General features: G+C 58.3%; 37 protein-coding genes and 1 pseudogene. 9 read left to right on the forward strand and 29 right to left on the reverse strand.

The window, feature by feature from the left end; translation table 11 throughout:
• Nucleotides 1–158, reverse strand: a 158-nt coding sequence (locus THISIDRAFT_RS01360; protein ID WP_221914028.1) for a helix-turn-helix domain-containing protein, incomplete at its 3' end; no start/stop codon positions are given.
• A gap of 354 nt (nt 159–512) precedes the next feature.
• Here THISIDRAFT_RS01360 and THISIDRAFT_RS01365 point away from each other — a divergent pair.
• Nucleotides 513–1331 (forward strand): BRO-N domain-containing protein, encoded by an 819-nt coding sequence (locus tag THISIDRAFT_RS01365; protein ID WP_221913935.1) that lies wholly within the window; start codon nt 513–515, stop codon nt 1329–1331.
• 241 nt (nt 1332–1572) lie between these two features.
• Here THISIDRAFT_RS01365 and THISIDRAFT_RS01370 read toward each other — a convergent pair whose 3' ends face one another.
• The 12 genes from THISIDRAFT_RS01370 to THISIDRAFT_RS01425 form a co-directional block, all read right to left on the reverse strand.
• Nucleotides 1573–5661, reverse strand: a complete 4089-nt coding sequence (locus THISIDRAFT_RS01370; RefSeq protein ID WP_006787334.1) for an ABC transporter substrate-binding protein — start codon at nt 5659–5661, stop codon at nt 1573–1575.
• A 3-nt stretch (nt 5662–5664) separates the two neighbouring features.
• Nucleotides 5665–7224, reverse strand: a complete 1560-nt coding sequence (locus THISIDRAFT_RS01375) for a response regulator (protein ID WP_006787335.1) — start codon at nt 7222–7224, stop codon at nt 5665–5667.
• A 133-nt stretch (nt 7225–7357) separates the two neighbouring features.
• Nucleotides 7358–8159 (reverse strand): IS5 family transposase gene (locus THISIDRAFT_RS01380; RefSeq protein WP_246585300.1). Its coding sequence is split into 2 segments (ribosomal slippage): nt 7358–8128 and nt 8130–8159, totalling 801 coding nucleotides; the frame shifts between segments, so codons are not numbered across the junction.
• Between the two features lie 765 nt (nt 8160–8924).
• Nucleotides 8925–10098 (reverse strand): IS3 family transposase gene (locus THISIDRAFT_RS01385; protein ID WP_221913936.1). Its coding sequence is split into 2 segments (ribosomal slippage): nt 8925–9804 and nt 9803–10098, totalling 1176 coding nucleotides; the frame shifts between segments, so codons are not numbered across the junction.
• A gap of 144 nt (nt 10099–10242) precedes the next feature.
• Nucleotides 10243–12240, reverse strand: coding sequence for a BCCT family transporter (locus tag THISIDRAFT_RS01390; RefSeq protein ID WP_006787341.1), 1998 nt, complete (start codon nt 12238–12240; stop codon nt 10243–10245).
• A gap of 255 nt (nt 12241–12495) precedes the next feature.
• Nucleotides 12496–13116, reverse strand: a complete 621-nt coding sequence (rsmD, locus tag THISIDRAFT_RS01395; protein WP_006787343.1) for a 16S rRNA (guanine(966)-N(2))-methyltransferase RsmD — start codon at nt 13114–13116, stop codon at nt 12496–12498.
• Entirely contained in the window at nt 13100–14425 is a 1326-nt protein-coding gene (locus THISIDRAFT_RS01400; protein WP_006787344.1) for a M16 family metallopeptidase, read from the reverse strand. Before THISIDRAFT_RS01400 ends, rsmD begins: the two co-directional genes overlap by 17 nt.
• A gap of 21 nt (nt 14426–14446) precedes the next feature.
• Nucleotides 14447–15322 (reverse strand): peptide chain release factor N(5)-glutamine methyltransferase, encoded by an 876-nt coding sequence (gene prmC / locus THISIDRAFT_RS01405; RefSeq protein WP_246585301.1) that lies wholly within the window; start codon nt 15320–15322, stop codon nt 14447–14449.
• Nucleotides 15303–15986, reverse strand: coding sequence for a cell division ATP-binding protein FtsE (gene ftsE, locus THISIDRAFT_RS01410; RefSeq protein WP_006787346.1), 684 nt, complete (start codon nt 15984–15986; stop codon nt 15303–15305). The genes prmC and ftsE overlap by 20 nt, the downstream gene beginning before the upstream one ends.
• Complete coding sequence (gene ftsY / locus THISIDRAFT_RS01415) at nt 15983–17023, reverse strand: signal recognition particle-docking protein FtsY (protein ID WP_006787347.1); 1041 nt, start codon at nt 17021–17023, stop codon at nt 15983–15985. Before ftsY ends, ftsE begins: the two co-directional genes overlap by 4 nt.
• A gap of 41 nt (nt 17024–17064) precedes the next feature.
• The gene (locus THISIDRAFT_RS01420; RefSeq protein WP_006787348.1) at nt 17065–17784 is read right to left on the reverse strand and encodes a glutamine amidotransferase; all 720 of its coding nucleotides are present in this window, start codon (nt 17782–17784) and stop codon (nt 17065–17067) included.
• Between the two features lie 162 nt (nt 17785–17946).
• Entirely contained in the window at nt 17947–18924 is a 978-nt protein-coding gene (locus THISIDRAFT_RS01425; protein ID WP_006787349.1) for a KpsF/GutQ family sugar-phosphate isomerase, read from the reverse strand.
• Between the two features lie 429 nt (nt 18925–19353).
• On the opposite strand from THISIDRAFT_RS01425, the gene argJ reads away from it, so the two are divergent.
• The 3 genes from argJ to nifA all read left to right on the forward strand — a co-directional run bounded on the left by argJ (nt 19354) and on the right by nifA (nt 23931).
• Nucleotides 19354–20568, forward strand: coding sequence for a bifunctional glutamate N-acetyltransferase/amino-acid acetyltransferase ArgJ (gene argJ, locus THISIDRAFT_RS01430; RefSeq protein WP_006787350.1), 1215 nt, complete (start codon nt 19354–19356; stop codon nt 20566–20568).
• A gap of 188 nt (nt 20569–20756) precedes the next feature.
• Nucleotides 20757–22355: a nitrogen fixation negative regulator NifL gene (gene nifL / locus THISIDRAFT_RS01435; protein ID WP_006787351.1), complete on the forward strand. Its 1599-nt coding sequence runs from the start codon at nt 20757–20759 to the stop codon at nt 22353–22355.
• A 1-nt stretch (nt 22356) separates the two neighbouring features.
• Entirely contained in the window at nt 22357–23931 is a 1575-nt protein-coding gene (gene nifA / locus THISIDRAFT_RS01440) for a nif-specific transcriptional activator NifA (RefSeq protein WP_006787352.1), read from the forward strand.
• 40 nt (nt 23932–23971) lie between these two features.
• On the opposite strand, the gene THISIDRAFT_RS01445 is transcribed toward nifA, so the two are convergent.
• Nucleotides 23972–24229 carry a BrnA antitoxin family protein gene (locus THISIDRAFT_RS01445; RefSeq protein ID WP_006787353.1) on the reverse strand — a complete coding sequence of 86 codons (258 nt, stop codon included), beginning with the start codon at nt 24227–24229 and terminating at the stop codon, nt 23972–23974.
• Nucleotides 24230–24329: 100 nt separating this feature from the next.
• Between THISIDRAFT_RS01445 and THISIDRAFT_RS01450 the strand changes: the two genes are divergently transcribed.
• The 4 genes from THISIDRAFT_RS01450 to THISIDRAFT_RS01465 all read left to right on the forward strand — a co-directional run bounded on the left by THISIDRAFT_RS01450 (nt 24330) and on the right by THISIDRAFT_RS01465 (nt 28974).
• A complete protein-coding gene (locus THISIDRAFT_RS01450) occupies nt 24330–24770 on the forward strand; it encodes a DUF1841 family protein (protein ID WP_006787354.1) in 441 nt (146 codons plus the stop codon).
• Nucleotides 24771–24835: 65 nt separating this feature from the next.
• Nucleotides 24836–25297: an NUDIX hydrolase gene (locus THISIDRAFT_RS01455; RefSeq protein ID WP_040852168.1), complete on the forward strand. Its 462-nt coding sequence runs from the start codon at nt 24836–24838 to the stop codon at nt 25295–25297.
• Complete coding sequence (mnmA, locus tag THISIDRAFT_RS01460; RefSeq protein WP_006787357.1) at nt 25287–26423, forward strand: tRNA 2-thiouridine(34) synthase MnmA; 1137 nt, start codon at nt 25287–25289, stop codon at nt 26421–26423. The genes THISIDRAFT_RS01455 and mnmA overlap by 11 nt, the downstream gene beginning before the upstream one ends.
• Nucleotides 26424–26478: 55 nt before the next feature.
• On the forward strand, nt 26479–28974 hold the full coding sequence (locus THISIDRAFT_RS01465; protein ID WP_006787358.1) for a glycogen/starch/alpha-glucan phosphorylase: 2496 nt from the start codon (nt 26479–26481) through the stop codon (nt 28972–28974).
• Between the two features lie 60 nt (nt 28975–29034).
• On the opposite strand, the gene crp is transcribed toward THISIDRAFT_RS01465, so the two are convergent.
• The 4 genes from crp to THISIDRAFT_RS01485 all read right to left on the reverse strand — a co-directional run bounded on the left by crp (nt 29035) and on the right by THISIDRAFT_RS01485 (nt 33475).
• The gene (gene crp / locus THISIDRAFT_RS01470) at nt 29035–29688 is read right to left on the reverse strand and encodes a cAMP-activated global transcriptional regulator CRP (RefSeq protein WP_040852173.1); all 654 of its coding nucleotides are present in this window, start codon (nt 29686–29688) and stop codon (nt 29035–29037) included.
• Between the two features lie 207 nt (nt 29689–29895).
• The gene (gene cysN / locus THISIDRAFT_RS01475) at nt 29896–31800 is read right to left on the reverse strand and encodes a sulfate adenylyltransferase subunit CysN (RefSeq protein WP_006787360.1); all 1905 of its coding nucleotides are present in this window, start codon (nt 31798–31800) and stop codon (nt 29896–29898) included.
• On the reverse strand, nt 31800–32702 hold the full coding sequence (cysD, locus tag THISIDRAFT_RS01480; protein ID WP_006787361.1) for a sulfate adenylyltransferase subunit CysD: 903 nt from the start codon (nt 32700–32702) through the stop codon (nt 31800–31802). Before cysD ends, cysN begins: the two co-directional genes overlap by 1 nt.
• The gene (locus THISIDRAFT_RS01485) at nt 32699–33475 is read right to left on the reverse strand and encodes a helix-turn-helix domain-containing protein (RefSeq protein ID WP_159098517.1); all 777 of its coding nucleotides are present in this window, start codon (nt 33473–33475) and stop codon (nt 32699–32701) included. The genes cysD and THISIDRAFT_RS01485 overlap by 4 nt, the downstream gene beginning before the upstream one ends.
• A 132-nt stretch (nt 33476–33607) precedes the next feature.
• On the opposite strand from THISIDRAFT_RS01485, the gene THISIDRAFT_RS01490 reads away from it, so the two are divergent.
• A complete protein-coding gene (locus THISIDRAFT_RS01490) occupies nt 33608–35335 on the forward strand; it encodes an SLC13 family permease (RefSeq protein ID WP_006787363.1) in 1728 nt (575 codons plus the stop codon).
• A 248-nt stretch (nt 35336–35583) separates the two neighbouring features.
• Here THISIDRAFT_RS01490 and THISIDRAFT_RS01495 read toward each other — a convergent pair whose 3' ends face one another.
• The 11 genes and pseudogenes from THISIDRAFT_RS01495 to THISIDRAFT_RS15130 form a co-directional block, all read right to left on the reverse strand.
• Nucleotides 35584–36216 carry an esterase/lipase family protein gene (locus tag THISIDRAFT_RS01495; protein WP_006787365.1) on the reverse strand — a complete coding sequence of 211 codons (633 nt, stop codon included), beginning with the start codon at nt 36214–36216 and terminating at the stop codon, nt 35584–35586.
• Between the two features lie 75 nt (nt 36217–36291).
• Nucleotides 36292–36978 (reverse strand): hypothetical protein, encoded by a 687-nt coding sequence (locus THISIDRAFT_RS01500; protein ID WP_006787366.1) that lies wholly within the window; start codon nt 36976–36978, stop codon nt 36292–36294.
• A gap of 26 nt (nt 36979–37004) precedes the next feature.
• Nucleotides 37005–37892, reverse strand: coding sequence for a dTDP-4-dehydrorhamnose reductase (gene rfbD, locus THISIDRAFT_RS01505; protein WP_006787367.1), 888 nt, complete (start codon nt 37890–37892; stop codon nt 37005–37007).
• Between the two features lie 93 nt (nt 37893–37985).
• Nucleotides 37986–39149, reverse strand: coding sequence for an RNA-guided endonuclease InsQ/TnpB family protein (locus tag THISIDRAFT_RS01510; protein ID WP_006787368.1), 1164 nt, complete (start codon nt 39147–39149; stop codon nt 37986–37988).
• A 91-nt stretch (nt 39150–39240) separates the two neighbouring features.
• Nucleotides 39241–40305 carry a protein-glutamate methylesterase/protein-glutamine glutaminase gene (locus THISIDRAFT_RS01515; protein ID WP_040852176.1) on the reverse strand — a complete coding sequence of 355 codons (1065 nt, stop codon included), beginning with the start codon at nt 40303–40305 and terminating at the stop codon, nt 39241–39243.
• 69 nt (nt 40306–40374) lie between these two features.
• On the reverse strand, nt 40375–40881 hold the full coding sequence (locus THISIDRAFT_RS01520; RefSeq protein WP_006787370.1) for a chemotaxis protein CheD: 507 nt from the start codon (nt 40879–40881) through the stop codon (nt 40375–40377).
• The gene (locus THISIDRAFT_RS01525; RefSeq protein WP_040852178.1) at nt 40881–41696 is read right to left on the reverse strand and encodes a CheR family methyltransferase; all 816 of its coding nucleotides are present in this window, start codon (nt 41694–41696) and stop codon (nt 40881–40883) included. The genes THISIDRAFT_RS01520 and THISIDRAFT_RS01525 overlap by 1 nt, the downstream gene beginning before the upstream one ends.
• A 9-nt stretch (nt 41697–41705) precedes the next feature.
• Nucleotides 41706–42512 (reverse strand): FlgO family outer membrane protein, encoded by an 807-nt coding sequence (locus THISIDRAFT_RS01530; RefSeq protein WP_006787372.1) that lies wholly within the window; start codon nt 42510–42512, stop codon nt 41706–41708.
• A 9-nt stretch (nt 42513–42521) separates the two neighbouring features.
• Nucleotides 42522–43271, reverse strand: a complete 750-nt coding sequence (locus THISIDRAFT_RS01535; RefSeq protein ID WP_006787373.1) for a hypothetical protein — start codon at nt 43269–43271, stop codon at nt 42522–42524.
• Between the two features lie 263 nt (nt 43272–43534).
• A complete protein-coding gene (locus THISIDRAFT_RS01540) occupies nt 43535–47002 on the reverse strand; it encodes a response regulator (protein ID WP_159098518.1) in 3468 nt (1155 codons plus the stop codon).
• Between the two features lie 462 nt (nt 47003–47464).
• Nucleotides 47465–48018 (reverse strand): annotated as a pseudogene (locus THISIDRAFT_RS15130) (hypothetical protein); the annotation flags it as partial.

The following is a 48018-nucleotide window of genomic DNA, read 5'->3' on the forward strand; positions in this document are numbered from 1 at the left end:
TGCTCACGATAGCGGCGAACCAGGCGCTTGACCTGGCGCACGCTCAACCCCAGGCGCTGGGCCGCCTCGGCCTGCCGCAGATGCTTGTTCGCCACCGCCTGAATCATCTCTAGTCGGTCAATTTCTTTGTGACTCATCGTAATGTGCTCCTTCGTCATGCGTGCCCCTCCCGCTTAAATATAAAGGGGACATTTTAGAATTGGACGAAGGGGACATTACTGCTTTGGGCTAACAGCAAACGCCACAGGGCTTGTTTTATGCCAGCGGCGGGCGTAAAGTTACCCGGCGGCTGTCACACAGCCGCACGGGATTAGCCTCCCTAGACCATTAGCAGATACTGCCGCGTCTGCGGCTTTTTTATGTCTGTCTCTCAGTGATTCGCTCCATGCGGGCGGCTGTGTGCGGGCGTCTTCGGACGCACCAGACTAATGGCTGGTAGGCTAACCCATACAGTCGCCTGCGCCCTTTCGGGCTCAGGTTCTTTTTAGAACTGTTATGGAGTTAGTCGATCCATGTTAAATTCTGCGCATCTTTCTCTGATTCCCTTCCGTTTTGAACAGTCCAACGTGCGTGTTGTACTTGCAGAAAGCATCCCGTGGTTTGTTGCCCGAGATGTCGCGCTGGTGCTGGGCTACACCGACACCAAAAAAGCGGTTGCCACTCACTGCAAAAAAGCTAAGCCTTTGATTGATATAGAGGGGGCGAATCACCCCCTCTATACAAATCAAGCACTTAACCTCGATCATAAAACCAAGCTCATCCCCGAATCGGATGTTTACCGCCTGATCCTTCGCTCCAAACTCCCCAGCGCTGAACGCTTTCAGGATTGGGTCACGGAAGAAGTCCTCCCCACCATCCGCCAGACCGGCGCTTATCACAGCCCGACCGCAGACCCCCTCCCCGCCGATTTGCTCCGCGCTTATATCCGCCTCACCGCCTTGAATCTGTACCTCACTCACCTGCCGTTGGATGCTCTCAGCAAACGCCAGTGGATTGAACACACCCTGGCCGAACTCGGAATAACCCCCCAAGACCTGCATCCGCCACCGCCGCCACCGCCCCAAGCTCAACCTAGCGAACGGGATCTATTCACCTTAAGCGCCTTACTGTCTTTGCACCAGCAACGCCACAGCGTACAAGTGGTCAACCGGGCCTTGGTGCGTTTAGGCTGGTTACAAGACATCCGCCGCGAAACCCCACGGGGTTTAAAACGGGTCAAGCAATTGGTCGGCGAAGGCTTGTGCTATGGCAGAAACCAGCGCAACCAACCGCTGTACTACGCCGTGCAGTTTCCGGAACTATTGCGACGCATTAGCGGGTATTTGCGTTAAAAAGACCGTGGCGGCATCATCTTGATGCCGCCGACACCTGGGAGCGTGTAGCTCCCGCTAGGCACCGAGGCCGCAGGCCTCGCGAGCTTTAACAGCTATGCGCAGCTGGTGCTGCGCGATTCCAGAGACGGGCCAAGCAATGAGGAATGGGTGTCAGGTGATGCCGATCATGCCTGGCATCAGTATCAGGATCTTTGTTTTCAGGTTAGCGCTGAGCTATTTGCATTCAGAGGCGCTGCGCTCAGGCTGGCGGCACGGTTTCCACGGTTTTTAGCAGGGCGCTCGCGTCGGGAAAACGATAGCCCTCGATATGGTGGGCGAGGGCGGCGCAGTCTGCGGGCGGGAGCACTTTCGCGATGTCGGCGCGATGGGCAAGAAAATAGTCCTCGGCTTCGGCATCAAGTGCCAGGGTGAGCGTGAGAAGTTGGTTGATGATCGGCTGAATCGCGGCGCGGGTGGCGGCATCCGGTGGGGTGAAGGGTGCGGCGGGGGTTGCGCTGGGTTCAGCGCTTGCCACTGCAATGGGGTCGGTTTCTGTCACAGGAAGCCAGCGCGCCAGCTCGGTAAATAGCGTGTGCGGATTCACCGGCTTGCCCAGGTGGGCATTCATGCCGACGGCTTGGGTCGCTGCTATATCCTCTGGGAAGGTGGAGGCACTTAACCCAATAATGGGAATCGCGGCTCCGTCGGGGCGTGCGCGAATGCGTTGCGTGGCTTCCAGGCCGTCGAGTTCCGGCATGTGGATGTCCATCAGAATCAGATCCCAAGCTTTAGTGCCTTGCTTGTCGATGAGTTCCAGCGCCATGAGACCCTGCTCGGCTTCCTCAACGTGAGCACCGGCGCGTTCAAGCAGGGTGCGCGCAATGATGCGATTGAGGCTGTCATCCTCCACCACCAGAATGCGCCGCCCCACGAGCTGATTTTGGGAGATGGGCGGCACGTTCGTAGGCAGCTGCCAGTTTGCAGGGGCCAATCGCAGCGCAAGACGGAGGGCGAAGGTGCTGCCCCGCCCTGGCTGGCTGGTGACAGTGATATCACCTTGCATCAGCTCCATCAGCCGCTTGCAGATCGATAGCCCCAGACCCGTGCCACCGTAACGCCGGGTAATGGAGGTATCCGCCTGGTGGAAGGGCTGGAACAAGCGGGAGATCTGATCCTCGCTCATGCCAATACCCGTATCGCGCACCCTGAAGGCTAGCCACACTTGTTCGCGCTCAAGGCGCACCAGACTTACGCTGATCGTGATGTTACCCTGTTCAGTGAACTTAATCGCGTTGTTGGCCAGATTGATCAAGACCTGCCCGAGTCGCAGCGGGTCGCCTTGGAGGGCGTCAGGGATGGCAGGATCGCGCTCAATGTGCAAAATCAGTCCCTTATCCTTGGCCTGACGGCTGACGACAGAGTGCAGATCGTTGAGCACACCAGAGAGTGCAAAGGGGATGGCTTCCAGGGTGATTTCGCCGGCCTCGACTTTGGAGAAATCAAGGATGTCATTAAGCAGCCCCAGCAACGCCCGGGCGGCACGCTGCGCCTGATCGAGATACTGGCGTTGGGGGGCGGTCAGCTCGGTTTCCAGACACAAGTGCATCATGCCCAGCACCGAGTTCATCGGGGTGCGGATTTCGTGGCTCATGTTGGCGAGAAAATCGCTCTTGGCGCGATTCGCCGCCTCAGCCTCTTGGCGGGCTTGGATCAGCGCGGCCTCAGCCTCTTTCTGCGCGGTGATGTCGGTGATGACGCCCTGCCAGATGCAAAAGGTGTCGCTCTGGGGTGCGGCCACGGATTCCAGCCGGTACCAGCGGATCCCACCATGTACATGGATGCGTCCTTCCCAGAAGAAATTCTCTTTGATGTTCAACTGGTTGGCCAGTACCAGCCGCTCGCGATCCTCTGGCTCGACCAGCGCAAACAGGCCTTCGATGCTGGGTGGCGGGCCGTTGCCGTCGTTAGACAGACCGAGCATCTGCAGACCGCGTGGGCTGAGATACGCCAGGGTTTCAGGCTCGCCGCGATACTGGCTTAAGGTATAGATGCCGACCGGAATCAGGCGGACGATTTCATCATAACGCGCCTGACTCTCGCGCAGCGATTGCTCGGCCCGCACCCGCTCGGTGACATCAGTGAAAGTCACCAGCACCGCGTCGGGGGCCGCGTCCGGCTCCAGCACCAAGGGCGCGGTGTTCAGTGCGATCCAGCGTGGGCCGCCATTGGCATCGGTCAGCGCCAGCAACACGTTGCGCTGCGCGACACGGGTGCGCAAGGTCACCAGGGCGGGCTGTTGCTCCATGGGCAGCGGGGTGCCATCCTCGCGCCGCAGTTGCCAGCCGGGTACCTGGCCGATCAGCGCCTCCTCGCGTTGGCCAAGCACGCGTGCGGCAGCGGCATTGCAGGTGCGAATCAGGCCGTCGCGGCCATGCACCAGCAGTCCTTCGGCCATGGTAGCGATCAGGGTGCGATAATAGGTCTCGCTGCGCGCCAGCGCCGCCTGGGTGCGTGACAGTCGCCAGTTCCAATACAGGATGATCGCGATGATGAAGACCGCACCGCTGAGCACCTGCCACAGCAGACGGTAGTCAATCTGTGCCACCCTGGGTGTCTGCATCCAGCGCTGTTCGATCGCCTCGCGCTCGGCGGGCGGAATGGCGGCCAGCGCTTGATTGAGCATCTTCGCCAGAGGGGCGAGTTCGCGCCGCACCGCCATGGCCAGACTGATGCGATAAGGCGTATTTCCGGCCATGCGCAGACGCGGCGGCCCATCGCGACCGATCACATGGCTGAAGGTCAGGAGCGTATCGACCAGAGCGACGGCCTCACCGCGCTCCAGAGCGTGCATGCCGGCCTCGGCGGTAGGGAGCGCGACCAGCTGTAATTCTGGATGATCGCGGCGCAGCCAATCCTCGGTGACCGTGCCTTTGATGACCGCCACCCGCTGATCGCGCAGGGCTTCCAGGCTGCCGTAAAAAGGTGCCTCAAGCGGCGCGAAAATGGCGACCGGCAGTTCCAGATAGGTGTCGGTAAAAGCCAGTGCGTCACTGCGTGCAGCCGAAGGCGCGGCACTGGGCAGCAGATCAATCTCGCCCGCCCGCACCCGCTCCAGGGTTTCAGTCCAGCTGGCACTGGGTATAAACTCAAGTGGCAAGCCCAGGTCACGGGCCACAATGGCGAGATAATCGGTGCTCATCCCGCTGGGTTGGCCAGCGGCATCGACATATTCGACCGGCGCGCGGTCATTCCAAAGGGTATAGCGAATCACTGATTGTTTCTGGAGCCAATCGCGCTGCGTGTCGGTTAGGGGTGTTGTCACCAAGGGCTCAACAGGTGACTTCATGGGCTTAGGTGCGCTGATCGTGGACGCAGCGAGTGACAGGGGATCGACAAAGCCCGCGAGTCGCGCCGCCTCACCTGGCATGCCAGTTTCCAGCATGGCGGCGGCGGCCAGCTCAATGCGCGCCGGGGCGACCGCGCCAATTGGCAGCAGCGGGGTCTGCATCAGCTCGTGGGTGCGGGTGGCTTCGTAGCGCAATGCGGTGTGGCTGCGCTGGGGAGCATAGTGCGCACGGATGAGGTCGATCAATGCATCGCTATGCTCCAGCGCATAGCGCCAGCCAGCGTTGCTCGCTTCGACAAAGGCGCGGGTGACCTCCGGTTGATCACGCGCCTGCGCCTCGGAGGTGAACAGATAGCCGTCGCCCAGACCCGGCAGGTAGCCACCGAGTTCGAGGATTTGAAAGCCCACCCCCTTGCTTTCCAGATCGAAAGGATCGTTGGTGACAAAGGCGGTCATGGCATCGATCTCGCCGCGAATCAAGGGGCTGGCATCGAAGCTATGGGGAACGATGGTGAGATTTTCGCCCGGTACCAGCCCGGCGTTACGCAAGGCCGCACGCAGCAGCGGCGAGAGCAGATCGTCCGGTGCAGCCATCAGCCGACCGCCGCGCAAGGCCGCCAGGCTGTGCAGGCCAGCGCGGGTGAGCAGCACAAAAGGCGGCTTGCGAAAATAATTCGCCAGCAGTACCACCGGTTCTCCCTGCAAGCGCCAGGCAATGACCTGACCATGGGTCAAGCCAAAGGTCACTTCGCCTGAGCGCACCGCGTCGAGCACATCCAGCCTTGGGTGGTATTCACGCAGCTCCACTTCCAGCCCGTGGTCGCGATAGAAACCCTGCTCAATGGCGGCATAGTAGCCGGCAAACTCGAATTGATGCTTCCACTGCAATTGCAATGAGACGCGCACCAAGGGCAGGTCAGCGACCTCCTCGGCCATGGCGACGGCAAGCGGCAGCAGTGCTAGTAGCACCAGAATGAAAGGCAATACGATGGGTGGCAGCACAGCTCAATCGCTGGCGGGCAAGGTGAGCCAAAGACAGGTGCGATCATCGGCGTCTGAGGTTTCCATGCGCAGATCAAGCGCCATGGTGTCGGCCAGCAGCTTGGCCGAATAGGTGCCCAATCCCGTGCCACCCTGTTTGCCGAAGGTGCGGTATTTTTCAAAAAAATGCGCCCGCAGCGCGGCAGGGACCGCACCGCGATTGCACAGCGTCAGTACAAAGGCCTGGTCCTTAGGTGCGATGGTGATGTGGATGCGCTCGCCCGGCGGTGAGGCTTCGATAGCATTGGCGAACAGATTCGCCAGCAGCGAAGACAATAACCGCGTATCGGCACACACCCAAGTGTCTGCCAAGGTGCCATCCTCGCCCTCCGCAGGCGCGAACACAAGGCTAAGCTGCTGATCACGCAGGCGCATCGCGTTCAACTGTGCCAATTCCCGCAAGATCAGCGCCAGATTCACCGGCTGTGGCGCATAGGCGTACTGGCCGGTTTCCATTTTGAACATATCCAGCGACAGATTGATCATGTCGTGCATCTTTCGCCCAGTATCACGAATCAGCTCGATGGATTCGATCTGCTCTGCGGTCAGGTTATCATCCATTAACAACAAATCGGGAAAGCCAATGATGGCATTCAGCGGCGATTTCAAATCATGACGCATGATGCGCTCAACATCCTCCTTTACCCGTTCGAGTTCCTTGCGGTCGCCGATGTCTTCTTTGATCCCCACATAATGGGTAATGATGCCCTCGGTGTTGCGCACGGGTGAGATGGCCACGGATTCCCAGAACAATTGGCCCTGTTTGCCCTTGTTCAGCAATTCGCCGCGCCAGATGTCACCGGCACTAAGGGTTGCCCACATGGCCTGATAAAGGTGTTCATCCATTTCACCCGATTTCAGTAGGCGCGGATTCTGGCCGATGACCTCCTCGGGCGCATAGCCGGTAAGGTACGAAAAATGAGGATTCACATAGGCGATGGTGCCTGTGGCATCGGTGATCACAATCGATACCGGCGCTTGTGTCACCGCCTCACTGACGATACGCAACTGCGCCTCGGTAAGGGCGCGCTTGGCGATCTGGTCTTCCAGGCTGCGGACTAAATTTTCGATTTCATCGCGCTCGCGGCTAACTTTCGCCACAATGCGATGACTGATATCCCGCTCAAGGTTTGCGCGGCGAATTTTTTCGGCCAGCGCGAGCTGGGCGGCGATACGCGCACGCAGCACCGGCGGATTGATCGGCTTGGTCACATAATCGACCGCACCGAGGGCCAAGCCCTGGGTTTCGCTCTCAGCATCCACGCGCGCGGTCAGAAAGATGATTGGAATGCTGGCAAGATCAAACTGCGTCTTGATGCGCCGACAGACCTCATAGCCATCCATGCCGGGCATCATGACATCCAGCAAAATCAGATCCGGTCGCTGTCCGGTCTGCAAAGACAACAGCGCCATCTCACCATCTGAGGCGACTAACACGCGGTAGTCAGGTTTGAGCAGATTAACCAGCAGCCGCTGGTTATCGACTTGATCATCGACGACTAATAGGGTAGCGGGTTGACGCATTTGCAATCATCTCTGGGTGTTGATGTTCACCGCTCCCTGAAAGGAGCGGATTCCTGTTGCGAGGTTGAAGATGAATGAACAACACCGGCTTCAATGGGTTCCTGTCCTGAGAAGCTGTTTGGAAACTACCGCCTCAAACCAAGCGGTTAGCCATCAGTCGACTCATTGCGAGATAAATCCAGGCTTCGCTGCTCGACATCAAGCGCTCGTAGTCCTTGCTCAGACGGCGTGAGTGGTTCAGCCAGCCAAAGGTCCGCTCAACAACCCAGCGTCGCGGCAACAAAACAAACCCTCGGCGCTCCTTGGGACGCAAGACCCCCGTCAAGACGAAACGAAAGCGCTGGGCAACCCAGTCAACCAGGCGTCCACTGTAGCCGCCGTCAACCCAGATCGTGCGCAGCTTTTTGCAATGACCGGGGAGATGGCGCAGGAGTTGGCGCGCCCCATCACGGTCTTGCACGCTGGCGGCGGTGACAACGACGGCCAGCACCAGCCCCAGGGTATCGACCAGAAGATGGCGTTTGCGGCCCTTGATCTTCTTGCCGGCGTCATAGCCGCGCTCACCAGGGATCGCCGTGGTCTTGACGCTTTGGCTGTCCAGACACCCGGCGCTTGGATGCTTGTGACGCCCGTGGCGTTGCCGTAGCCGAGCGCGTAGCCTGTCATGAAGACGCTGCCAGGTTCCATCGCGCCGCCAGCGATTGAAGTCATAGTACACTGCCGACCAGGCAGGAAAGTCGCGCGGCAGCTGACGCCACTGGCAGCCCGTCTGCAGGACATAGATGATCGCATTGATGACTTGGCGCATGCTGAGCTTACGAGGGCGCCCGACCGGGGCGCTCGGCAACAGCGGCTTGATCGCCTTCCAGGCGCCGTCGCTGAGGTGACTCGGGTAGCGTTTTTTTGCGAATCTTCTTGCTGCATTTCTGGGGCATGTGGGCCACTTCCTAGAAAAAATCGTAGGTTAAGCCATTACGCGATTAATTTCCAAACAGCCTCTAAATCTGCACATATCTATTTATCTCGACTTTTGCCATTTAGGGGTCACTGCGAGCGAGTCTAGCAGGCGCTCGAGGGAAATGAGGCGCTGATCGGGCGCTGAAGTGGAGTTGACGCCATGGTCCTGGGCCCAGAGGGTACGCCGTACCAAGGCCAAACAGTCGGAGAAAGTGGCTTGGGACTTGAGGTACCCGGCGGTGGAGCGCGGCAGGGTGGGCCAGAGCTCGCGCCACGGATAGACTATCAGGCACACCCGCGAGAACAGGGCCATGAGCACGGGGCGTGGTGCAGGCTGGGAGCAAGCATTCATAGGATTGAATTAGCAAAACATAGGGAAAACAAAGCCCCGAAGAGGCATTTTCGTATTCAGTGCAGGCCCATTTCGTTTTTTGTGTATTTGCTGGCGGCGGGTTTGGATAAATTGCCGTCATTTTAGCCATCTCTGTGCCTGATACCAACAGAAAAAAGGCCAGAGGAGCCTGGCAATGAAAACCATACCACCTCTCAAAAAGGCCAACTACAGCCAGCGCATGATGCTGCTTGCCACCCTGACGGTGGTGTTGATTTCTGTATTTTCACTGGCGGTAGTGAGGTAGACCCCATTGTCAAGACAAAAGGTGGCCGAGTTAAAGTTATCGCCTGCCCCTCACTCGCAGCTGCACAGCGCTGCCCTGATGCCGCAGATTCACCGTCGGTAGGCGTCACCGCCCCGGGCCGTATTTGTCTACGATCAATGCACCTCCTCCCTGCCGGGTCCTGTAGACCGTTGCTGGCGTCTCGTCGGCCTGTGCTTGGTGCGGGCGCTCTTCGTTGTAAAATGAGAAGTCTTCCAGTAGCCCAAGAGTCACCTCACGCAGGTCAGCGTCGCCTTTGAGGTCGGTGTCCTCATGCTTCACCGTTCGCCAGAGCCGCTCTACGAAGATGTTGTGAAAGGCTCGCCCTCGGCCATCGATGCTGATCGTCATGCCTTCACGCTTGAGCACGCTGGTGAATGGCTCCGCCGTTTTCTGAGCGCCTTGGTCGCTGTTGAAGACTTCAGGAGGGCGGTACAGCCGCAGGGCTTCCTCAAGACAGTCGAGGCAAAAGCTCGCATCGATGGTGTTGCTGAGCCGCTCACTCAAGACCTTTCGGCTGTACCCGTCGATGATCGCGACCCGGTCGCAAAAGCCTCGCGCTAGCCGCACGTACGTGATGTCAGTGCTGCAGGCCTGGTTGGGCCGAATGACCTGAATGCCACGCAACCGGTACGGATAGACTTTGTGCTGCGGGTGCGGGCGGCGGGTGTGAGGGCCCGGCGCGATCGCCGCCAGTCCCATCCGGCGCATCAGTCGCTGCACGCACTTGCGGTTGACTTCATGGCCCTGTGCCCGCCGCTCGGCTACTATCCGGCGGTTCCCGTAGAGCGGTCGCCGCGTATAGATTTCGTCGAGCAGACGGCACAGCAGCAGCGCCGTCGCGTTCTCCTGTGATGGATGGCGATGCGCGTATACGGTCGCTCGAGCTACCTCCGCCCGCTCACACTGCCGCACGATGGAGCGCGCACCCTCCGCCTCAATCCAGCCCTGGCGGCTCATGGCAGGGTGATCCCTGTTTTTTTTTGAGCCAGTCCCCGTCCAGCTCCATCTTCAGGCGGCCCATCTCGCTGTAGAGCCGATCCGGCGAGTCCTGCTCCGCTGCCGGTTTCGGACCACGCTTGCCCTCAAAGCGCGTACCTGCCTGCTCAACGATTGCCTTCTTCCACTTGCTGACCTGCACCGGGTGAACCCCGTAGGCTTGACCCATCTCGTTGACGGTCTTGACCCCATGGATCGCCTCACGCCCGACCTTGGCCTTGAACTCGGCGTTGTATGTGTTCCGCTTCTTCTTTTCGCTCATCTCTTCGCTACCCCATGCTGGAGGCTTTGTCATCACTTAAACTGTTGTCCAGATTTCGGGGTCCACTATACGTCTAGCTTTGATTTTATTTCACCTTGAAAGGCTTGGTCAGGCTACCCAAACAGGGTAGGGTTTTGCTGATGTTTAGCGCACGGCTTGCAAGAAGTGCATGTGTTTTTCGTAGTGGGTGAGCACGTCGCTGATGATGTGTTCTTTGCTCCAGCCCATCACATCGTAATTTTGCCCGCCTTCACGCAGATGCACCTCGGCGCGGTAGTATTTGAGCTTTTCGCCGCGATCGGGGCGGGTGTCGCGCAGGGCAAAACTGGGGGGGATATAGGCTCTGGGGCGCACGGAGTAAAAAAAGTCGGTTTCTTCACCGTGTGCAACCTCAATCCAGGCGCGGCCATCCTCACCTTGCACCACCTTCACTTCCATGCCGTACTTGGCAATCTCGGAAGACACCTCATTCAGCGCGGGCACGACCACCTCGTCGATATAGCGCACAATCTGCGAGTGCTTGGGATGGTATAACAAAGTGCGCAGACGCCGTTGCCAATGCACCGGGTTTTGCGTGCCCAAGGGCATCAGGGTTGCCTGACTGAGGCTGGCGCGCTTGACGACTTCGATGCGCAAGGCCCGCAACAACCCCCAACACATGAGCAGCATGATGATGGTAAAGGGCAGGGCGCTGGCAATGGTCGCGGTCTGCAAGGCTCCCAATCCCCCGGCCAGCAACAAGGCAGCGGCAACCAGACCTTCCACAATTGCCCAAAAAACCCGCTGCCACGTCGGCGAATCCTCCGCCCCGCCAGAGGTCAGCATATCCACCACCAGCGAGCCGGAGTCCGAGGAGGTGACAAAAAAGGTCACGACTAAAATGGTGGCCAGTAAGGAGGCAAGCGTTGAAAAGGGCAGCAGTTCAAAAAACTGAAACAAGGCCACCGAGGTATCTGCGGCCACAGCCTCAGCCAGTTGCACCATGCCATCGACCAAGACCAGATGAATCGCGGTGTTGCCGAAAAAGGTCATCCACATGAAGGTAAAGCCCACCGGCACCAGTAAAGCCCCGGCGATAAATTCGCGGATGGTACGCCCACGCGACACCCGGGCGATAAACATTCCGACAAAGGGTGCCCAGGCAATCCACCAGCCCCAATAAAACAGCGTCCAGCCGCCGATCCAGCCGGTCGGTTCATAGGCGTAGAGATTAAAGGTCTTGTAAACCACCTCGGTCAGATACGCGCCGATGTTTTGCACAAAAGCCTGCAATAAAAACGCCGTTGGCCCGGCAATCAGTACAAACAGCAACAGCGTCAAGGCCAGGATCATGTTCAGCTCCGAGATTCGCCGGATGCCGCTATCCAGTCCCAAGGCCACCGATACGGTCGCAATCCCGGTGATCACCGCAATAATGACCACATGCATCCACACGGTATTGGGCAGATCAAACAGATAATTCAGCCCAGAGCCGACCTGCATGGCTCCAAAACCCAGAGAGGTCGCCACCCCGAAAATGGTGCCCAACACCGCAAAGGTATCAATCGCATGACCCGTCGGGCCGTAAATCCGCTCGCCAATCAGCGGATAAAAGGCCGAACGGATGGTCAACGGCAGGTTGTGGCGAAAGGCAAAATAGGCCAGTGACAAGGCCACCACGGCATAAATGGCCCAGGCATGAACGCCCCAATGAAAGAAGGTAATCTTCATCGCCTCGCGGGCGGCCTCCACCGTAGAGCCCTCGCCCACCGGAGGACTGACATAGTGCATGATCGGCTCAGCCACCCCAAAAAACATCAGGCCAATGCCCATCCCCGCCGAAAACAACATGGCAAACCAGGTGGTATAGCTGTAATCGGGCTCGCTGTGATCCGGGCCCAGTTTGATCCGCCCATAATCCGACACCGCCAGCAGCACCACAAAAATCAAAAACAGCGCCACCGCAAGGATATAAAACCACCCGGCAGACTCGGCAATCCAGCCCTGAATGGTGTTAAAGAAATCCCCCATCGCCTCGGGGGCGATGATGGCAAATAAAACCAGCAACAAGGTCAACGCCGCCGCACTAATAAACACCGGCGGATTCACTTTGATCCGGGGCGCTCTGGATGGCGCCTCCTTCTTCGTGTCGTCAATATTCATGATACTCCCCTTTGTATTCAAAGAATTGCGCCGCGTTGGCACAAGCCACGCCGTCGATCAGCAGCCACGCATCGACACACATGACACGCACAGCCTATCCCAAGCAGGCTGCTGCATCAAACGCAGACTCTGGGCTGTGGCGGTGCAAACATGGCAAAAATAGCGACATCTGGAAGGTATCGCTGCACGCCCAAACGCTCCCCCTGCTAAGGAGGGGGGCCGCCGCAGGCGGCGAGGGGTTGGTTTTAAGGCTTTTTAAACCACCCCGGCGCTACGCGCCACCCCTCCTTGAAAAGGAGGGGAGTTTTTGGCGAGGCGGTAGGCGCATTGTCCGGCGATTTTTTCTTTGTCCCAGTAAAATTCTGGCGGCAGGGGCGGGGCCGGGGTCTGCTTTTCCTGCTCGACATAGATCACTGCCTTGGGGCTGAGCCAGCCGGGATGCGATAGCGCAAGCAAGGTTTGTGGCACGAGGTTTTGCTGAAAGGGCGGGTCGAGAAAGATCACGTCAAAGGGGGTGTCGGGGGATTGTTGCAGATAGTGCAGCGCGTCGGTTTGTATCACTTCAATATGGTGGGCGGCCAGACGCTGTGCCTGAGTGCGCAAATGCTGGGCAACCTGCGGGTTGCGCTCAATCATGACCACTTGCGCGGCCTCGCGTGAGGCCGCCTCAAAACCCAAGGCACCGCTTCCCGCAAACAGATCCAGACAGCGCGCCCTGGGGATTTCAAACTGCAGCCAGTTAAACAGGGTTTCGCGCATGCGGTCCGCCGTGGGGCGCAGACCAAGCGCAGCAGGCACCGGAATGCGGCGCGAACGCCACTGCCCGCCGATGATGCGTACCTCGCCGGGTGCGGCACCGTTACTCTGCTTGCCCACCGACGATCACGGTCAACAGGTGTTCAGGATGCACGCGCCGCTGCAGGGCGTCTTGCACCGCTGCCGGGGTGACACCTTGAATGTTTGGAATGATCTGCTGCAGATAATCCACTGGCAGACCATAAAAACCGATCTGCGCATATTGTCCGAGCAGATCGCTGTTGCTGGCGATGCTTAACGGAAAGCTGCCGATGATGTTGTCTTTGGACAGAGCCACTTCCTGGGCTTTGGGGCCGTGTGTGACCAGATCGCTGAGAATCTCATGCAGCAGCGCGACCGCTTCCTCGGCCTGGCGGTGGTGCGTTTGCATGGCAATGATCAAAGGGCCGGCGGCAGCGGTTTCCACATAATAGCTGTGAACACTGTAGGCCAGGCCGCGCTGATTGCGCACCTGTTCAAACAGGCGTGAGATAAAGCTGCCTCCGCCCAGAATGTGATTGGCGACATACAGCGGAAAATGATCCGGATCGCCGCGTGCAATCAGTGGCTGTCCTACCCGTACATGCACCTGCTCGGAAGGAAAGTGGATGCGCACGGTCTGTGCCTGGGCCAGCGGTTTGACAGCGGGCAGGGGCGGGGCTTTGACACCTTCCGGCAAGGCTTTGGCGATACGCTCGGCAATCGCTTTAGCCTGTTGTAGCTCTATGCCCCCGACCAGCACCAGCACCCCGTTACGGGCGACATAATGTTGCTGATGAAAGGCGATGAGGTCAGCCCGGCGGATGCGCGCTAGAGATTCTTCGGTACCGAGCGGATGACTGGCATAGGGATGATCGCCATAGAGGGTGGCATAAAATACCTTGGAGGCGATATCGCCGGGGTTTTGCGCCTCGCGTTGCAGGGCGCTCAAGGTTTCGCGGCGCATCCGCTCGACATCACGCGCCTTAAAGCTGGGCTGGCTGACTACGCGGATGTAGGTATCCAGCGCCTGCTCCAGCCAGTCTGGCTCGGTGAGGGTGCGCACATACACCACTGCCATATCACGCATTGCGGTGGCGCTAAATTGTGCGCCCACCTGCTCAAAACGCTGGGCAATGGCATCGCTGTCTAATCCCCCGGCACCGCTGGCCAGCAGGCGGTTGGTCAGACGTGCGACCCCTGGGTGGGTGGTATCCCGCGCACTGCCGGCATGAAAGGTCAGACGCATATCCAGCATTGGCAGATGCGGTGCCGGGACAAAATACACCGGCAAGCCGTTGTCGGTTTCCCAGGTGTGGGGTGTTTGGATGGCGGCGGCGACCCCTTGGGACAGCAGCACAAGCAATACCCCCAAGGCGTACGCCTTAAGCCCTATTATGTGTTTTTGCATCGTATGTTCCTGATTGAGAATTTAGCACCAACGACCGCCGCTGACGCGCTCATGTCCGGCAAGATCGCGCTGGGTCTGGCATTGCGCAAAACCCGCCTCGCTAAGCAGCGCCCGCACCGCAGCCGCCTGGGTATGCCCATGCTCTACCCACAGATACGCCGCAGGACATAAATACTCCGGCGCATGGGCAATGATATGGCGCAGCGCATCCAGCCCATCGTTGCCAGACACCAAGGCCATCATCGGCTCAAAGCGCACATCGCCTTGCTTGAGATGCACATCATCACGGGCAATATACGGCGGATTGGCGACAATCACATCAAACTGTTCACCGGCCACCGGCGCAAACCAGTCACCGATTTGCAGACGCACCCGCGCCGTGAGCTGATGACGGGCGATATTGCGCGCCGCCACGGCGGCGGTGGCCGGGTTTTTTTCCACCGCCACCGCTGTAAGTCCAGGGTGCTCATGCGCCAAGGCAATCGCCACCGCACCCGTGCCGGTGCCCAGATCCAAGGCCCTGACACAGGGCCGGGCACGCATACACCCCAGCGCCGCTTCTACTAAATGCTCGGTTTCCGGGCGCGGGATCAGGGTATCGAGACTCACCTCCAGGGGCAATGACCAAAACTCACGCTCCCCCAGCAGATAGGCGATTGGTTCACCGTAGAGGCGACGCTGCAACAGGCGCGTGGCGCGTTGGACCTGATGGCGTTGCAGCGGCGCCTCATCATGACTTAACAGCCAGGTGGGCGTGCATTGCAACACGGTTTGCAGCAGCAACCGCGCCTCTTGCGAGGGGTATTGGCGCACCCTTAGGGCATGGCTGGCCTGCTGCAACCAGGTGTGAATCGACAAGGGTGCTGCTTGCATTGGTTCAAGGGCTGGGTAGATCATCAGATAACACCATGCGGCGCAACTGGCCGTGTTCCAGATCAATGATGGGTTTGTTTAACCGCGAGATCAACGGGACATCGTGACTGACCACCAGTACCGTGACCCCGACGCGGTTAAACTGTAAAAACAGATCCATAATTTCGGCGGATAGCTGCGGATCGAGATTCCCGGTTGGCTCATCCGCCAAAAGAATCGGCGGTTTATGCACCACCGCCCGGGCAATGCCAACGCGCTGCTGCTCACCGGAGGACAGGGTTGGCGGGTATTGGCGCTCCTTGCGCAATAAACCCACCTTATCCAGCGCCGCCCGCACCCGCCGGGCAACCTCGGCGCGCCGATACCCCAGAATTGTCAGCGGCAACGCCACATTATCAAATACCGTGCGATCGGCCAACAGATGCGGGTCCTGAAAAATAATCCCCATACTGCGGCGTAAGGCGGGAATATGTTCTCGCCCCACATCGCTTAGACGCATGCCGTTGACCAGAATCTGGCCACGGGTTGGACGCTCGATCAGGGCAATCAATTTGAGCAAGGTACTTTTGCCCGCCCCGGAACGTCCGGTTAAAAAGGCCATGCTCCCGGCATCCAGGGTTAGATTGATATTGCTGAGCGCCTCATGCCCGCAGGGATAGCGCTTGGCCACACCGTGCAAGCAGATCACGCCGGTGGATCAAGCTCTAACAAGGCGCTGACAAATTCCTCGGCATCAAAGGGGCGCAGATCGTCAATGCCTTCGCCGACCCCGATAAAGCGCACCGGAATCCCCAACTGCTCGGCGATGGCAAATAAAATTCCGCCTTTGGCGGTACCATCGAGCTTGGTGACCACCAGCCCGGTCAGATCCAGAGCCCGGTTAAACTCGCGGGCCTGATTCAGGGCATTTTGCCCGGTCCCCGCATCCACCACCAGCAGTGTCTGATGTGGCGCGGTTTCATCCAGGCGAGTGATCACCCGGCTGACCTTCTTCATTTCCTCCATCAGATTGCTCTGGGTGTGCAAACGTCCGGCGGTATCGGCGATCAACACATCCACCTTGCGTGCCGTGGCCGCTTGCAGGGCATCATAAATCACCGAGGCGGAATCTGCGCCCTGGCCCTGCGCAATCACCGGAATCTGATTGCGCTCACCCCAGGTCTTGAGCTGTTCAACCGCAGCGGCACGAAAGGTATCCCCCGCCGCCAGCATCACCGAATGCCCCAAAAGCTGCAAATGCTTGGCCAGCTTGCCGATGGTGGTGGTCTTGCCCGCGCCGTTAATCCCCACCACCAAAATCACAAAGGGGCCGCCCGTCGGGGTGATCTCCAAGGGCTGCTGAATCGGCGCCAAAACCTCAACCATCGCCTGACGCAGTGCCTGCAACAAGGCATCCGCATCTTTGAGATCCTGCGCGGCGGCATTGCGCATCAGGGCATCGAGAATACGCTGTGTGGCTTCCACCCCGACATCCGCCATCAGCAAGCGTGACTCCAGCTCCTCCAAAAGCTCATCATCAATTTTACGCTTACCCTGCACCAGCGTCGCAATCCCTTCCGTCATCGCCCGGCTGGTTTTGGACAAGCCCTGTGTCAGCCGCGAGAAAAACCCCTTGGGCGAGCGGTTGTCCGGCGTATCACCCGCCTCGGAGGGTGCCGCCGAAGCAGCCGTGTCAGTAGACACATCCTCTGGATTTGTCCTGGATTTTTTGAAAAGACCGATCATTTAACTGTCAATGCTCCGAATAATGTCATGATTTATTTTATTTAATGATCCATCACCCATTGCACAAAGCCCTGCAGCACCTGCTGGGCGTGTGGGGTTGCGCACACGGCGGCGGTGAGTTTAAGCATATCGTGGCCTTGAGCCGCTAAGGCGGGGGCCTGGGCCTTGAGGTAATCGTGCATGATGGCCGGGGTGTATTCCGGGTGAAACTGTACGCCCCAGGCACAGCGGCCAAGGCGGAAGGCATGATGCGGTTCATGGGCATTCTGCGCCAGCAAAACCGCCGTCGGCGGCAGCTGCAAGACGGTCTGGGAATGCGAGACATGCGCCTTAAAGACCATCGGCAATTCGGCAAACAGTGGATCACGGGCCGCCTCGGGCGTTAATTGCACCTCCACCGTGCCAGCCTCCTCGCCCTGCGGGTGATAATCCACCGTACCGCCCATTGCCCGGGCCAGTAATTGATGCCCATAACAGATTCCCAATACGGGAACCTCCAGCGCAAGCGCCTCGGGTAGCCACTGCTCCAGGGCCACACTCCAGGGCAGATTGTCGGTGACCATCGCATGTGAACCGGTGAGGATGACCCCGGCACACTCATGCGGTAGTGGCAGCACCTCGCCCTTGAGCAGATCGACTACCATCAGTGGCGGATTCAAGGGCTGCATGGCCGCACAGGTCCACTCTTCAAAATCCCCCAGACGGGCGGCGGTGTCTGCAAAGGTGGTGCCCAGTTTGAAAATATAAAGCGGTTTTGACATGGATAGAGGATTCCGTAATAAAAAAGACTCCCCTCCTTTTCAAGGAGGGGTGCCCCGTCAGGGGCGGGGTGGTTGTGTGTTAAAAAACAACCCCCTCCCCGCCTGCGGCGGGACTCCCCCTTGTCAGGGGGAGAGTTTGGGTTAGGTCTGCAGCTTTTTTGCTTACACCACCCCGGCACGCAGCAGATCATGCATATTCAGTGCGCCGACTAAGCGCCCCTGGGCATCCACCACCGGCAGCGCATTGATTTTCTGATCTTCCATAATCTTTAGCGCCTCAGCGGCCAGCATTTCAGGGCGGGCAGTTTGACACGCGCGGGTCATGACCGATGCAACCGCTGTCTGGTGAATGTCGATGCTGCGATCCAGGGTGCGGCGCAGATCCCCATCGGTATACACCCCCAAGACCTGCTCAGTCGCATCCGTGACCACGGCAATGCCCAGACCCTGCCGGGTGATTTCCACCAACACCTCGCGCAAAAAAGCATCCGCCGCCACTTTGGGGATACGGGCACCGGTGTGCATGATGTCACTGACATGCAGCAATAAGCGCCGCCCGAGTCGCCCGCCCGGATGCGAACGGGCAAAATCCTCGGCGGTAAAGCCCCGCGCCTCCAGCAGGGCAATCGCCAAGGCATCGCCCATCGCCAGTGAGGCGGTGGTGCTCGACGTGGGTGCCAGCCCTAATGGACAGGCCTCACGCGCCACGCTGACATCCAGATTAACGCTGGCCTCACGCGCCAAGGTGGACTGTGGATTGCCGGTCAGACAGATCAAGGGAACCCCAAGGCGGCGCATCAGCGGCAAAATCGCTAACAGTTCATCGGTCTCGCCGGAGTTAGACAGCGCCAAGACCACATCCCCGGCGGTGATCATGCCCAAATCGCCGTGACTGGCCTCGCCAGGATGGACAAAAAAGGCCGGCGTTCCGGTACTGGCCAGGGTGGCGGCAATCTTGTTGGCAATATGCCCGGATTTGCCCATGCCCGTGACCACGATGCGGCCGCGACAGGCCAGCATAAAACGACAGGCATCAATAAAGCGGTCATCAATGCGGCTGCATAAATCACGCACCGCCTGGGATTCGATTTCCAGCACCGCCAGTGCCAGGGATTTTACTTTATCGGGATGCAATTCCATAAAAATGGCTTATCTTTCGTGATGTTCAATACTGCCAGCGCGTCGCTGCAGATAGGCGAGCGCGATGGCGGAAGCGGATAAATACACCCAGACCACGCCGCCCGTCAGCTGCTCAAAATGATCAACTGCGGCAATGACACCCGTGCCCCCAAGATTATAAAGATGGAATCACGGTCATTAATGGCTGCCTATTTTATGGGATTACCCGAGTGCGGTGTAAAGCTCCCGGCTTTAGCCGTGGGGATATAAGCCGCTCAATGATTGCGTATCAAAAAACATGATATATTAAATGCAGTATACGCTTGCACACGTTTAAGTCTCCTGCCCTTGATTGCGTCAATCAAGGGCAGGATTGATAGGCTAAGCGTGGAGCAAAAAACAGTATCTTTATAGCGCTTCCTCCAACTATTTTCCTGATAATGCTCAATCATGGCTGTGTTTCTTTCCTCCCCTCAATCCCTGCTGCCGGTGGCGGGGCTGCGTCTTTCGGCCGTGGCCGCCAATATTCGCTATCAAAACCGCAATGATGTGGTGCTGATGGAGATGGCCGAGTCTAGCCGTGTGGCGCTGGTGCTAACGCAAAATGCCTTTTGTGCTGCCCCCGTGGTGGTGGCCCGCGAGCATCATGCCAAGGCCGCCCCGCGCTATTTGCTCATCAATTCCGGCAATGCCAATGCCGGGCTGGGTGATTTAGGCCTGGATTGTGCCTATGCCTGCTGTCAGGCGCTGGCAGAGGATGCCCAGTGTCTGCCCGAGCAGGTTTTGCCGTTTTCTACCGGGGTGATTGGTGAGCCTTTGCCGGTGCAGCGCATTGAGGATGCCTTGCCCAAGGCGCTGGCGGATTTGCAGGAAGACAGCTGGATGGCGGCGATGCAGGCGATCATGACCACGGATACGGTGCCCAAGGGCATCAGCCGTACGCTGCATCTGCACGGGCAAGACATCACGATCACCGGCATTGCCAAGGGTTCCGGGATGATTGCGCCGAATATGGCGACCATGCTGGCCTTTATCGCTACCGATGCACGCATTGAGCAAGCGCTGTTACAACCGCTTCTCGCTGAGTGTACCCAGCGCAGTTTTAATTGCATCACCGTCGATGGTGATACCTCGACCAATGATGCCTGTGTGCTGATGGCTACCGGTGCCAGCGGGGTCGATATCCGTGAAGGCAGTGCAGAGGCTGCCGCCTTTGGGGATGCGCTGCTGGAGATCTGTCAGTTTCTCGCGCAGGCCATTGTGCGTGATGGTGAGGGTGCGACCAAGTTCATCACGGTGGCGGTAAAGGGCGCTCGCGATGTCGCCGAGGCACGTCAGGTGGGCCTGACGGTGGCCAATTCCCCGCTGGTAAAGACCGCGCTGTTTGCCTCTGATCCTAACTGGGGGCGTATTCTGGCGGCGGTGGGGCGGGCTGGTGTTGCTGATCTGGAGGTAAACCAGGTGACGCTGGATGTGGGCGACGTGCGCGTGGTCACGCACGGGGGGCGCGATCCGCGCTATACCGAGGCCGATGGGCAGCGGGTGATGCGCGAGGCAGAAATCACCTTGCAGATTGATCTGGGAAGGGGCACGGCACAGGCTGAGGTATATACCTGTGATTTTTCGCATGAATATGTGCGCATCAATGCCGAATATCGCTCGTGATGATCGCCAGCGGCGGATCGCCAACTTGCAGCCGGCTGCTCGGAAGAAGGATTAAAAATTAGCCGGGTACAACTCGGCGATCCAGATCCAGATAATGCCGCCACATGACAAACGCCTCTTGCGCTCGCTTTTTTATCTAGCGACACCAGACGACGGTGTCGCCACGACTTTGACTTTCTGGAGCCCACATGCCACGCCAGCACACGCCGCCGACCGCACCGCCGAATCACCTTGCCATTGAGGGTCTGGAGCAGGCGCTGTCGGTCTGTTCCAGCCCACTGCCTGCGCTGTTGTTTTTCAAGGCGGTGGAACAGGCCCCGGTGGCCATCTCGATTACTGATCTTGAGGCCCGGATTTTATACGTGAATCCCGCCTTTACTCAGGTGACCGGGTACGAGGCGGCGGATGTGGTCGGGCAGCGCCAGGCGATTCTTTCCGATGCCTCGACCCCGCGTGAGCTATACACCGCGTTGTGGCAAACCCTGAGCGAGGGCAAAACCTGGTGTGGCACGCTGATCAATCGGCGCTTTGATGGTTCGCGCTATCTCGCGGATCTCAACATTGCCCCGGTGGTGGGCGCTGCTGGGCAGATCACGCATTATTTGGGGATTCAGCGTGATGTGACCCAGATGCATCAGCTGGCCCAGCAGGTCGCCAACCAAAAAGCCCTGATTGAGTCGGTGGTGGATGCCGAACCCGTGGTCATTGCGCTGCTGGATGAGCAGGGGCAGGTGGTGCTGAACAATCAGGCTTATCGCAAATTGGCCGAAGAACTGGCTGGGGAGGAACCGGCGCGGATTTTTCTGGATAACCTGAGTCAGGTGGGGGTTGATCTGCATCACGCCCGCGCCAGTGGCGCCGGTTTTGTCGATTATGAGCTGAGTTATCAGGGATCTCGCTGGTTTTCCTGCTCGGGCACCTGGTTTAAGGAGCGCGATAGCAGCGCCGATCATTTTTTTGCGCCGCGCCGGGTGGAATATCTGTTACTGGTGGCCAAGGAGATCACCACCCTGCGCCGCCAGCAAGAAGAGATGCGCATGAATGCCTTGCGCGCCCTGACCGCCGAGGAAGAGTTGGTGCAAAGCCTGCGTGAAACCCTGGCTGCCGCGATTTATCAGCTACAGGGGCCGCTCAATATCATTCAGGCGGCGGTGAACATGCTCAAACGGCGCAGTGGCAACCATGCCAGTACCGACCCCTTGCTGCCCGTGCTCAAGGAAGCGCTGGATTCCGGCCATCAGGCGCTGGAAACCTTGCGCGCCTCCATGCCCGAGGAACCTGAGGAAGCGGTAACGCCGGTGAATCTCAATGCCTTGTTGCGCGATGTGTTGGGATTATCGACGCATCGCTTGCTGGCCAACGGCATTGTGGTTGATTGGCAACCGGCAGCGGTGTTACCGCCAGTATTGGGGCGGGAAAAAAGCCTGCGCGGGATGCTCAAACAATTGATTGATAACGCCCTGGATGCGATGCAGGGCAGTGGCATTAAAACCCGCGAGCTGCATATCCTCACTCGTGCAGAAGAAGACACCGTGCATATTCGCGTGCGCGATACCGGCCCTGGCATTCCCGAACATCTACGGCTACGGGTGTTTGAGCCGTTTTTCTCCACCAAGGGCCACAGTGGCCGGGCGGGCATGGGTTTGCCGCTGGTGCAAGAGATTGTTAGCCAACATGCGGGCATGGTGGAGATTGACCCCACCTGTACCCCCGGCTGCTGCGTCCATCTGCGTTTCCCCATCGCCGCGAAATCCGCCTTGCGTAGCGTGGATGATGAGGTCGCCTGAGATGGAGTTGAGCAAACCACCGGTGGATCGCTCGGCGCTGATTGAAATCGAGCTGGATGCCCTGTATCAGGTCAGTCAGGTATTGAGTCGCTCGCTGAATCTGCACGACACCCTGACCGAGCTGTTACAGGTTTTGCATGAGATAGCCGGGATGCAGCGTGGCATGGTGTCGCTGCTGGAGCCGGACACGGGGGCCTTGCTGGTCAGTGCCGCCTATCACGAAGCGCCACAGCCCGCCGCCAAACCCATCCGCTATGAACCTGGTGAGGGCGTGGTGGGGGCGATTATCGAACGTGGCGCCAGCATGGTGATTGCACGCATTGCCGATGAGCCGCGTTTTCTCGGACGGCTGCGCGTGTACGATCCGCACCTGCCGTTGATCGGCGTACCGATTCGTCTGGGCGGTGAAGGCAAACCCATTGGCGTGCTGGTGGCCCAGCCGCTGCATACCCCCGAATCACTCTTGCCCGAACGGGCGCGCTTTCTGGAGATGGTCGCCAATCTGATTGCGCAGAGTGTGCGCCTGTCATGGGAGGTGGAACGCGAGCGGCGCGATCTCACCGACGAACGTGACCATTTGCGCCGCACCGTGCGCGCCAATTATGCGCTGGATAATGTGGTCGGGCATACCGATCTGATGCGGCGGGTGTTTGAGCAGGTGCGTCAGGTGGCCAAATGGCATACCACCGTCTTGATTCGCGGCGAAACCGGCACCGGCAAGGAACTCATTGCCAGTGCGATTCATTACAATTCCCCCCGCGCCAGCGGCCCCTTTATCAAGCTCAACTGTGCCGCCTTGCCCGATACCCTGCTGGAAAGCGAGTTATTCGGTCATGAAAAAGGTGCCTTTACCGGGGCGGTGGCGCTGCGCAAAGGGCGCTTTGAACAGGCCGATGGCGGCACCCTGTTTCTGGATGAAATCGGCGAGGTTTCGCCCACCTTTCAGGCCAAGTTATTGCGCGTCTTGCAGGAAGGCGAACTGGAACGCCTGGGCGGCAGCCAGACCCTCAAGGTCAATGTGCGCATCATTGCCGCCACCAACCGCCCGCTGGAAGACGATGTTGAGCAAGGCCATTTTCGCGAAGACCTGTATTATCGGCTCAATGTGATGCCGATTTTCGTCCCCGCCCTGCGTGAACGCATCGAAGATGTCCCCGATCTGGCGCGCTTTCTGGTTGAAAAAATCGCCAAGGGGCAGGGGCGTGAACTCAGTATTACCGACGGCGCCATTCGCACCCTAATGCGCCACAACTGGCCGGGCAATGTACGCGAGCTGGAAAACTGCCTGGAACGGGCGGCGATTATGAGCGAAACCGGGGTGATTGATCTGGATAGCATCCAGTTAAGCGGTGCACAGTATCCGCCCGGTAGCACGGTCAAAAAGCCTGCGCCCGCCCCCATTGCGCCGACGGATGTGGATTTGCAGGACCCGAACATGGACGAACGCGAGCGGGTTATCGCCGCACTGGAACAGGCTGGCTGGGTACAGGCCAAGGCTGCGCGCATTCTGGGCATGACCCCGCGCCAGATTGCCTACCGCATCCAGACCCTTAAAATTCGGGTGAAACAATTCTGATAGTGTATGCAATACCGCTCATCAAAGCGGCATAGCACGCTTAGGCTGTTTTAAGGTGACTCAGCTCGGTTCTCAGGATTTCGCGCAGTTTGCGTTCGGTGACAGGGGCGTTATTTTGGTCAATAGCGGCCCTGAGTGCCTGGTTAATCGCGGTTTGATAACCTATTCCTTGCGCGCTTGCCTGCTGGCGGAAAGCGTCCACAATGTCATTGTCCAGCATGATGGTAATGCGGGTTTTGCTGGGGGAACTTAGGACGGGGCCACGTTGACCGCCGCTAAAGTCGTAGTATTTGCGCATGATTGTTTAGCCTCATGGGGGATGCGTGTGCAAACCAAATGCTAATTTGTGACCTCAAACCTTTGACATATCTCATTCGCTATTTCAAGAGGAGTCTTTTATGTTTGAAGGGCAACGACGCGAGCAGTTGCGTTTTATGTATTACGAATCCTGGCGTAAGCATCAAGCAGGGCTGGCGCTATTACCGCTGGAGGCTCAGATTGCCGCGCTGATTGTCCGCCATCCCGAATATCAGGCCTTATTGTCCGACCGTGAACAGACGCTAAACGCCGAGTTTGGCCCTGATGATGCGCAGCAAAACCCGTTTTTGCATCTGGGCCTGCATCTGGCGGTGCAAGAGCAACTCGCCACCGACAGACCGCCGGGAGTACGGGCGCTGTATCAGCAATTGCTGGCCCGCTGGGGAGAGCATCAGGCCGAGCATATTGCCATGGAGTGTCTGGGCACCTGCTTGTGGGAGGCGCAACGCCGCCAGCAATTGCCGGACCATGCGGCTTACCTTGCCTGTCTGCGCACCCAGCTGGCCCGTGTAACCCATTAACGCGGTGGTATCATCCTTGATGCCGCTTTAAAAATCAGCGAGCGCAAGCTGCGCCCGCCACGAGGATGTTATTTGTGATCTGGAAACCCAATGTGACCGTGGCCAGCGTGATTGAGCAAGATGGCCGCTTTTTGATGGTCAAGGAACGTGCGGCGGATATGCTGGTGTATAATCAGCCGGCCGGCCATCTGGATGAAGGTGAAAGCCTGCTAAACGCCGCTATCCGTGAAACCCGCGAAGAAACCGCCTGGGAGTTTGTGCCCGAGGCGGTGATTGGGATTTATCGTTGGGTGCATGATGACAGCGGGCTCACCTTTTTGCGCATCGCTTTTTGTGGCCATGCGCTACACCATCACGCCGAGCAGCCCCTGGATGAGGGCATTGTCGAGGCGCTGTGGCTATCGCATGAGGCATTACTGGAACATGCGCAACACGGACGCTTGCGCAGTCCGTTGGTATTGCGCTGTGTGGACGATTATCGGGCGGGCATCCGTTATCCCTTGAGTATCTTGCAGGATGTGTTCTAAACCTGCGCCAGACCTCCGTCCGTTACGCGTGATTGTCGGCCTGTCGGGCGGTGTGGATTCCTCGGTGGCGGCCTGGCTGTTGCAGCAGCAGGGCTTTGTGGTGGAAGGCCTGTTCATGAAGAACTGGGAAGATGATGACCGCGATGGCGTCTGTGCCGCCGCCGAGGATCTGGCCGATGCCCGTGCGGTGTGTGAGCAGCTGGAGATCCCGCTGCATAAGGTCAATTTTGCCCAAGACTACTGGGCGCGGGTATTTAGCCATTTTCTCGAAGAATACCGCGCCGGACGAACCCCAAACCCTGACATCTTATGCAACCGCGAGATTAAATTTCGCGCCTTTCTCGAGTATGCCCTGCATCTGGGGGCGGATTACATCGCCACCGGGCATTACGCCAGAATCCAGTCTCATGATGGCCACTATGCACTCCATACCGGTCTGGATGCGGGCAAGGATCAATCCTATTTTCTCTATACACTCGGCCAGCCAGCCTTAAGCAAAAGCCTGTTTCCCCTGGGCGAACTGGATAAAAGCACAGTACGCGAACTGGCGATGCAGGCCGGTTTTGGCAATGCGCGCAAAAAAGACAGTACCGGGATTTGTTTTATCGGGGAGCGTCACTTTCGTGAATTTTTGCAGCGTTATCTGCCCGCCCAGCCGGGCGAGATCGTGACCCCGGAAGGACGGGTGATCGGTAGCCATCAGGGCCTGATGTATTACACCATCGGCCAGCGCCAGGGCTTGGGCATCGGCGGCCAGAAAGATGCCAGCGAAACCCCGTGGTATGTGGTGGACAAGATATTGGCGGACAATCAGCTGGTCGTCGCCCAAGGCCATGATCACCCACGGCTGTTGCATACCCGGCTAAAGGCCCACGATGTACACTGGATCAGCGGTCATTCGCTGGATGCGCCCTTGCACTGCCAGGCCAAGATTCGCTACCGTCAGCAGGCCCAGCCCTGCACCGTAATACCGCACGCAGACGGCGTGACCGTCCAGTTTGCCCAGGCGCAGCGGGCCATCACGCCGGGCCAATCCGTGGTCTTTTATCAGCAGGATCAGTGTCTGGGCGGAGGCATTATCCAAAGTCGCAGCCAGCCCCCGGATGTCTCTGCCCATACCGGCTAAGCGGCGATCCGATTGATTTTTAACGTCTTAAAACGTCTTTATGTGAGGTCACACGATGCCCCAGCGCCCGTTTCAATCCAGTCAACCCAGTCCTGAATTTACCGAGGTCACCCCGCTAGGCCATGATGCCCAAAGCCTGGCCGATGATCTGCGGCGGCATTTTAACTGGACCTTGGGACGCGATCGCCATTGCCGGTCCGTGTATTACACCTACACCGCACTGGCGTACACGGTACGCGACCGGTTGATGGCGCGCTGGCGCGATACCCGTCAGGCCTATGAAGAGGCCGATTGTCGCCGGGCGTATTATCTGTCGCTGGAATTTTTGATGGGGCGCACCCTGAACAATGCCCTGCTGAACCTGGGTCTGGATCAACCCATGCAGACCGCCTTGCAGCAGCTTGGGCTGCAACTCGAAGAGCTGCTGGATGCCGAACACGATGCCGGGCTGGGCAATGGCGGTCTGGGACGGTTGGCAGCGTGCTTTTTGGATTCCTGTGCCACCCTGCAATTGCCGGTGATGGGCTATGGTATTCGCTATGAATACGGCATGTTCCGCCAACGGCTGCGCAAAGGCTATCAGGTGGAAGAGCCGGATCACTGGCTGCGTGATGGCAACCCCTGGGAACTGGAGCGTCCCGAGCACACCATACGGGTGCAGTTTGGCGGGCGCTGCGAACATACGCATGATGATCATGGCCGCCACCGGGTACGCTGGATCGACACCCATGATGTACTGGCTGTGCCCTATGACACCCCCATTCCGGGGTATCGCAATGGCACTGTGAACACCTTGCGCCTGTGGAAAGCGGCGGCCACGGATGAATTTAAGCTTGATGAGTTTCACGCCGGGGCTTACCCGGAATCGGTAGCCGCGAAAAACGCCGCCGAAAACATCACCATGGTGCTCTATCCCAACGATGCCAGCGAAAACGGCAAGGAATTGCGCCTGCGCCAACAGTATTTCCTCGCCTCGGCCACCTTGCAGGATATTCTGCGCCGCTGGCTGGCGCGTCCGCATAGGAAGCTGTCCAATTTTGCTGAAAAAAACTGCTTTCAGCTCAATGATACCCATCCGACCATTGCCGTTGCCGAGCTGATGCGCCTGCTCATGGATGAACACGATATGCAATGGGATGAGGCCTGGGCCATCGTCACCCAAAGCATGGCCTATACCAACCACACCCTGCTGCCAGAGGCGCTGGAGCGCTGGCCGGTGCGCTTGTTTGCAAACCTGTTGCCGCGCCATCTGGAGATCATCTATGAAATCAATGGGCGCTTTTTGGCCGACATTGCCCAGCGCTGGCCCGATGATGCAGCGCGTTTACAGCGCATGTCGCTGATTGAAGACGGCCCCGATCCACAAATCCGCATGGCCTACCTGGCTCTGGTGGCCTGTCACAAGGTCAACGGCGTGGCCGCTTTGCATTCGCGCCTGATTCAGCAACACCTGTTTGCCGATTTCTATGCGCTGTGGCCGGAGAAATTCACCAATAAAACCAATGGCGTCACCCAGCGCCGCTGGCTGGCCGCCTGTAACCCCAAGCTAACTACCTTGATTGGCCAGCATATCGGTGAGGATTTTATTACCCAGCTGGACCGTCTGCGGGATCTGCGCGGCCTGGCTGATGACCCTGCGTTTCAGCGCCAATGGCATGAGATCAAATTCGCCAACAAGCAGGCCTTGGCCGCACGGGTGGCCAGCGAATGCGGGGTGCAGTTTGATCCCCAGGCGCTGTTTGATATCCAGGTCAAGCGCATCCATGAATACAAACGCCAGCTGCTCAACGTTTTGCACATCATCCACCGCTATGATCGCCTGCTGCGTGGGGATGATCAGGGCCTGGTCAACCGCTGCATCCTGATTGGTGGCAAGGCCGCACCGGGCTATGTACGCGCCAAAGAAATCATCAAACTGATTAACAATGTAGCTGCCCACATCAATGGCGATACGCGCATTGGAGAACGACTGCGGGTGGTGTTTTTCCCCGATTTTCGGGTGACTGCCATGGAGCTCATCTGTCCGGCGGCGGATTTGTCCGAGCAGATCTCAACCGCCGGCAAAGAGGCCTCGGGCACCGGCAATATGAAATTCATGCTCAACGGGGCGCTGACCATCGGCACCCTGGACGGTGCCAATATTGAGATGCGTGAACAGGTGGGGGAGGAGAACTTCTTTACCTTTGGCCTGACCGCCGAGGAAGTCCTGAAACGGCGCAAACACTATGACCCAAACACCATCATTGCCGAGGATGACGATCTCAAACGGGTCATGGGAATGCTCGAAAGCGGTGATTTCAATGCCCAGGAACCCGGCATCTTTGACCCGATCATCCACGCCATCCGTGACCCTCACGATCCATGGATGACAGCGGCGGATTTTCGCAGCTATATCGACACACAGATGCGCGTCGATCAATGCTATCAAGATCAAGCCCAATGGACGCGCATGTCGATTCTCAACACCGCCGCCAGCGGGCGCTTCTCCAGCGACCGCACCATTAGCGATTACAATCAGGAAATCTGGAAACTGGAGCCGATCAAAGCATAAAGCGCCCCACCACTCACAACGGCCCACAACGGCGACCACCCGTGCCGTTGTGGCAAACCGCTATGCATTTGAGGGATGACGGGCACCCAACACCACAATGGTTTTGCCGCGAGCGGTAATCAACCGGCGTTCTTCCAGATCTTTAAGCACCCGCCCGGCCATCTCACGCGAACAACCCACAATCCGCGCCAGTTCCTGACGGGTAATGCGGATCTGCATACCGTCAGGATGGGTGAGTGCATCCGGCAGATGTGCCAGCTCCATCAGCGTGCGGGCAATGCGCCCGGTCACATCCAAAAAGGCCAGGTCAATCACTTTACGGTGAGTCTGGGTGAGACGGTCAGCGAGCTGGGCGGCGAGTAAAAACAAAATACGCGCATCCTTCATCGCCAGCTCCAAAAACCGGGGGTAGTGAATTTCCGCTGTGGCCAGCTGGGTTCGTGAGGTAATCCCGGCGGTGCTGGCCTGCGAGGCAAAGATACCCATTTCCCCGAAGAACTGCCCAGGATTGAGATACGCCAGCACTAACTCTCGTCCCTCGTCATCTTCCATGGTCACACTGACAGAACCTTGCAAAATATAATAAAGCGTACCCGTTTTAGCCCCCGGGTGAATGATCGTGGTGCGCGGCGGATAATCATGCCGGTGGCAATGCGCCAGCAGGATTTCCAGGGCTGGATTGATCTCGTTTGGACATTTTCTTAGGATATTCATCAGTATTTGCAGGAAACCGCCTCTGGTCCGTATGTCTAATACGCCGGTCACGTCGAGACACCATACTACGGCCTCGGTGCAAACAAGAGCAAGGATATCCAAAAACCCGGCGCATGCGCTTGATTATATCCAGAATCGTGGGGATGTCTATTTTTGCCCTCAGCGTTGAGCAATTCCAGATTTGCCTTTTGCCTTATCAACACAGCTTCAGGCAATCAGCTGTCGCGCTCTGAGCAGCGCAATCACCGCGTCGGCGGCTTCTTCGGTGCTCATCTCCGCTGCCTTGAGGCACAGCTCCGGGCTTTCCGGGGTCTCGTAGGCAGAGTCGATGCCGGTGAAATTCTTCAATTCACCCCGGCGAGCCTTCTTGTAGAGCCCCTTCGGATCACGCGCTTCCGCCACATCCAGGGGCGTATCCACGAAAATTTCGATGAATTCCCCCGCTTGCATCAGATCCCGTCCCATCTGGCGCTCGCTGCGGAAGGGCGAGATGAACGCCGTCAGCACAATCAAACCGGCGTCCACCATCAGCCTGGCCACTTCCGCCACCCGCCGGATATTCTCGACACGATCGGCGTCCGTGAATCCCAGATCACGATTGAGACCATGACGCACGTTGTCGCCATCCAGCAGATAGGTGTGCTGACCAGCGGCATGGAGCTTCTTCTCCACCAGATTGGCAATGGTCGATTTGCCGGCCCCGGAAAGACCAGTGAACCAAAGCACCGCAGGCTTCTGACCCTTGGCCAGCGCCCGGGCCTGCTTGTCGATATCCACGTGTTGCATATGGATGTTCTGGCTGCGGCGCAAGGCAAAATGCAACATGCCTGCCCCCACGGTGTTATGAGTCATACGGTCGATCAGTATATAGCCCCCCGTATCGGCGTTTGTCTGGTAAGGATCGAAGGCCACCGGCCTGCTTAGGCTTAGGTTACACACCCCAATGCCATTCAGATCAAGCTGCTTGGCGGCGATCTGTTCCAGGGTGTTGACGTTCACCTGATATTTGATGCGGCTGACGCTTGCCGAAACGGTCTGAGTACCCAGTTTCATCAGGTAAGGACGCCCCGGCAACAATGGCTGATCGTGCATCCACACCAGCGTGGTCTCGAACTGGTCGGCGGTTTTGGCAGGTTGCTCAACCCCGGAAATCACATCACCACGGGAAATATCGATCTCATCTTCCAGCAATACAGTCACCGACTGCCCGGCAATGGCCTGTTCCAGATCACCATCGTGGGTATAAATCCGCCGAACTCGGCTGGTTTTTCCAGAGGGCTGGACACGAATGGCATCCCCCGGCCTCACGGTACCGGCGGCAATCATCCCGGCAAACCCACGAAAGTCCAGATTGGGACGGTTGACCCACTGCACCGGCATGCGAAACGGTGAACGCTGCAGACGGGCCTCGTCCACTTCCACCGACTCCAGATAGCCCATCAGGGTCGGGCCGTGATACCAGGGCATATGCCCGCCATGCTCGATCACGTTGTCGCCCTTGAGCGCCGACATGGGAATGAAGGTCATGTCCTCCAGGCCCAGTTGCCCGGCAAACTCACGATAGTGCTCGGCAATCTCCTCGAAACGGGCCTTCGAATACGCCACCAGATCCATCTTGTTGATGGCCACCACGATATGGCGGATGCCGATCAGCGACATCAAAAAGCTGTGGCGACGGGTCTGGGTCAGGATACCGTGGCGCGCATCCACCATCAGGATGGCGGCATCCGCGGTGGACGCGCCGGTCACCATATTACGGGTGTACTGCTCATGCCCTGGGGTGTCGGCGACGATGAACTTACGCTTGTCGGTAGAGAAAAAACGATAAGCCACATCAATGGTGATACCCTGCTCCCGCTCGGCGGCCAGACCGTCAACCAGCAATGCAAAATCCACCGCATCGCCCTGGGTACCATATTTTTTAGAATCCGCCTCAATGGCGGCCAGTTGATCCTCGAACAACAGTTTGGACTCAAACAGCAAACGCCCGATCAGGGTGCTCTTGCCGTCGTCAACACTGCCGCAGGTAATAAAGCGCAATAAACCCTTGCGCTCGTGAGCCTTCAAGTAGGCTTCGATATCGTCGGCGATCATGTCGGATGCGTGAGCCATCAGAAATACCCCTCCTGCTTTTTCTTTTCCATGGATGCGGCACTGTCATGGTCGATGACCCGGCCCTGGCGTTCGGAAGTCCGGGTCAGGAGCATTTCCTGGATGATGGCCGGCAAGGTATCGGCCTCGGACTCAATGGCACCGGTGAGCGGGTAGCAGCCCAGGGTGCGGAACCGGACCTTGCGCATCATGGGCACCTCCCCCGGATTCAGCGGCATGCGGTCGTCATCCACCATGATCAGGGTGCCGGCGCGCTCCACCACCGGGCGCTCGGCGGCATAGTAGAGGGGCACAATGGGGATATTCTGCAAATAGATGTACTGCCAGATATCCAGTTCGGTCCAGTTGGACAGCGGAAAGACACGGATGGACTCTCCCTTGTGCTTGCGGGCATTGTAAAGACGCCACACCTCCGGGCGCTGGTTCTTGGGGTCCCAACGATGCTGGGCGGTGCGGAAGGAAAAGACCCGCTCCTTGGCACGGGACTTCTCCTCATCCCGCCGCGCCCCACCAAAAGCGGCATCAAAGCCGTACTGGTCCAACGCCTGCTTGAGGCCTTCGGTTTTCATCACATCGGTGTGGATGGCGGAGCCGTGGGTAAAAGGATTGATGTCCTTCTCCACCCCGTCCGGGTTGATATGCACCAACAGATCCATGCCCATCTCCCGAGCCATCTTGTCGCGAAATTCATACATGGCGCGGAATTTCCAACGGGTGTCCACATGCAGCAACGGAAACGGCGGTGGGGCCGGAGAAAACGCCTTGCGCGCCAGGTGCAGCATCACCGCGCTGTCCTTGCCCACCGAATAGAGCATCACCGGATGCTCGGTCTCGGCGACCACCTCGCGCATGATCTGGATACTCTCGGCTTCCAGTTTCTGTAAATGGGTGAGTGACGTCATGGCATCGGCCTGTTCAGCAAATGAAAATCAGGGTGTGCATCCAGCCAGCGGCGAACCTCGGGACTGAACTGGAAACAAGCACCATGGAATACCAGGGCGACCGGTTTGCCCGACGCCTGATCAAGCAGGCGCTGGAACAGTCCCAGGTAGTCACTGGCCAAGGGGGGAAAACCCAGAGAGCGGGTGTACAGCACGCCCCGCTTGCCGTGTAGATAGAGCTGATAGCGCGGCAGCCCGGGGAATGACTCGGCAGGCCTGGCAACCCGCGCACCTCCCAGCCAGACAGGTCCGTCTGTCTGGTGTACCACTTCAATCACCGGCTTCGCCTGCCGACGATACCAGCGGCCCGCTGGGCCGCGATAACGCGCCAAGGCCTCGGTTGTCAGCCCCCCGGGCTTGAGATCCCGTGCCTGCAACCAATGCTCCACCGCCCGGGCCGACACCGGATGGCCTGCCTCCGCCAATGCCTTGGCCAGATGGCGACTGCTCCACGCCGGCGCCTCGCCTGCGGGCCATTCCCTCAGCCGGGCCACCATCACCGCTTGCGCCCCATCATCCAGGGAGTTGCACTGCCCGGACTTGCGACCACGGGGCCTGACCGGAACCGATTCCCACCCGCCCTCGCGAAACGCCTTCCAGGCAGCGGAAACCGTGGGTGCCGACAAACCGGTACGCACAGCCGTCTCGGCCACGGTATGACCGTCCAGGCGTAGCCGCACCGCCTCAAGGCGACGCTCATTCAGCGTTTCGGGCGAAAAATATTTAGTGATCAAGTTAATCTCAAGATTTTGTTTTAATTTGATTTTTAATAAAAAAACAGGAAATTTAGCCACCGCATTAGACAGCATCATAAAAGCCTGCCTAAAATCCCACAAGCCCAACGACACGCAAGGACACCCATCACCATGACCGCCTGGGTGGTGTTATTTTCGATTGCCGGCCTATTGGCAGCACTGCTTTCGGGACGTGTACGCCCGGCGGTTGCCTTCGTCACCCTCGCGGGCGTCTACCTGCTGCTCGGGGTGGTGGATACCACCACCCTGCTGCACCAATACACCAACCCGGCGCTGGCCACGCTGCTGCTGCTGTTGCTGGTGTCACTGGCCCTGGAACGCAGCCCACTGCTGGACTGGCTCTCACAACGACTGCTGCACGGACGTGAATCCACCGCCACTGCCAGACTGATGGGGACCAGTGCGCTGCTTTCGGCATTCCTCAACAATACCGCCGTCGTGGCAGCCTTTCTGGGCGCCATTTCCCGTCAACAACGCATCGCCCCCTCCAGGTTGCTGATCCCACTGTCCTACGCCTCAATCCTGGGCGGCGTCACCACACTGGTGGGTACCTCCACCAACCTGGTGGTCAACTCCTTTGCCCTGGGCACCGGCGGTTTTGAACTGGGTATGTTCCAGTTCGCCCTGGTGGGTGTACCGGTGGCACTCATCACCTTCGGCGTGCTGCTATGGTGCGCACGCGCGCTGCCCCACCATCGCCCGGAAGACACTGAAGACAAACTCTCCTACTTTCTCGCCGCCGATCTGCAACCTGGATCAGAGATGGCGGGCAAGAGCATCGAGGAGAACCAGCTACGCAACCTGGACGGCCTTTACTTGCTGGAGATCGAGCGGGATCATCGACTGATCAGCCCGGTGGGGCCAGACGAGGTACTGCAGGAGGGCGACACCCTGGTATTCACCGGCGAAGTGAGCAAGGTCCAGGCACTGCAACGCTTTCCGGGACTCAAGCTGTTCGGTGACCAGGCCGACGACCTGCTGGCCACCAACCTGGTGGAGGTGGTGATCTCCCACGAGTCGGAACTGGCGGGATGCACACTTCAAGAGGTGGACTTTCGCAGCATATTCAACGCGGGCGTGGTGGGCATTCGCCGGGGCGGCAAACGGTTGGAGGGCCAGCTTGGCCAGATTCCGCTCCGAGTGGGTGACTGCCTGCTACTGGCGGTGGGCAACGACTTTCGCCAGCAACGCAACATCGACCGCAACTTCCACCTGCTCAGCGGCAGCTTCAAGCGACCACAACTCAACCGCACCCAAAGCCTGCTGACACTGGTCGGCTTTGCCACGGTGATCGGTCTGGCCGCCCTGGAACTACTCCCCCTCTTCCACGGCCTGCTGTTGCTGCTGGGTGGACTGCTGCTGGGGCGGGTACTCAGCCCGGTCGAACTCCGCCGGCGCTTCCCCTTCGAGCTATGGATGATCATTGGCTCGGCCCTGGCCATCGCCCAGGGGCTGGAACACTCGGGGGCCGCCGCTCTGATCGCCCAGGGCATACAAACCCTGTTCACCGGCCACGGTGTCTATGCGGCCTTTGTGGGCTGCTACTTTTTGACCTTGCTGCTGACCGAAACCGTCACCAACAACGCCGCCGCCGCATTGGCCTTTCCCGTGGCCTGGAGCACTGCCCAGGCCTTCGGCGTCGATCCCATGCCCTTCATCATGGCTGTGGCCTACGGAGCCAGCGCCTGCTTCCTGATTCCCTACGGCTACCAGACCCACCTGATGGTCTATACACCGGGCCGTTACCGGATCAGCGACTTCCTCAAAACCGGTCTACCGGTCAGCCTGACCTATTCCGCGGGGGTGTTATTGTTGACGCCGTGGGTGTTTCCATTTTGACCACTCGCAGGCTACTTCCGAAAGCCCCACATAAAACAGACGGTTGTCTTTGGCGGTCACACCACCGTCGGTCACTTTGCCGGGGAGGAGAGGCTCAAGTCTCTCCCACGGGGCATCTCGCAGCATCAAGCGGGGCATAAAGCATCCAAATACGGTTATCTTTCATCTACCTTGGCAAAACTGGCAATTGTTAACGCACCCTAGGTTTGCGTAGGTATTGCGGAACGGCATTCACATGCCGTCGGCGCTCAGGGGTAAGCGGCAAACTGGCCGTGTTTCAGGAAATGCGCGGTGGCGTGGGCGACGGCGGGGGCGTTGAGCATGCCCAGGTGGCTATAAGGGACGATGAGGTGGGCGTTGAGTTCGCTGGCTTGGGTTTCGCTGACGGCGACGGTGCCGTCATGGGGGCGGGGAAGTTGGCGATGGATCAGGGTGCCGATGCCGATGGGTCTGGCACCGGCTATCATGCCCAGTTCGCGGTGGCCTTGCCAGCGCGGCACGTTGCCTAATAGCCCCTGTTCAACCGAGCGTCCCAAGGTCCAGCGCAAGGCGGTGTATTGCATGACCTGCAGGGCGACGCTGCTACCGCTGATGGGGGTGCCGAGCATGACCACCCGTCCCGGCGGCTGCTGCGGATGGCGCTCAAACAGGTGCAAGGTGACAATGCCGCCCAGGCTGTGTGCCACCAGATGCACCACCTCTGCAGGCAGGCGCTGGATAAAATCATGCAGGCGGCTGGCATTCTGCGCCGGGGTGTCTGTCAGGCTGGGGTAGCGAAAACGGTAGACCGCAAAGCCGTGCGCGTGCAGACGGCGTTGTAGCAGCCACATGTCCAGCCCCGACATCCATACCCCGTGAATACACACCACAGCCTCGCGCATGTTCACCTCGCTGTTGTCCATGGGCGGCATGGTTATGCTGCCGCCCCGTTTGCAGATCGTTTGTGTCGCTTTGCTTTAGTTATTTCCCGCCGGCACAATCGCCCAGTGTTCGGCGCTGCGGACATCGCGCAGACGGTATTCGTAGGCGACGGTGCCGCCATAGGCGACTTGCTGCAGGTAGAGGCTGTTGCTGCTGATGGCAATGAGGTTGCCTTCACGGCGGGCCCCGTCGTGCAGGGTGAGGCGGATGCGTTGACCGATCAGGGCGTTTAGCTGACTCAGCGCGACGTTCTGATAGGCACGGCGCACCTGGGTTTGCTCAATCATTTGAAAGCTGTCCAGCGGCGGCAGCGGTTCGACGCGGGTGTTGGGGTTATAGGTGATGATTTCCAGCGGCCCGCCGATTTCTTGTTCGATCTGGCGAATCAGGGCCTCATTGGATACCGGCACATCCCAGGGACGGCGTACCGGCACATCCAGCTCTACGCCAGCAAAGCCCAGTTGCTCAAGATGGCGCTCCAATACCCGATCACCGCCGCCATAAATGGCCCCGGCCAGAACCAGAAGACCCAGCAGGGAGATGGCAAAGCCCATGCGTGCCTCGCGCCAGTAAAACAGGACAAAGAGCAGTGAAAGGCCGGGGATCAGGGTGATCAGGCCCCATAAAAATTCCCGTCTAAACCCTGCCTTTACCACCAGCAGATAGCCCACCAGAATTAAGCCAAAAGCTACGATCAGGGCAATTTCAGTCACATTCATCATGGTCAAGCGTCTCAGGCAATGAAAAGTTAAACAGGCGCTTTGGGGGGCGCAGTGATGGCTTGTAACACGGCGTGCAGGCTGTCACGCCAATGGGGCGCAATCAGGCCGGTGGCCTCCCACAGACTGCTTTTATCCAGCAGCGCACAGGCCGGACGCCGTGCCGGGGTGGGATATTGCGCGGTGCTGATCGGCACAATCGACACCGCTCGCTGCACCAGACCCTGCGCCTGGGCCAGGCTATAAATTGCCTGGGCAAAATCATACCAGCTGGCGACTCCGGCATCCGTGCAATGATGCAGCCCGCCGAGCCCCTGCTCCACTGCTCGCCAGATAAAGCGGCTCAAGGTGGGGGTGGCAGTAGGTGTGCCAATCTGATCGGCAACCACCGAGATGCGGTCGCGTTCGCGCATCAGGCGCAGCAGGGTGTGTAAAAAATTCTGTCCCGTCGTCCCATAAACCCAGGCGGTGCGCACAATCAGCGCCTCGCTGCCAAGCACTGCCTGTACCTTGCGCTCGCCAGCCAGTTTGCTGTGTCCATACTGATTGATAGGCGCGGTGGCATCGTCCGGGCGATAGGGCCTGGGGCTTTGCCCATCAAAAACATAGTCGGTAGACAGGTGCAACATCCGTGCACCGATACGCGCCGCTGCCTGGGCCAGATGGCCGGGGGCCTCGGCGTTGACGGCAAAGGCCGCTGCGGTTTCGCTTTCAGCGCGATCCACGGCGGTATAGGCCGCTGCGTTAATCACCCAGGCAGGGCGGTGATGTTGCAGGCACTGTTGCACCTGGACAGCATCCGTAATATCGAGCTGCGCGCGGTTGAACGCGATCAAACGGACGTGGGCGGGCTGATCGGTGATGAGTTGTTGCGCGAATTGACCGTGCGCCCCGGTGACAATGACAGTGGTTGACATGGTTACAGCATTCCGGATTAGGCAGCAGTTTTCTTTTTGCCGCTCATAAATACCTCAGATAATCACGAAAATCTGTGACAATCTTTGGCATGTTCACGCCGTCAGCACCCGCGCGGGCGAACCCGTCTTACCTGACTCTTGCGTGCGTTTAACGTCCGGCCTGAGCGCGTCCAGACGATCCAGACCATAACGGTCTAAATTTTTTGCGGCATTGAGATCACGATCCATCACATGCCCACAGTCACACGCCATTGTGCGCTGATTCAGTGGCATGTCATGGATTTTCCCGCAGGCGTGACAGGTCTTTGAAGACGGATAGAACCGATTCGCAAAGATCACGGTCACGCCGCGCCACGCCGCTTTGTACTCGATGTGTCGTCGCAATTCGCCAAAGCCAGCATCGGCAATAGCGCGGGCAAGACAATGGTTTTTGATCATCCCGGAGACATTCAGGTCTTCCAGGGTAATGACCTGATAGGTGCGGGTCAGCTTATCGGAAAGCTCATGTAAAACGGCCTTACGTTGATGGCTGATCCGCTGGTGCAGTCGTGCAACGGAGCGCTTGGCTTTCGCGCTCCGACGACTGCCTTTCACTTTGCGCGACAGCTTCCGTTGCCGCCGCTTCAGATATTTGAGATGTTTCTTGAGGCGCTGATTGGCGGGGATGACTTCGCCGGTGCTTAATGTCGCTAAATCCTTGATGCCCAGATCAACACCGACTGAAGCTTGTTCGGGTGCGTGTGGGTTGTATTCGTCAGTGTCTACCAGGATGGAAGCATAGAACCGCCCTGCCCGCTTGCTGATCGTGACCTGTTTGGTCTGCCCGGTAAAGCGTAAACCTTGGCGCATCTTGATGCGGGTCTTGAGCTTTTCAATGCGCAGTGTGCGCCCGTCTACGTCGCACTTGGTTGACTCGCGCAGGGCAAAGGAGTCATGGAGGTCTTTTTTCTTGAAGCGGGGATAGCCTGGCTTGTTGGCCTTGGCTTTCACGCGCCGAAAGAAATGCTTGAATGCGTTGTCAAGATCATCAATCGCGTTGCGCGTTACCCGGCTGGACACTTTCGCATACCACGAAAATTGAACGCGCAATACCTGGATATAATACGGATACGCTGCGGCTTTTGACCATTTTACGCCGTCCTGACTGAAATAATGCAGCAGTTGGTTGTCGCAGTGCCGACGCGATCCACAGGCCCGATTGAGATAATCGGCTTGCTCAGGGGTTGGGCGCAGTTCAATCTTGTTTGCGATGAGCATTATTGAGTCCGAGGTCTTCTGCGATTATCTTAACTAATCGCTTTTCCATTATCGTAGATTATCAGAGGTAATCAAAGATTGTAAGCGTCAGTTAAAAACCCAGGGCGGTGATTTCCTGCCCCAGACGGTGCAGGGCAACCGTGCGGGTGACGGCATTGAGTTTGATGGCCTCACGCGGCATACCGTAGACCACACAGCTGGCCTCATCCTGCGCCAGGGTGAGCGCGCCGGCATCGTGCATGGCCTTCAGGCCGCGTGCGCCATCATCGCCCATGCCGGTCATGATGATGCCTAGCGCATTGCTACCGGCACAGCGCGCTACCGAGCGAAACAGCACATCCACCGAGGGCTTGTGGCGGTTAACCTGCGGACCATCTTCCACGCTCACGCGATACTGGGCCCCGCTGCGTTTGAGCAAGAGATGCCGTCCGCCGGGGGCAATCAGCGCCAGCCCCGGCAAGACGCGATCACCCTCACGCGCTTCCCGCACCTCAATGATACACCGGCTATTCAGGCGCATGGCGAAAGCGCGGGTGAATTTTTCCGGCATGTGCTGCACGATCACCATCCCCGGAACATCCTGCGCCAGACTACTGAGCAGGATTTCCAGGGCCTGGGTGCCGCCGGTGGAGGTGCCGATGGCGACGACCTTGTCGGTGGTTTCCAGGCTCATCGGGGCGCTGGCCTGCAGCGCTGCCTCCGTGCCCTGTGGAGCAATCTGTTCTTCCTGTGGCAATAATAAGAGGCGCGGCCGGGCACAGGCGGCGGCCCGCACAGCGCCAATGAGCTGCTCGCCGCGATCCAGTAAAAACTGCTTCAGCCCTAATTGGGGCTTGGTGATGATCTCCACTGCCCCCAGGGCCAGCGCCTGCATCCCGCTGTCGGCGCTTTTTTCGGTTAACGAGGAGCAGATGACCACCGGGGTGGGGTGTTCTGCCATCAGTTTTTTTAAGAAGCTGATGCCATCCATACGCGGCATTTCCACATCCAGCACAATCACATCGGGCCAGTTGCGCTGCATTTTTTCCAGCGCAAACAGCGGATCTGCGGCGGTGCCGATGACTTCGATATCCGGGGCCTGCGTCAAAATTCTCGACAGCACCTGACGCACTGTGGCGGAATCATCCACGACCATCACGCGAATTTTGGGTTTCATGCCGTGGGCCCGCATATCGGGCATGACAAAGCGGCAAACGGCGCGGCGTGATCGCGAGACACTACCTTGCTACAAGGGGGTATGTTTAATCCAGACATGGCCTGTATCGATCTCAAAAATCACTTGCCGATGTCCAAAGCCACCGACATGCTCGGCCCGGATGGGCAGCTGATAGTGTGCCAGCAAGGCGCGTGCAACCTCGATATTGCGCAGCTGCAAAGGATGCAGCGGCTTTCCCGGCGGGATGTGGGCAGGCGAGAGCATACAACCGCCGCCAAACAGTTTGGCCTCGGTCACTGCCGGATCAAAGGCCCCCTGGTGTCTCAATGCATCCACCAGCAAGTGCATGGCGTCCTCGGCATAGCGCGCATCCAGCGGTTCGTTGATGCGACGCCCAAGGTCTTGGGGGTGGCGCGCCAGCAGATAGTGACACATGCCGCCAATACGTTGCCCAGGATGCCACAGGGTAATGGCGATACACGAACCCAGCAGGGTGCGAATCCGCGTATTCCCTTGTGCCGTTTGAATGGCGCCAGGGGACAGATAAAGCGCGAGGTGTTCGGAATCAACGGGCATCAGGTGGCGATTTTGCGATAGACCGAGGGCGTGTGCATCACCAGGCTATGCTGCAGGCCATTGAGGGTCTCTGCCTGACCGATAAACAACCATCCGTTGTCTTTAAGTTTTTGGCTCAGGCGTGCCACTACCGCCTGCTTCGTGCTTTTATCAAAATAAATCATCACATTGCGCAAAAAGATCAGATCAAACATCCCCACTGCGGGCAGCTCGGCATTAAGATTCACCTGTGCAAAGCTGACCCGTGCCTGCAAGCGTGCGTCGATTAAAAACTGTCCGCGATACGCCCCGGTACCCTTCAGACACCAGGCGTGCAGATAGGCTTGCGGAATTTCTGCCGCGCAGTTCATATCATAAAGGCCGGTGCGGGCTTTTTGCAAAACACGCAGACTGATATCCGAGGCGAAAATCTCCCACGGCTGCTCTCCCAGACAGGCCGCACAGACGATGGCAAGGCTGTAGGCCTCCTCCCCCGAAGAAGAGGCTGCACTCCAGATGCGCAGGGGGGCGCGTCGTGCCGGGTTGTTTTTGTAGGCGGGTAAAATCTGCTCTTGCAGCAGGCGAAAATGCAAGGGTTCCCGAAAAAAGCGGGTTTCGTTGGTGGTTAATAAATCAATCGCCCGTTGAAACTCCTGGCGATCATGGGCGAGGATGCGGTAATAATCGCGGTAACTGCTGATCTGATAATGGCTGAGGCGCTTGGCCAGACGACCCGCGACCAGGGGTTTTTTGGCCACAGACAAACTGATGCCCGCTTGCTTGAGCATCAGTGTCTGGAACAGATGAAACTCTGCGTCACTGAGTAAAATAGCCAACCTCTAACGTTAATCAAATAAGGCCCGCTGGGTGCTTTGATCCCAGGCTCCCGTACCCAGACGCCGGGACTCCCTGAATTGGCGCAGGGCCTCACGCGAACGCGGCCCCCAGATACCATCAATACGGGCGCGATAAAAACCCAGTTCCGCCAGACGTGCCTGTACGGCCTTGGCATCCTCGGGGTTGCGCAGATTCAGCAAAGGTGCCGGGTCCGGGACGCTGGCCAAGGCCAGACCCTGTGACGAGGTGGCACTGTAGCGGCTTTCCTGCCAGGCCAGATTGAGCAGATTGGGGGTCAGATACATGCTGAATTCATGCGCCGCCAGCATGGCATTATCCTCGCGACTGAGCAGACGCATCGAGACAATCGCCTGATTATTGACCACGCTATACATGCCCACCAGCACCGCCTGCGCTTCGGGATAGGTGCGCACATCGCGCAATTCGCGAGACAGCGCCAATTCTCCCACCCCCTCCTGAATCACCAAAGGCCCGCTGCGCAGCTTGGGATCTACCAAACGGTAGCCATGCTGGGCCATGCGCGAGGCCACCTGTTCGCCAATCAGGCGCCCCAGGGTGCTGGAAACACTGAGCCGGTCAATATCTACAAAACTGGTAAACAGAATTGGGCGCACCCGATCCACCGGATGAATCAGATTGCGCTCCAGCCGGTCTGTGGCGGTATAAACCACGCTCTCCAGCGAGTGATAGCGCATATCATAGCTGCCATGATAGGGCTTGTTGAAGGCCTGCGCCTGCAGGGCAAAGCCCATGAAAAGCAGCACGGTCATCAGCTGAGCAATGCGGTATGTCATGACATCCTCCTAGCGATCCGTCAGTTGATAGATAACCGAGCGCGGCGGCTCCGGCGTCAAGGCATGTTGATAATGCCAGGCGTCGGTCTCATTGACATAATAAATGGCGGCATCGCGCATGATGTAGTCCTCGCCATACATCAAGGTAGAGGTCACCATGATCTCGGTACTGGGCAGACGGAAACTATACCAGCTAGGCTGGTGCATCTCATGCCAGGGACCATGCACGCCATCATACCAATAATGATGATACACCCCATCTGGCCCATACAGACGCCGACGCCCATCGGCCCAGGCCCACGGCCGCCCATCCTGATAAAGCGGAAAACCGGTGCGATAAACATACACATCCGGGGCCAGACGCATATACACCCGATCCCGCACATGCATGATTCGCTCGCTGTGGCGCACCGCCTCCAGATCAAAGCTTAACACCACCGCCTCCGTGGGCCGGTTGGTCACAATCATATTGCGCTTGACCAGATGCGTCACCAGCAGCGACTGAAAAGCCCGCTCAAACGGCGTCGTCCCGGAAGGTGCGACATAAATCGGCCACTGTTGCGCCACCAGACGCCCGGCCAAGGTGGTTTCAACCTTAGCCGCGACATCCTCAGCCAGCACCTCCCAATGATGCATGGCCTGCATTCGCTGCTGCGTGGTCAAAGGATAAGCATCGGGAACGGGGGCCTGTGCGATTTGCGCACAGCCGCTGATAAGCAACATCGCCACCAGCGAAAGCCCAAGGATAATCCTGGACATGAGGTTAATCTCCACAGATAAAAAGAAAAGCCGATGACACACGGCCCGGCATAACATGGCCACGTCTCGTTACCTGTGCTAAATGCAAAAGCAATGCCTAAACGCAAAGCGCCTAAATCGCCTTCAAAACCAGTGGATTAAAAAATTCCTCACGCCGCTTTATAAAAACAGAGGCATTTTTTGCCGCCCTTGCGTTGGAATGGCTGTTTTCACCACAGACGGCCTGTTGCGTTGAGCGCTAACAGCGGCTGGGATGATTATCATTAAACGCCTCGGCAGGTTTCATTCTGCAAATGTGTCTGGAGGCTTTTGCACAGCGCCATGACATCCACCGGTTTGGTCAGGTAATCGTCCATACCGGCCTGTAGACACAGGGCTTTGTCATCCTGCATGGCGTGGGCAGTCATGGCAATCACCGGCAGGGGTCTGGTTTCGGCGCGGTTGCTCATGGCCTGGGCACGAATCCAGGCGGTGGCCTGCAAACCATCGACCTCCGGCATCTGTACATCCATGAGCACCGCATCATAGCGTTGGCACTGCAAGCATTCGATGGCCTGCGCGCCGTCTTCTGCCTGATCCACCGAAAGCCCAAGCTTTGTCAAAACGCCGACTAACACCTGCCGATTGATGGCGTTATCTTCCACCAGTAATACGCGCTTATCCTGTCCGGCGAACAGGCCCGTCACTTGCTGGGCAAGCGGGTTGGCATATGGTGCCTGCGTGGATGCAGGGGGTGCTTCATCCGGGGATTGTGCAGCCTGCAATAGGGGTGTCAGTTGTTCTGCCAAGCGCCAGACCGGGATCGGCTTGTGCAAACAGCCTGCAAAACCATGGGTCTGTAATGCCGCCTCATCGATTTCAGGCGCGCCTTGGGTTGTGCCAAGCAACACCAGCCGGGTCGCGTGTAGTTGTGTGTTGGCGCGGATCGCCCGCGCCAAGGCCAGCCCATCCATCAAGGGCATCTGCTGATCCAGCAGCGCCAGCGCATACGGTGCGCCCTCGCTTAAGGCCGTATACAACACCCGCAAAGCGCTCGGCCCATCGCTGACCGCATCAACCTCGGCGCCCTGTTCACGCAAGGCCTCGGTCAATACGGTGCGGGTGCGCGCATGGTCATCCACCACCAGCACGCGCACATTGGCAAGCTCCGCCGCGACACGGGGCGCAGCGCTGGTGCGGGCCGGCTGCAACGGGAGCGTAAACCAAAAGGTGGCCCCTTGGCCGACCTGGCTATTAACGCCAATCTCGCCACCCATGATCTGCACCAGTTGTTTGCAGATCGCCAGGCCCAGGCCAGTTCCCCCAAATTTGCGGGTCATGGAGGCATCAATCTGGCTGAATTTTTGAAACAGGGTATTGAGCTTGTCGGCGGCAATCCCCATCCCGCTGTCGCTGACCGCAAAATGTAGCCATACGGTCTCGTCGTCTTGTTTCTGCAAGCGCCGTACCGTCAGGCACACCTCCCCTTGCGGGGTAAATTTGATGGCATTGCTGAGCAAATTGTTCAGAATTTGCGTCAAGCGGTTCGGATCACCGTGAAAATAGCGTTCCGTCTGCGGCGCCAGATCACACACAAACTCCAGTCCTTTGGCGTGTGCCTTGAAAGCCATCAGCGCGTTGAGCGACTCCAGCACGGCATACAGATCGAACTCAATCTGCTCCAGAAGCAGATGTCCCGCTTCCATCTTGGAAAAATCCAGAATATCGTTGACCAGAGACAACAAGGCATCGCCACTGCTGCGGATCGCCTCAAGATAGCGCTGCTGAGTGGTGTTTAGCGTCGTATCGGCCAACAGCCAGGTCATCCCCACAATCCCGTTGAGCGGAGTGCGAATCTCATGACTCATATTTGCCAAGAATTCACTTTTGGCCACCGTGGCGGCCTCTGCCGCTTGTCGGGCCTGCTCCAGGGCCAGCTCATTGTGCTTGCGCGCCGTGATGTCGGTGTGTGAACCGGCCATGCGATACGGCTTGCCTTGGGCATCGCGCAAGGCCGCCCCCCGCGCCAAAATCCACACATCATGCCCCTGCTTGTGGCACATCCGAAACTCAATGTGATAGCCCTCCTCATTCCCTTGCAGATAGGTCTGTACATAATTCAACACGCTGGCGCGATCATCTGGGTGCAACAGGCGCTCAAAGGTCGCAAAAACATTCTCCAGCTCCTCATCGGCATAGCCCAGCATTGCTTTCCAGCGCGCAGACAAAAACAGGGCATTGTTGAGCATATCCCAGTCCCAGATTCCGTCATTACTGCCATGAATCGCCAGCTGATACTGCTCACGACTTTGTTCCAGTGCCCGCTCCATGGCCTTGCGCGCCGTGATATCAATGACCACCGACAACAGATAGGGCTGCCCTTCAACATGCACCCAATCAACGGATAAGAGCGCATCCATCAAGGCCCCCGGCTTTCTGCGAAAACGCAGCTCGTAATGATTGATCCGCCCTTCGGTACGCAGAATGCTGACCAATTCTTCTCGTTGCGCAGGATCATCAAACAGCCCCAATTCCAGGGTTGTTTTGCCAATCGCTTCCTCACGGGAATAGCCGGAAAGCTGCACAAAGCCCTCATTGACATTGAGCAGCAAACCATCTTCTATGCGCGTCACCGTCACTGCCATGGAGCTTAGCTGAAAGATGCGCGCAAACTGTTCTGCGTGTTCGTGCGCTTCACGCTCTTTGGCCAGCTTCAGGCGGATTTCATCCTCCAGCGCCGCCAGTAATCCATTGATACATTCCGCCAGTGAATTGATCTCATCACGCCCCACCATCTGAATGCGCGACGCAAAACGCTTCTCCTGTGCGATCCCCTGCACAAAGGATTGCACCTGTGAAATCCTGGCCAGTACCAGACGATCCAGCACCCACAGCATCACCAGCACACCCAGACCGCCGGTAAGCAACAGCAACATCAGCAACACGCGCAAATCCTGTAGCGCCTGGAGATAAAACCCGCGCCATAAAGACACCTCCAACATCAGAATCGGTGCATTAAACACATCGCGAAAAGGCAGATAAATATGCAGATACTCGCCTGCGATGCGTGTCAATGGGTGTTCTTTCTCGGGGATATCCCACAGCCCGTCAGGCATATTTGCAGCCTTCACGGTGTGCAGCGCCAGCGCCAAACCGGTCAGCTGCTCCAGCTGTTGCAGCTTGGATTCATCAAAGACCTTGGCAAAGATCAGCACCCCGCGTGCCGGCCCCTGATAGGCACTGGTCAGCACCGGCTGAGAAGCGATAAACATCGGCTGCCCCTCAAGCATGATCAAGCCGTGCACCCCGCCGCTCTCCTGTGCCCGCGTCAATACCGAGGGCTGCGCCAGCAACTGCGCCAACGCAGACGGCAAAGGCCGCTCTGCATCCTTGGCCAGATCGTAATATTTGGCAAACAGTACCTCACCCTGCACATCAATCAACGCAGCAACATTCAATCCCTGATGTGCAAAGGTCTGATCAATGAAATTGGAACTCAGATACGCCGGGTCAGGATCGTGCATAAAGGCATAGGTATCATCCCAGGCCGCATAATCAAAGGCCAAGGTTGCCAAGACCTCCTTGACCTGCGCCAGATTCGCCTGGATACGCAGTTGCTTGGCCTGCACCGCCTGCGAGGTATTCTCCTGGGCGCGATGCAACAACACCCCCCGCGCCCACCAAAACATCATACTGGTCATCAGCAACACACTGAGCACCAAAATCATCAGCGTCTTTTGACGTATCGTCATCGTCATGGTCATCAAAAAAACGCACAGCATAGCGCATTCAACCAAGCCTGGGATGATCAACCCACGCAAGGGTTTGTAACTGCTGGCTAAAATCTATCATTTTCTATAAAAACCTTGTCTTTTTGCGCCCGGCGCTGTGCTTTGTTATGTAGTAGGCTGTCCTTGTGCGCTTTTGCACCGTCCAGACAGGCTACGGCTGGACGTTAATCCGTACGCAAGAGTTATGTAAGACCCGGTTTTTCCTGGCAATAGCAGTGACGGCGTATACAAATCCGTGAAATAGATTTTCATAGATTTTTAGTAGCGGCTTCTTAACGCACATCAGCGACAAGGCAAAGCCCGTTCCTGTTGGCCGCGCTAACGTCTTTGCCTACGCGCTATCCCGCAAAGCAGACGCTGTCAACCCAATTCAGAAAAGTCCCCTTTTGTGCAAAGCAGAAGTGTCCCCCGTAGAATGCGTGGTTATGGTGTTTGGGCTGGTGCCGGAGTGATGTTGCCCCGACCTCTCCAAGGGTGGTCCGGCGCCGGTTTGTAGGTTGGCTTGGCGGTCTGTTTTGCCTTGGCCTGGTCGACGCTGTGGTGGACACTTTTTTCATCATCCAGCGGTGTGGGCGGTTCGCCCTCAGCCAACAGACGGTAAGGCATGATGTGCCCCTGGTGCAGGAGGGTGATGGTGCCGTCGAAGGCCTCGCAGACGGTGAGGGTGGCACCCCGCAGGCGGTAGCCCTTGCCCTGTCCCTGAAGCTGATATTCCCGGTTCTTGAACTGGAAGCAAAGGTTCTTGGAGAGCTTACGGGTATGGTGCAGGCAAAGGATGAGGGCCTGCTCCTCGGGGCTGTGCAGCACCGGTCGGTGGGCATCCTGGGGGCTTTGTGGCTCGACGGCGAAGCGGGCGTTGAAGTCGGCCATGAAGGTGGGGAGGGAGGCGTTGGCGGCGTCGATGTCCGAGATCTCACGCAGGCGCAGCTCCTTGACCAAACGGTCTTGCAGGGTCTGGTTGGCCCGCTCCACCCGCC

The organism is Thiorhodospira sibirica ATCC 700588, from assembly GCF_000227725.2.
In the GTDB taxonomy this organism is placed as follows: domain Bacteria; phylum Pseudomonadota; class Gammaproteobacteria; order Ectothiorhodospirales; family Ectothiorhodospiraceae; genus Thiorhodospira; species Thiorhodospira sibirica.

What these genes read in the sequence shown, in the direction of transcription:
- THISIDRAFT_RS01420 (WP_006787348.1), bottom strand. Translation starts at nt 17,784, where the DNA reads ATGTCAAAACCGCTTTATATTTTCAAACTGGGCACCACCTTTGCAGAC.
- THISIDRAFT_RS01425 (WP_006787349.1), bottom strand. Translation starts at nt 18,924, where the DNA reads ATGGAATTGCATCCCGATAAAGTAAAATCCCTGGCACTGGCGGTGCTG.
- THISIDRAFT_RS01495 (WP_006787365.1), bottom strand. Translation starts at nt 36,216, where the DNA reads ATGCGCGAGGCTGTGGTGTGTATTCACGGGGTATGGATGTCGGGGCTG.
- THISIDRAFT_RS01375 (WP_006787335.1), bottom strand. Translation starts at nt 7,224, where the DNA reads ATGCGTCAACCCGCTACCCTATTAGTCGTCGATGATCAAGTCGATAAC.
- THISIDRAFT_RS01530 (WP_006787372.1), bottom strand. Translation starts at nt 42,512, where the DNA reads ATGACATACCGCATTGCTCAGCTGATGACCGTGCTGCTTTTCATGGGC.
- THISIDRAFT_RS01510 (WP_006787368.1), bottom strand. Translation starts at nt 39,149, where the DNA reads ATGCTCATCGCAAACAAGATTGAACTGCGCCCAACCCCTGAGCAAGCC.
- nifA (WP_006787352.1), top strand. Translation starts at nt 22,357, where the DNA reads ATGGAGTTGAGCAAACCACCGGTGGATCGCTCGGCGCTGATTGAAATC.
- THISIDRAFT_RS01515 (WP_040852176.1), bottom strand. Translation starts at nt 40,305, where the DNA reads ATGAAACCCAAAATTCGCGTGATGGTCGTGGATGATTCCGCCACAGTG.
- cysD (WP_006787361.1), bottom strand. Translation starts at nt 32,702, where the DNA reads ATGACGTCACTCACCCATTTACAGAAACTGGAAGCCGAGAGTATCCAG.
- THISIDRAFT_RS01365 (WP_221913935.1), top strand. Translation starts at nt 513, where the DNA reads ATGTTAAATTCTGCGCATCTTTCTCTGATTCCCTTCCGTTTTGAACAG.
- THISIDRAFT_RS01465 (WP_006787358.1), top strand. Translation starts at nt 26,479, where the DNA reads ATGCCCCAGCGCCCGTTTCAATCCAGTCAACCCAGTCCTGAATTTACC.
- THISIDRAFT_RS01450 (WP_006787354.1), top strand. Translation starts at nt 24,330, where the DNA reads ATGTTTGAAGGGCAACGACGCGAGCAGTTGCGTTTTATGTATTACGAA.
- THISIDRAFT_RS01500 (WP_006787366.1), bottom strand. Translation starts at nt 36,978, where the DNA reads ATGATGAATGTGACTGAAATTGCCCTGATCGTAGCTTTTGGCTTAATT.
- THISIDRAFT_RS01400 (WP_006787344.1), bottom strand. Translation starts at nt 14,425, where the DNA reads ATGCAAAAACACATAATAGGGCTTAAGGCGTACGCCTTGGGGGTATTG.
- argJ (WP_006787350.1), top strand. Translation starts at nt 19,354, where the DNA reads ATGGCTGTGTTTCTTTCCTCCCCTCAATCCCTGCTGCCGGTGGCGGGG.
- THISIDRAFT_RS01535 (WP_006787373.1), bottom strand. Translation starts at nt 43,271, where the DNA reads ATGTCCAGGATTATCCTTGGGCTTTCGCTGGTGGCGATGTTGCTTATC.
- rfbD (WP_006787367.1), bottom strand. Translation starts at nt 37,892, where the DNA reads ATGTCAACCACTGTCATTGTCACCGGGGCGCACGGTCAATTCGCGCAA.
- THISIDRAFT_RS01390 (WP_006787341.1), bottom strand. Translation starts at nt 12,240, where the DNA reads ATGAATATTGACGACACGAAGAAGGAGGCGCCATCCAGAGCGCCCCGG.
- THISIDRAFT_RS01455 (WP_040852168.1), top strand. Translation starts at nt 24,836, where the DNA reads ATGTTATTTGTGATCTGGAAACCCAATGTGACCGTGGCCAGCGTGATT.
- ftsY (WP_006787347.1), bottom strand. Translation starts at nt 17,023, where the DNA reads ATGATCGGTCTTTTCAAAAAATCCAGGACAAATCCAGAGGATGTGTCT.
- nifL (WP_006787351.1), top strand. Translation starts at nt 20,757, where the DNA reads ATGCCACGCCAGCACACGCCGCCGACCGCACCGCCGAATCACCTTGCC.
- THISIDRAFT_RS01520 (WP_006787370.1), bottom strand. Translation starts at nt 40,881, where the DNA reads ATGCCCGTTGATTCCGAACACCTCGCGCTTTATCTGTCCCCTGGCGCC.
- cysN (WP_006787360.1), bottom strand. Translation starts at nt 31,800, where the DNA reads ATGGCTCACGCATCCGACATGATCGCCGACGATATCGAAGCCTACTTG.
- mnmA (WP_006787357.1), top strand. Translation starts at nt 25,287, where the DNA reads ATGTGTTCTAAACCTGCGCCAGACCTCCGTCCGTTACGCGTGATTGTC.
- THISIDRAFT_RS01490 (WP_006787363.1), top strand. Translation starts at nt 33,608, where the DNA reads ATGACCGCCTGGGTGGTGTTATTTTCGATTGCCGGCCTATTGGCAGCA.
- crp (WP_040852173.1), bottom strand. Translation starts at nt 29,688, where the DNA reads ATGAATATCCTAAGAAAATGTCCAAACGAGATCAATCCAGCCCTGGAA.
- prmC (WP_246585301.1), bottom strand. Translation starts at nt 15,322, where the DNA reads ATGATCTACCCAGCCCTTGAACCAATGCAAGCAGCACCCTTGTCGATT.
- THISIDRAFT_RS01445 (WP_006787353.1), bottom strand. Translation starts at nt 24,229, where the DNA reads ATGCGCAAATACTACGACTTTAGCGGCGGTCAACGTGGCCCCGTCCTA.
- THISIDRAFT_RS01540 (WP_159098518.1), bottom strand. Translation starts at nt 47,002, where the DNA reads ATGACGATACGTCAAAAGACGCTGATGATTTTGGTGCTCAGTGTGTTG.